58 protein-coding genes (2 of these 58 only partly in view) are annotated in these 55,047 nt (G+C 73.6%); 26 read left to right on the plus strand and 32 right to left on the minus strand.

The features are described 5' to 3' along the window. The 4 genes in view from HA073_RS02660 to HA073_RS02675 are tightly spaced (at most 39 nt apart) and all read left to right on the plus strand, a layout consistent with a single transcriptional unit that may run on beyond the window. A protein-coding gene (locus HA073_RS02660) for a LuxR C-terminal-related transcriptional regulator (protein WP_113971899.1) crosses the window boundary here: on the plus strand, nucleotides 1-148 show its end. It extends 2,525 nt beyond the left edge of the window; only the last 148 of its 2,673 coding nucleotides appear in the window; its start codon lies beyond the left edge, outside the window; it ends in the stop codon at nucleotides 146-148. A 16-nt stretch (nucleotides 149-164) separates the two neighbouring features. Then, nucleotides 165-1,451, plus strand: a complete 1,287-nt coding sequence (locus tag HA073_RS02665; protein WP_166455608.1) for a nicotinate phosphoribosyltransferase — start codon at nucleotides 165-167, stop codon at nucleotides 1,449-1,451. 11 nt (nucleotides 1,452-1,462) lie between these two features. Further along, nucleotides 1,463-2,044, plus strand: coding sequence for an isochorismatase family protein (locus HA073_RS02670; RefSeq protein ID WP_043326212.1), 582 nt, complete (start codon nucleotides 1,463-1,465; stop codon nucleotides 2,042-2,044). Between the two features lie 39 nt (nucleotides 2,045-2,083). Continuing rightward, on the plus strand, nucleotides 2,084-3,313 hold the full coding sequence (locus tag HA073_RS02675; RefSeq protein ID WP_069087529.1) for an MFS transporter: 1,230 nt from the start codon (nucleotides 2,084-2,086) through the stop codon (nucleotides 3,311-3,313). 217 nt (nucleotides 3,314-3,530) lie between these two features. Here the strand turns inward: HA073_RS02675 and ctaD are convergent, their stop codons facing one another. Then, on the minus strand, nucleotides 3,531-5,288 hold the full coding sequence (ctaD, locus tag HA073_RS02680; RefSeq protein WP_043326216.1) for a cytochrome c oxidase subunit I: 1,758 nt from the start codon (nucleotides 5,286-5,288) through the stop codon (nucleotides 3,531-3,533). Between the two features lie 127 nt (nucleotides 5,289-5,415). Continuing rightward, complete coding sequence (locus HA073_RS02685; protein WP_043326218.1) at nucleotides 5,416-6,522, minus strand: FAD-dependent monooxygenase; 1,107 nt, start codon at nucleotides 6,520-6,522, stop codon at nucleotides 5,416-5,418. A 329-nt stretch (nucleotides 6,523-6,851) separates the two neighbouring features. Between HA073_RS02685 and HA073_RS02690 the strand changes: the two genes are divergently transcribed. After that, on the plus strand, nucleotides 6,852-7,988 hold the full coding sequence (locus HA073_RS02690; RefSeq protein ID WP_166455609.1) for a cellulose binding domain-containing protein: 1,137 nt from the start codon (nucleotides 6,852-6,854) through the stop codon (nucleotides 7,986-7,988). A gap of 62 nt (nucleotides 7,989-8,050) precedes the next feature. Here HA073_RS02690 and HA073_RS02695 read toward each other — a convergent pair whose 3' ends face one another. Further along, nucleotides 8,051-8,833 (minus strand): aldo/keto reductase, encoded by a 783-nt coding sequence (locus tag HA073_RS02695; RefSeq protein WP_043326222.1) that lies wholly within the window; start codon nucleotides 8,831-8,833, stop codon nucleotides 8,051-8,053. A 78-nt stretch (nucleotides 8,834-8,911) separates the two neighbouring features. Here HA073_RS02695 and HA073_RS02700 point away from each other — a divergent pair, with 78 nt between their 5' ends. Together HA073_RS02700 and HA073_RS02705 are read left to right on the plus strand one after the other, a co-directional pair. Continuing rightward, nucleotides 8,912-9,946 carry a DNA polymerase ligase N-terminal domain-containing protein gene (locus HA073_RS02700; protein WP_166455610.1) on the plus strand — a complete coding sequence of 345 codons (1,035 nt, stop codon included), beginning with the start codon at nucleotides 8,912-8,914 and terminating at the stop codon, nucleotides 9,944-9,946. A gap of 8 nt (nucleotides 9,947-9,954) precedes the next feature. Then, complete coding sequence (locus HA073_RS02705) at nucleotides 9,955-11,136, plus strand: threonine synthase (RefSeq protein ID WP_166455611.1); 1,182 nt, start codon at nucleotides 9,955-9,957, stop codon at nucleotides 11,134-11,136. Nucleotides 11,137-11,184: 48 nt separating this feature from the next. Here the strand turns inward: HA073_RS02705 and HA073_RS02710 are convergent, their stop codons facing one another. Next, entirely contained in the window at nucleotides 11,185-11,577 is a 393-nt protein-coding gene (locus tag HA073_RS02710) for a cupin domain-containing protein (RefSeq protein ID WP_113971905.1), read from the minus strand. Between the two features lie 250 nt (nucleotides 11,578-11,827). After that, nucleotides 11,828-12,181, minus strand: coding sequence for a hypothetical protein (locus HA073_RS02715; RefSeq protein ID WP_233514570.1), 354 nt, complete (start codon nucleotides 12,179-12,181; stop codon nucleotides 11,828-11,830). Between the two features lie 260 nt (nucleotides 12,182-12,441). Here HA073_RS02715 and HA073_RS02720 point away from each other — a divergent pair, with 260 nt between their 5' ends. Then, nucleotides 12,442-13,533, plus strand: coding sequence for a hypothetical protein (locus tag HA073_RS02720; RefSeq protein WP_205795779.1), 1,092 nt, complete (start codon nucleotides 12,442-12,444; stop codon nucleotides 13,531-13,533). 1 nt (nucleotide 13,534) lies between these two features. On the opposite strand, the gene HA073_RS02725 is transcribed toward HA073_RS02720, so the two are convergent. Next, entirely contained in the window at nucleotides 13,535-13,816 is a 282-nt protein-coding gene (locus tag HA073_RS02725) for an iron-sulfur cluster biosynthesis family protein (protein WP_030501863.1), read from the minus strand. A 192-nt stretch (nucleotides 13,817-14,008) separates the two neighbouring features. On the opposite strand from HA073_RS02725, the gene dacB reads away from it, so the two are divergent. Beyond that, a complete protein-coding gene (dacB, locus tag HA073_RS02730; protein ID WP_043326229.1) occupies nucleotides 14,009-15,592 on the plus strand; it encodes a D-alanyl-D-alanine carboxypeptidase/D-alanyl-D-alanine-endopeptidase in 1,584 nt (527 codons plus the stop codon). A gap of 22 nt (nucleotides 15,593-15,614) precedes the next feature. Here dacB and HA073_RS02735 read toward each other — a convergent pair whose 3' ends face one another. The 5 genes from HA073_RS02735 to HA073_RS02755 form a co-directional block, all read right to left on the minus strand. Continuing rightward, a complete protein-coding gene (locus HA073_RS02735; protein WP_043326231.1) occupies nucleotides 15,615-15,926 on the minus strand; it encodes a hypothetical protein in 312 nt (103 codons plus the stop codon). An 88-nt stretch (nucleotides 15,927-16,014) separates the two neighbouring features. Next, on the minus strand, nucleotides 16,015-16,920 hold the full coding sequence (locus HA073_RS02740; protein ID WP_309227979.1) for a hypothetical protein: 906 nt from the start codon (nucleotides 16,918-16,920) through the stop codon (nucleotides 16,015-16,017). Between the two features lie 125 nt (nucleotides 16,921-17,045). Then, nucleotides 17,046-17,951, minus strand: coding sequence for a hypothetical protein (locus tag HA073_RS30430; RefSeq protein ID WP_223201221.1), 906 nt, complete (start codon nucleotides 17,949-17,951; stop codon nucleotides 17,046-17,048). Nucleotides 17,952-19,052: 1,101 nt separating this feature from the next. Beyond that, complete coding sequence (locus HA073_RS31000; protein WP_166455613.1) at nucleotides 19,053-19,505, minus strand: pyridoxamine 5'-phosphate oxidase family protein; 453 nt, start codon at nucleotides 19,503-19,505, stop codon at nucleotides 19,053-19,055. 43 nt (nucleotides 19,506-19,548) lie between these two features. Beyond that, nucleotides 19,549-20,142, minus strand: a complete 594-nt coding sequence (locus HA073_RS02755) for a pentapeptide repeat-containing protein (protein ID WP_166455614.1) — start codon at nucleotides 20,140-20,142, stop codon at nucleotides 19,549-19,551. A 56-nt stretch (nucleotides 20,143-20,198) separates the two neighbouring features. On the opposite strand from HA073_RS02755, the gene HA073_RS02760 reads away from it, so the two are divergent. Both HA073_RS02760 and HA073_RS02765 read left to right on the plus strand, forming a co-directional pair. Beyond that, entirely contained in the window at nucleotides 20,199-21,431 is a 1,233-nt protein-coding gene (locus HA073_RS02760) for a serine hydrolase (RefSeq protein ID WP_064446911.1), read from the plus strand. 54 nt (nucleotides 21,432-21,485) lie between these two features. Beyond that, entirely contained in the window at nucleotides 21,486-22,127 is a 642-nt protein-coding gene (locus HA073_RS02765) for an NAD(P)-dependent oxidoreductase (protein ID WP_043326240.1), read from the plus strand. Between the two features lies 1 nt (nucleotide 22,128). On the opposite strand, the gene HA073_RS02770 is transcribed toward HA073_RS02765, so the two are convergent. Both HA073_RS02770 and HA073_RS02775 read right to left on the minus strand, forming a co-directional pair. After that, nucleotides 22,129-22,593 carry a PPOX class F420-dependent oxidoreductase gene (locus tag HA073_RS02770; protein ID WP_030272926.1) on the minus strand — a complete coding sequence of 155 codons (465 nt, stop codon included), beginning with the start codon at nucleotides 22,591-22,593 and terminating at the stop codon, nucleotides 22,129-22,131. A gap of 31 nt (nucleotides 22,594-22,624) precedes the next feature. Next, nucleotides 22,625-23,266, minus strand: coding sequence for a DUF6642 family protein (locus HA073_RS02775; RefSeq protein ID WP_043326246.1), 642 nt, complete (start codon nucleotides 23,264-23,266; stop codon nucleotides 22,625-22,627). 256 nt (nucleotides 23,267-23,522) lie between these two features. Between HA073_RS02775 and HA073_RS02780 the strand changes: the two genes are divergently transcribed. Next, on the plus strand, nucleotides 23,523-24,302 hold the full coding sequence (locus tag HA073_RS02780; RefSeq protein ID WP_043326248.1) for a D-Ala-D-Ala carboxypeptidase family metallohydrolase: 780 nt from the start codon (nucleotides 23,523-23,525) through the stop codon (nucleotides 24,300-24,302). A gap of 124 nt (nucleotides 24,303-24,426) precedes the next feature. Here the strand turns inward: HA073_RS02780 and HA073_RS02785 are convergent, their stop codons facing one another. From HA073_RS02785 to HA073_RS02800, 4 genes are all read right to left on the minus strand, one after another. Further along, the gene (locus tag HA073_RS02785; RefSeq protein WP_064446910.1) at nucleotides 24,427-25,011 is read right to left on the minus strand and encodes a hypothetical protein; all 585 of its coding nucleotides are present in this window, start codon (nucleotides 25,009-25,011) and stop codon (nucleotides 24,427-24,429) included. Between the two features lie 87 nt (nucleotides 25,012-25,098). After that, the gene (locus tag HA073_RS02790; protein WP_176722750.1) at nucleotides 25,099-26,523 is read right to left on the minus strand and encodes a DUF234 domain-containing protein; all 1,425 of its coding nucleotides are present in this window, start codon (nucleotides 26,521-26,523) and stop codon (nucleotides 25,099-25,101) included. A 70-nt stretch (nucleotides 26,524-26,593) separates the two neighbouring features. Further along, entirely contained in the window at nucleotides 26,594-27,286 is a 693-nt protein-coding gene (locus HA073_RS02795) for a response regulator transcription factor (protein WP_205796023.1), read from the minus strand. Then, a complete protein-coding gene (locus HA073_RS02800) occupies nucleotides 27,262-28,497 on the minus strand; it encodes a histidine kinase (RefSeq protein ID WP_166455615.1) in 1,236 nt (411 codons plus the stop codon). Before HA073_RS02800 ends, HA073_RS02795 begins: the two co-directional genes overlap by 25 nt. Nucleotides 28,498-28,629: 132 nt before the next feature. Between HA073_RS02800 and HA073_RS02805 the strand changes: the two genes are divergently transcribed. The 10 genes from HA073_RS02805 to HA073_RS02850 all read left to right on the plus strand — a co-directional run bounded on the left by HA073_RS02805 (nucleotide 28,630) and on the right by HA073_RS02850 (nucleotide 38,359). Then, entirely contained in the window at nucleotides 28,630-29,529 is a 900-nt protein-coding gene (locus tag HA073_RS02805; protein WP_064446907.1) for an ABC transporter ATP-binding protein, read from the plus strand. After that, the gene (locus HA073_RS02810; protein ID WP_113971911.1) at nucleotides 29,526-30,311 is read left to right on the plus strand and encodes an ABC transporter permease; all 786 of its coding nucleotides are present in this window, start codon (nucleotides 29,526-29,528) and stop codon (nucleotides 30,309-30,311) included. The genes HA073_RS02805 and HA073_RS02810 overlap by 4 nt, the downstream gene beginning before the upstream one ends. A 2-nt stretch (nucleotides 30,312-30,313) precedes the next feature. Beyond that, entirely contained in the window at nucleotides 30,314-31,018 is a 705-nt protein-coding gene (locus HA073_RS02815) for a hypothetical protein (protein ID WP_166455662.1), read from the plus strand. 154 nt (nucleotides 31,019-31,172) lie between these two features. Continuing rightward, nucleotides 31,173-31,979, plus strand: coding sequence for a CDP-alcohol phosphatidyltransferase family protein (locus HA073_RS02820; protein ID WP_205795783.1), 807 nt, complete (start codon nucleotides 31,173-31,175; stop codon nucleotides 31,977-31,979). Beyond that, a complete protein-coding gene (locus HA073_RS02825) occupies nucleotides 31,976-33,745 on the plus strand; it encodes a sulfatase (RefSeq protein WP_166455616.1) in 1,770 nt (589 codons plus the stop codon). Before HA073_RS02820 ends, HA073_RS02825 begins: the two co-directional genes overlap by 4 nt. Before the next feature lie 13 nt (nucleotides 33,746-33,758). After that, nucleotides 33,759-34,502, plus strand: coding sequence for an FkbM family methyltransferase (locus tag HA073_RS02830; RefSeq protein ID WP_166455663.1), 744 nt, complete (start codon nucleotides 33,759-33,761; stop codon nucleotides 34,500-34,502). A 37-nt stretch (nucleotides 34,503-34,539) separates the two neighbouring features. After that, nucleotides 34,540-35,079 carry a DUF1697 domain-containing protein gene (locus HA073_RS02835; protein WP_166455617.1) on the plus strand — a complete coding sequence of 180 codons (540 nt, stop codon included), beginning with the start codon at nucleotides 34,540-34,542 and terminating at the stop codon, nucleotides 35,077-35,079. Between the two features lie 42 nt (nucleotides 35,080-35,121). Further along, nucleotides 35,122-36,297: an endonuclease gene (locus HA073_RS02840; protein WP_166455618.1), complete on the plus strand. Its 1,176-nt coding sequence runs from the start codon at nucleotides 35,122-35,124 to the stop codon at nucleotides 36,295-36,297. A 115-nt stretch (nucleotides 36,298-36,412) separates the two neighbouring features. Further along, entirely contained in the window at nucleotides 36,413-37,267 is an 855-nt protein-coding gene (locus tag HA073_RS02845; RefSeq protein WP_043330601.1) for an aldo/keto reductase, read from the plus strand. 108 nt (nucleotides 37,268-37,375) lie between these two features. Continuing rightward, a complete protein-coding gene (locus HA073_RS02850; protein WP_166455619.1) occupies nucleotides 37,376-38,359 on the plus strand; it encodes an aldo/keto reductase in 984 nt (327 codons plus the stop codon). Between the two features lie 63 nt (nucleotides 38,360-38,422). Here HA073_RS02850 and HA073_RS02855 read toward each other — a convergent pair whose 3' ends face one another. Further along, nucleotides 38,423-39,964: a collagen binding domain-containing protein gene (locus HA073_RS02855; RefSeq protein WP_166455620.1), complete on the minus strand. Its 1,542-nt coding sequence runs from the start codon at nucleotides 39,962-39,964 to the stop codon at nucleotides 38,423-38,425. A gap of 353 nt (nucleotides 39,965-40,317) precedes the next feature. Between HA073_RS02855 and HA073_RS02860 the strand changes: the two genes are divergently transcribed. Continuing rightward, nucleotides 40,318-41,331 (plus strand): ATP-binding cassette domain-containing protein, encoded by a 1,014-nt coding sequence (locus HA073_RS02860; protein ID WP_166455621.1) that lies wholly within the window; start codon nucleotides 40,318-40,320, stop codon nucleotides 41,329-41,331. Continuing rightward, a complete protein-coding gene (locus HA073_RS02865; RefSeq protein ID WP_166455622.1) occupies nucleotides 41,328-42,182 on the plus strand; it encodes an ABC transporter permease in 855 nt (284 codons plus the stop codon). Before HA073_RS02860 ends, HA073_RS02865 begins: the two co-directional genes overlap by 4 nt. A 51-nt stretch (nucleotides 42,183-42,233) precedes the next feature. On the opposite strand, the gene HA073_RS02870 is transcribed toward HA073_RS02865, so the two are convergent. The 5 genes from HA073_RS02870 to HA073_RS02890 form a co-directional block, all read right to left on the minus strand. Continuing rightward, the gene (locus HA073_RS02870; protein ID WP_166455623.1) at nucleotides 42,234-45,443 is read right to left on the minus strand and encodes an AAA family ATPase; all 3,210 of its coding nucleotides are present in this window, start codon (nucleotides 45,441-45,443) and stop codon (nucleotides 42,234-42,236) included. A gap of 43 nt (nucleotides 45,444-45,486) precedes the next feature. Then, nucleotides 45,487-45,894, minus strand: coding sequence for a hypothetical protein (locus HA073_RS02875; protein WP_030501892.1), 408 nt, complete (start codon nucleotides 45,892-45,894; stop codon nucleotides 45,487-45,489). Next, the gene (locus tag HA073_RS02880) at nucleotides 45,891-46,151 is read right to left on the minus strand and encodes a hypothetical protein (RefSeq protein WP_030501893.1); all 261 of its coding nucleotides are present in this window, start codon (nucleotides 46,149-46,151) and stop codon (nucleotides 45,891-45,893) included. The genes HA073_RS02875 and HA073_RS02880 overlap by 4 nt, the downstream gene beginning before the upstream one ends. A gap of 13 nt (nucleotides 46,152-46,164) precedes the next feature. Next, on the minus strand, nucleotides 46,165-46,878 hold the full coding sequence (locus HA073_RS02885) for a hypothetical protein (protein ID WP_064446897.1): 714 nt from the start codon (nucleotides 46,876-46,878) through the stop codon (nucleotides 46,165-46,167). A 139-nt stretch (nucleotides 46,879-47,017) separates the two neighbouring features. Then, the gene (locus tag HA073_RS02890; protein ID WP_231915511.1) at nucleotides 47,018-47,404 is read right to left on the minus strand and encodes a globin; all 387 of its coding nucleotides are present in this window, start codon (nucleotides 47,402-47,404) and stop codon (nucleotides 47,018-47,020) included. A gap of 116 nt (nucleotides 47,405-47,520) precedes the next feature. Here HA073_RS02890 and HA073_RS02895 point away from each other — a divergent pair, with 116 nt between their 5' ends. Further along, the gene (locus tag HA073_RS02895; RefSeq protein ID WP_064446896.1) at nucleotides 47,521-48,087 is read left to right on the plus strand and encodes a snapalysin family zinc-dependent metalloprotease; all 567 of its coding nucleotides are present in this window, start codon (nucleotides 47,521-47,523) and stop codon (nucleotides 48,085-48,087) included. A gap of 27 nt (nucleotides 48,088-48,114) precedes the next feature. Here HA073_RS02895 and HA073_RS02900 read toward each other — a convergent pair whose 3' ends face one another. The 9 genes from HA073_RS02900 to HA073_RS02940 form a co-directional block, all read right to left on the minus strand. Further along, nucleotides 48,115-49,203, minus strand: a complete 1,089-nt coding sequence (locus HA073_RS02900) for a hypothetical protein (RefSeq protein WP_166455624.1) — start codon at nucleotides 49,201-49,203, stop codon at nucleotides 48,115-48,117. Then, nucleotides 49,200-50,564, minus strand: a complete 1,365-nt coding sequence (locus HA073_RS02905) for a hypothetical protein (RefSeq protein ID WP_309227980.1) — start codon at nucleotides 50,562-50,564, stop codon at nucleotides 49,200-49,202. The genes HA073_RS02900 and HA073_RS02905 overlap by 4 nt, the downstream gene beginning before the upstream one ends. Then, complete coding sequence (locus HA073_RS02910) at nucleotides 50,561-50,866, minus strand: DUF6403 family protein (protein ID WP_043326275.1); 306 nt, start codon at nucleotides 50,864-50,866, stop codon at nucleotides 50,561-50,563. The genes HA073_RS02905 and HA073_RS02910 overlap by 4 nt, the downstream gene beginning before the upstream one ends. A gap of 47 nt (nucleotides 50,867-50,913) precedes the next feature. Then, on the minus strand, nucleotides 50,914-51,156 hold the full coding sequence (locus HA073_RS02915) for a hypothetical protein (protein WP_069087547.1): 243 nt from the start codon (nucleotides 51,154-51,156) through the stop codon (nucleotides 50,914-50,916). 76 nt (nucleotides 51,157-51,232) lie between these two features. Beyond that, entirely contained in the window at nucleotides 51,233-52,525 is a 1,293-nt protein-coding gene (locus HA073_RS02920; protein ID WP_166455625.1) for an AAA family ATPase, read from the minus strand. Nucleotides 52,526-52,585: 60 nt separating this feature from the next. Continuing rightward, a complete protein-coding gene (locus HA073_RS02925) occupies nucleotides 52,586-52,966 on the minus strand; it encodes a hypothetical protein (protein WP_166455626.1) in 381 nt (126 codons plus the stop codon). A gap of 19 nt (nucleotides 52,967-52,985) precedes the next feature. After that, entirely contained in the window at nucleotides 52,986-53,240 is a 255-nt protein-coding gene (locus tag HA073_RS02930) for a hypothetical protein (protein WP_166455627.1), read from the minus strand. Then, entirely contained in the window at nucleotides 53,233-53,475 is a 243-nt protein-coding gene (locus tag HA073_RS02935; protein WP_043326289.1) for a DivIVA domain-containing protein, read from the minus strand. Before HA073_RS02935 ends, HA073_RS02930 begins: the two co-directional genes overlap by 8 nt. Continuing rightward, a complete protein-coding gene (locus HA073_RS02940; RefSeq protein ID WP_043326291.1) occupies nucleotides 53,472-53,702 on the minus strand; it encodes a hypothetical protein in 231 nt (76 codons plus the stop codon). Before HA073_RS02940 ends, HA073_RS02935 begins: the two co-directional genes overlap by 4 nt. A gap of 347 nt (nucleotides 53,703-54,049) precedes the next feature. Here HA073_RS02940 and HA073_RS02945 point away from each other — a divergent pair, with 347 nt between their 5' ends. Next, nucleotides 54,050-55,047, plus strand: partial view of a helix-turn-helix domain-containing protein gene (locus tag HA073_RS02945; protein WP_240925454.1) — the 5' portion only. It continues 403 nt past the right edge of the window; only the first 998 of its 1,401 coding nucleotides appear in the window; it begins with the start codon at nucleotides 54,050-54,052; its stop codon lies off the right edge, out of view.

Below are 55,047 nucleotides of genomic sequence, written 5' to 3' on the forward strand. Positions count from 1 at the left end.
GGCCATCGCGGAGCGGCTGTTCCTGTCCACGCGAACGGTGGAGAACCACCTCCAGCGCGTCTACAGCAAGCTCGGCGTCGCCGGGCGCGGCGAGTTGCGGGCCGCGCTGCGGTCGATGCCGGGGCACGACGGCACGGAGCCGGACTGAACTCTAGGCTGGAGCGGTGAGCACCCTTCGCCCCGCGCTGCTGACCGACCACTACGAGCTGACCATGGTCAGCGCCGCGCTGCGTGACGGCACGGCCGACCGAAGCTGCGTCTTCGAGGTGTTCAGCCGGCGGCTGCCGGCCGGGCGCCGGTACGGGGTGGTCGCCGGCACCGGCCGGTTGATCGAGATGATCCGCGACTTCCGGTTCGACCCGGCCGAGATCGACTTCCTGCGCCGTACCGGTGTGGTGGACGACCGGGCCGCGCAGTGGCTGGCCGACTACCGCTTCACCGGCGACATCGACGGCTACGCCGAGGGCGAGCTGTTCTTCCCCGGCTCCCCGATCCTCACCGTGTCCGGCACGTTCGCCGAGTGCGTGGTGCTGGAGACGCTCGTGCTGTCGGTGCTCAACCACGACTGCGCGGTCGCCGCCGCCGCGGCCCGGATGGTCACCGCCGCACGGGGGCGGGCGCTGATCGAGATGGGCTCCCGCCGCGCGCACGAGGAGGCCGCCGTCGCCGCGGCGCGAGCCGCGTACCTGGCCGGGTTCCGGTTCACCTCCAACCTGGCCGCCGGGCAGCGCTACGGCATCCCCACCGCGGGCACCGCCGCGCACGCCTTCACACTGCTGCACGACGACGAGCGGGCCGCGTTCGCGTCCCAGGTCGCCACGCTGGGCAAGGACACCACGCTGCTGGTCGACACGTACGACATCGCCCAGGGCATCCGCAACGCGATCGCGGTGGCCGGGCCGGAGCTGCGGGCGGTCCGGATCGACTCCGGCGACCTCGCGGTGATCGCCCAGCAGTCCCGCGAGCTGCTCGACTCGCTCGGCGCCACCGAGACGAAGATCATCGTCTCCGGTGACCTCGACGAGTACGCGATCGCCGCGCTCGCCGCCGAACCGGTGGACATGTACGGCGCCGGCACCGCCGTGGTGACCGGCTCCGGCGCGCCCACCGCCGGACTGGTCTACAAGCTGGTCGAGGTGGAGGGGCGGCCGGTGGTCAAACGCTCCGAGCACAAGGCCACCATCGGCGGCCGGAAGGTCGCGGTCCGCCGGCACAAGCCGACCGGGACCGCCACCGAGGAGGTCATCGTCCCGCAGGGCGTGCCGGACCGGCAGCCCAACGACCGGTTGCTCCAGCGCTCGTACGTGGTGTCGGGCGAGCCGGAGACACTGCCCACGCTGGAGGAGTCGCGGGACCACCTGCGCCAGTGCCTGATCTCCATCCCGTGGGAGGGGCTCAAGCTCTCCGCCGGCGACCCGGCCGTCCCCGTCACCATCGTACCCGCGAGCTGAGGAGGAACCCGATGGCGAACGCCCTGATCATCGTGGACGTGCAGAACGACTTCTGCGAGGGCGGCTCCCTCGCGGTCGGCGGCGGGGCGGGAGTGGCCGCCGGGATCTCCCGGCTGCTCGCCGCCGAGCCGGACCGGTGGGACCACGTGGTCGCGACGAAGGACTACCACATCGACCCGGGCGCGCACTTCGGCGACCCGCCGGACTACGTCGACTCCTGGCCCCGGCACTGCGTGGTCGGCACCTCCGGCTCCGAGTTCCACCCCGAGCTGGCGACCGACCGGGTGGAGGCGATCTTCCACAAGGGCGAGCACGCGGCCGCGTACTCCGGTTTCGAAGGCCATGCGCCCGACGGCGAGTGCCTGGCCGACTGGCTGCGCCGGCACGACGTGGACCGGGTCGACGTGGTCGGCATCGCCACCGACCACTGCGTGCGCGCGACCGCGCTGGACGCCGCCCGGGAGGGTTTCCGGACCACTGTGCTGCTCGACCTGACCGCCGCCGTCGCGCCGGACACGCTCGACGTGGCGCTGCGGGCCCTCGACGGCGCCGGGGTGACAATGGTGGGCGAGCCTGTGATCGCCACCGCTTGACCCGGTAATCGCTTGCGGGTGTCGTACCCCGGCCCCAGGATGACGCCGGAGGTACGGACCGTCGTGAACCTGAAGCCTTACCGGGAGGCGCTCGCCCTACCCGGTGTCCGATCGTTGCTGCTGGTGTCGGTGCTGGCCCGCGTGCCGCTCACCGCCACCGGGGTGACGCTCACCTTCTACGTGGTGCTCGACCTGGGCCGCGGCTACGGCGCCGCCGGCCTGGTCGGCGCCGCGTCGACCATCGGCGCGGCGGTCGGCGCCCCGCTGCTCGGGCGGCTCATCGACCGCCGGGGACTGCGGCCGGTGCTGGTGCTCACCACCGTCGCCGAGGCGCTGTTCTGGTCCGCCGCGCCCACACTGCCGTACCCGGTGCTGCTGCCGGCCGCGTTCCTCGCCGGGCTGCTCGCGCTGCCGATCTTCTCGATGATCCGCCAGTCGATCGCCGCGCTCGTGCCGGCCGAGAAACGCCGCCCCGCGTACGCGCTGGACTCGATGGCGATGGAGTTGTCGTTCATGGTCGGCCCGGCGCTCGCCGTCGCCCTGGCCACCGCCGTCACGCCGCGCCTGACGCTGTGGGCGGTCGGCGCCGGGATCGTCGGCTCCGGCATCTGCTTCTGGCTGCTCAACCCGCCGGTGCGGGCCGCCGACGAGCAGACCGGGCCGCAGCGCCCGGTGCACCGCCGCGAGTGGCTCACCCCGCGCCTGCTCGCCGTGCTGGCGGTCAGCCTCGCCGCCACCCTCGTGCTCGGCGGCACCGACGTCGCAGTGGTCGCCGTGCTCCGCTCCGGCGGCGAGGTCGGCTGGACCGGCGTCGTGCTCGCCGCCTGGGCGGTCGCCTCGCTGGTGGGCGGCTTCGCGTACGGCGCGGTACGCCGCTCGTTCTCCCCGCTGGCGCTGGTGGCGGTGCTGAGCCTCGCCACCATCCCGGTCGGGCTGGGCGGATCGCACTGGTGGCTGCTCTGTCTCGCGCTGATCCCGGCCGGTGCGCTCTGCGCGCCCACCCTCGCGTCCACCTCCGACGCGGTCAGCCGGCTGGCCCCGCCCTCCGTACGCGGTGTGGCGATGGGGCTGCACGGCTCCGCCGTGACGGTGGGCATCGCGCTCGGCGCGCCGCTGGCCGGCGCGGTGATCGACGCCTCCGCGCCCGCGTGGGGCTTCGCGGTCACCGGCGCGATCGGGGCGCTGGTGGCGCTGGTGGTGCTCCCGATCGAGCTGCGCCACCGCCGCACCCCGATCCCGGACCCCGACCTGGCCCTAGCCTCCCGCTAATCCCCTCGGCCGGCGGGATCAGGAGTTCGTGTCCTCCCGCGAGGCGGAGGGCGAGGCCAGTACGGGGAAGTGGCTGGATCCACGCGCCCTGGACACCGCCACTTCCCCGAACTGGTGCCGCGGGGCAGGCGGGCGGGGACGGGAAAGGGCGGAAAAGGGCGGGCGCCGCACCCCCGTTGGGGAGTGCGGCGCCCGGCTCGACGTGACGGCGCGAAACTCAGCGCTGGTCGAGGTTGCCTGCGGTGTCCTCCTGGTAGCTGGCGCCACCGTTGACCTCGCTGGTCAGCGGCTTGGCACCACCCTCGGGCGGTCCGGCCAGGCTCTGCCCGGCGGCCAGCTCGGGGAACTTCGCGTCGAAGGCCGGCCGCTCGGAGCGGATGCGCGGCATGCGGTCGAAGTTGCGCAGCGGCGGCGGGGAGCTGGTGGCCCACTCGAGCGAGTTGCCGTAGCCCCACGGGTCGTCGACCTCGACGACCGGGCCGGTCTTGTACGACTTCCAGCAGTTCCAGATGAACGGCAGCGTCGAGATACCGGTGATGAACGCGCCGATCGTGGAGATCGTGTTCAGCGTGGTGAAGCCGTCGATGGCCTGGTAGTCGGCGTACCGGCGCGGCATGCCCTCGTTGCCCAGCCAGTGCTGCACCAGGAACGTGGTGTGGAAGCCGATCATGGTGAGCCAGAAGTGGATCTTACCGAGGCGCTCGTCCAGCATCCGGCCGAACATCTTCGGGAACCAGAAGTAGATGCCGGCGAAGACGGCAAACACGATGGTGCCGAAGAGCACGTAGTGGAAGTGCGCCACCACGAAGTACGAGTCGTGCAGGTGGAAGTCGAGCGGCGGGCTGGCCAGCAGCACACCGGTGAGACCACCGAAGAGGAAGGTCACCAGGAAGCCGATCGAGAACAGCATCGGCGTCTCGAAGGTGATCTGGCCCCGCCACATGGTGCCGATCCAGTTGAAGAACTTCATACCGGTGGGCACCGCGATCAGGTAGCTCAGGAAGCTGAAGAACGGCAGCAGCACCTGGCCGGTGGCGAACATGTGGTGCGCCCAGACGCTCATCGACAGCGCGGCGATGGCGATGGTGGCGGCCACCAGGCCCTTGTAGCCGAAGATCGGCTTCCGGGAGAACACCGGGATGATCTCGCTGATGATGCCGAAGAACGGCAGCGCGATGATGTACACCTCGGGGTGACCGAAGAACCAGAACAGGTGCTGCCACAGCATCGGCCCGCCGGTCGCCGGGTCGTACACGTGGGCGCCCATCAGGCGGTCCGCGGCGAGCGCGAACAGCGCGGCGGCCAGCAGCGGGAAGACCAGGATCGCCAGCAGGCTGGTGACCAGCATGTTCCAGGTGAAGATCGGCATCCGGAACATGGTCATGCCGGGCGCGCGCAGGGTCAGGATCGTGGTGATCAGGTTGACCGCGCCGAGGATCGTGCCCAGACCGGAGATGGCCAGGCCGACGACCCACATGTTCGCGCCGACGCCCGGGGCGTGGTCGGCGGTGCTCAGCGGCGTGTACGCGGTCCAGCCGAAGTCGGCCGCGCCGCCCGGGGCGATGAAGCCCGCCGTGGCGAGCGTGCCGCCGAACAGGTAGAGCCAGTACGCGAAGGCGTTGAGCCGCGGGAACGACACGTCCGGCGCGCCGATCTGCAGCGGCACCACGTAGTTCGCGAAGGCGAACACGATCGGCGTCGCGAAGAACAGCAGCATGATCGTGCCGTGCATCGTGAAGAGCTGGTTGTACTGCTCGGGCGACAGGAACTGCAGGCCCGGCCGCGCCAGTTCGGCACGCATGATCAGGGCCATCAGGCCACCGATCATGAAGAACACGAACGCGGTGACCATGTACATGATCCCGATCTGCTTCGCGTCCGTGGTGCGCAACAGCCGCGCGAGGGCCGACCCCTTGACCGGCTCCCGGACCGGCCAGGGCCGGGTCACGACCGGCTTGGGTGCGACGGTGGTCACGAGTGGCCTCCGGTTCTGGTTGTCCCGCTCGGCGCGCTGGTCATCGGCGCAGCCGTCATCCGCAAGGAGGATAGTCCCCGGTAGGTGGCCCCGCCGCGTGGGGTGGGCGGCTACGATCTCCGGCCGCCTAGAGCGGGCCGGTAAGGAGCCGGTAGTGCTCCCGGAAGATCCGTCCGCCGCGTCCGCGCAGCAACGGGTCGCGCAGCGCCGGCGGCACGTCGCGGGTGCGGTTGCGGTCCCGGGTCCGGTCCCGCACCCAGCGGGTACGCGGGCGGCGGCGACTCTCGTACGCCAGCAGCGCGGCGTCGACGCTGCCGGCGGCGCGCAGCGACTCGGCGAGCACGACGGCGTCCTCCAGCGCCATGGCCGCGCCCTGGGAGAGCGTCGGCGCGGTGGCGTGAGCGGCGTCACCGACGAGCAGCACCCGGCCGTGGAACCACCGCCCCAGCTCGACTTCCTCGGTGCGCTCGACGCACACCGTCTCCAGCGCGTCCAGCACCTCCGGGACGGGGCCGCCGTAGGAGCCGAACAGCTCGCGCAGCCGGGCGAGCGGGTCGGCGGGCAGGTCGGTGCCGGCCTCGTCGGCGTAGCAGTAGAGCCGCCCGGCGCCGAGCGGCACCACCAGGAACCCGGCCCGCTGGCCGAGCAGGGCGGTCCAGTCGGCGATCCGCGGGCCGCCGCGCACGAGGGCCCGGTAGACCACGTGACCGGCGGGGCGGGGCGGCCCGCCGAGCGCGGCGAGCGTGCGTACCGCCGAGCGTGGGCCGTCCGCGCCGACGACCAGGTCGTACTCCGCGCTGGTGCCGTCGGTGAAGCCGACCGCCACGCCGCCGGGCAGCGGGTCGACGGTGCTGACCTCGGCGCCGTGCCGGACCGCGCCGCCGGCGCCGGTGAGCAGCACCCGGTGCAGCTCGGCCCGGGGCAGCGCCCGGCATTCCCCCACTCCGGTCCAGAGCGCGTCGAGGTCGACCTCGCACAGCGGCGCACCGGCGGCGTCGAGGAAGCGCTGCCGGTGGATCACCTGGCCGAGCGGGCGCAGCGGGCCGTCGAGGTCGAGCCGGCGCATCGCCCGGGCCGCGTTGCCCGGCAGGTAGAGGCCGGTGTCTGTCGACTCCGCGGGTGGCAGCCGCTCGGTGACGTCGGGCCGGAATCCCGCCAGGCGAAGCGCCCGGGCGACGGCGAGTCCGGCGATGCCCGCGCCGACGACGAGGACGCGCAGGGGGGAACCACCCATGGTGGGTTACGCCTCCGGAGGGGAACGGCACGCGTTGGAGGCAAGACATTACTCGCCGCAACCATTCGGCGGAAGTGCCCGCTCGCCCTGGCACGGACCGCCGGTCGGCGGCACACCCCGTCCCACCGGCAGGAATCCCGCCTCCATCTGGGGGAAGGGGTCGGCCGCGGCACTAGGTCGCACCACCGGCCGTACGCGGAGCGTTAACGAGCCCGGCGCATTTGCGCAATGATTCGAGACATGTAAATGTATTCCCTGCATCGTGGGAGCGCTCCCGTCCGTAACACCGACCGAACCGGCGCCGTCCCCGCGCCGAGCCAAGGAGCATCATGAAGCGTCCACTCAGGGCTCTCGCCGCAGCCGGCCTGCTGGCCGCCGGCACCATCGTCGCCGTCGCGCTCGGCGGCACCGCCTCCGCCGACACGCAGATCTGCGAGCAGTACGGCTCGACCACCATCGGCGGCAAGTACGTGGTGCAGAACAACCGCTGGGGCACCAGCGCCCAGCAGTGCATCAGCGTCACCTCCACCGGCTTCTCGATCACCCGCGCGGACGGCTCCGCGCCGACAAACGGGGCGCCGGTCTCCTACCCCTCGATCTTCGTGGGCTGCCACTACACCAACTGCTCGCCCGGCACGAACCTGCCGGTGCAGGTGAAGAACATCAGCAGCGCGCCGGCCAGCATCAGCTACAACTACGTCAGCGGCGCGATCTACGACGCCGCGTACGACATCTGGCTCGACCCGTCACCCAAGCGGGACGGCGTCAACCAGATGGAGATCATGATCTGGCTCAACCGGCAGGGCTCGATCCAGCCCATCGGCTCGGTGGTCGGCAACGCCAGCATCGCGGGCCGGACCTGGGAGGTCTGGCGCGGCAGCAACGGCTCCAACAACGTCATCTCGTACGTGGCGCCGTCGGCCATCCCCAGCTTCAGCTTCGACGCGCTGGCGTTCATCAACGACACCCGTAACCGGGGCGCGATCACGAACGACTGGTACCTGACCAGCATCCAGGCCGGCTTCGAGCCGTGGCAGGGCGGCGTCGGGCTGGCGGTCAACTCGTTCTCGCAGAACGTCAACACCGGCGGCTCCAACCCGCCGCCGACCACGTCGGCGCCGACCACGCCCCCGCCCTCGGGCGGCGCGTCCTGCACCGTCACCTACAAGGCGGCGAACGTGTGGAACAACGGCTTCACCGCCGAGGTGACGGTCAAGAACACCGGCTCCGGCACGATCAACGGCTGGACGCTCAACTACAACCTGCCCTCCGGGCAGACCGTCACCAACGCGTGGAACGCCACCGTCAGCCAGAGCGGCTCCGCGGTGACCGCCCGCGACGCCGGCTACAACGGCACCCTGTCGCCCGGCGCGTCGACCACCTTCGGCTACCAGGCGACGCTCAACGGCAGCTACTCGGCACCGAGCAGCTTCACGCTCAACGGCTCCACCTGCGCCCGGGGCTGACCACCACACACGGGAGGGGGCGCGGTCCGTCGCGGACCGCGCCCCCTCCCCCCGGGTACGCCTCAGCCGGCGAGCGCGTCGATGTCGCGCATCTCCTCGGCGGTGAGCGAGAACCCGAACACGTCGACGTTGGCCCGGATCCGCTCCGGCGTGACCGACTTCGGGATGACCACGATCTCGTGGTCGATGTGCCAGCGCAGCACCACCTGGGCCGGCGACACGTCGTGCGCCTGGGCGATGCGGACCAGCACCGGGTCGGACAGGTCGCTGGTCTTGAACGGGCTGTACCCCTCCAGCGCCACGCCCCGGTCCCGGTGGGCGGCGTGCGTGTGCCGCTCGTACAGCGAGGGGCTCCAGCGGATCTGGTTGACCGCCGGGGTCTCCTCGGTGGCCTGGATCAGCTCGTCGATCTGCCCGATCGAGTAGTTGCTCACCCCGACCGTGCGCGCCATGTTCTCGTCCCGCGCGGCGAGCATCTCCCGCCACACCGGGATGCTGTCGCCGGGCGCGGACGGCGGCCAGTGCACCAGCCACAGGTCCACGTAATCGGTGTCCAGGGCGGCCAGGCTCGCCTCGATGGTCTCCCGCTCCCGGCCCACCCGGTCCGGCGGCAGCTTGGTGGTGATGAAGACGTCCTCGCGGCGCAGCCCACTCTCCTTGACCGCCCGCCCGACCTCCTTCTCGTTGCCGTACATGGTGGCCGTGTCGATGTGCCGGTAGCCGGCGTCCAGCGCGGCGAGCACGGCCTGGAACCCGGCCTCGCCGGTGGCCTGCCACGTGCCGAAGCCGAGCAGCGGGATCCGGACGTCACCGGCGAGCGGAAGGGTGGGCTGGTCGCTGTCCATGTCCCCCGTTCTACCCCGGTTCGCCGCACACACACCGGCATCCCGGCGCGCACGGCGCGTCTGGGGGAGGATGCGGGGATGGCGGACCGGCTGGACGAGTACCGGCGCAAACGGGACGCCGCGCGTACCCCGGAACCGGTGCCCGAGCGGGCGCCCGGCCGGAAGCGGTCCGCGCGGCGCGCGCCCCGCTTCGTCATCCAGCAGCACCACGCCCGGAGCCTGCACTGGGACCTGCGGCTGGAGCACGACGGCGTGCTCGCCTCCTGGGCGGTGCCGCGCGGCCTGCCCCGCGACCCGGGCCACAACCACCTCGCCGTGCACACCGAGGACCACCCGATGGAGTACCTGACGTTCCACGGGGAGATTCCCGCCGGGGAGTACGGCGGCGGCCGGATGACAGTGCACGACACCGGCACCTACCGGGCCGAGAAGTGGCGCGACGACGAGGTGATCGTGGTGCTCGACGGCGAGCGCACGAAGGGGCGGTACGTGCTGTTCGCCACCGGCGGGCGGGGCCGGGACTGGATGATCAGGCGCACCGACCCGGCGCCGGAGGGCTGGACGCCGATGCCCGACCTGGTCCGCCCGATGCGGCCCGCCGAGGGTGGGCGGCTGCCGCGCGACGCCGCCGCCTGGGGGTACGAGCTGCGCTGGGCGGGCGTGCGCGCGATGGCGTACGTCTCGGGCGGCCGGCTGCGGCTGCTCGACGGCGACGGCGACGAGGTCACCGGGTCGTACCCCTGGCTGCGGGCGATGGCCGAGGCGCTGGCCCCGGCCGAGGCGGTGCTGGACGGCGTGCTGGTCCGGATCGACCCGGCCGGGCGGGTCCGGCCGCCGACCCGGCGCGACGGGCAGTTCCTCGCCGTCGACCTGCTCTGGCTGGAGGGCGTGCCGAGCCTGGAGGTGCCGTACGCGCAACGCCGTGACCTGCTCGACGGTCTGGCGCTCGCCGGTCCGCACTGGCAGACTCCGCCGTGGTTCCCGGGAGTCGGTGCGGACGCCCTGCGGGCCGCCCGTGAGCAGGGGCTCCCGGGAGTGGTGGCGAAACGCCTCGACTCCCCGTACGAGCCGGGCCGGCGCAGCCGGCACTGGCTGAGCATCGACGCGAGCTGAGGACCACCGTGCACCTGACGCACCTGGAGTGCCCGCGCTGCGGTCGTGACCATCCGGCCGACGTGTTGCAGAACCTGTGCGGCTGCGGCTCGCCGCTGCTGGCCCGCTACGACCTCGCCGAGGTGGCCGCCACCGTGGCCCCGGAGCAGTTCGGGCTGCGCCCGGCCGACCTGTGGCGCTACCGGGAGCTGCTGCCGGTGGCCGATCCCCGGTGCGTCACCACGCTCGGCGAGGGCTGGACGCCGATGTGGCGCGCGCCCGCGTACGGCCACGAGATCGGCATCGCGGATCTGCTCGTCAAGGACGAGGGGCTGACCCCGACCGGGTCGTTCAAGGCGCGGGGCGCGTCGGTGGGTGTGAGCCGAGCCCGGGAGCTGGGCGTGGAGCACATCGCGATGCCGACGAACGGCAACGCCGGGGCGGCCTGGGCCACGTACGCGGCGCGGGCCGGGATGGGCGCGACGATCGCCATGCCGTTGGCCGCGCCGACCATCTGCCGGGAGGAGTGCCTCGCCGCCGGCGCGGATCTGCGGCTGATCGACGGCCTGATCAACGACGCCGGCCGGGACATCGCCGAGCTGATCGCCGGGTCGGACGGGCGGATCTTCGACGCGGGCACGCTGCGCGAGCCGTACCGCCTCGAAGGCAAGAAGACCATGGGGTACGAGATCGTCGAGCAGCTCGGCTGGCAGGTGCCCGACGTGATCGTCTACCCGACCGGCGGGGGCGTCGGGCTGATCGGCATCCACAAGGCGCTGCACGAGCTGCGCGAGCTGGGCTGGGTCGAGGACCGGCTGCCCCGGCTGGTAGCGGTGCAGTCCACCGGATGCGCGCCGATCGTGCGGGCGTTCGCGTCCGGCGAGGACCGCGTCACCCCGTGGGAGGACGCGCGCACCGTCGCGTTCGGCATCACCGTGCCCGCCCCGCTCGGCGACGAGCTGATCCTGTCCGCGCTGCGGGAGAGCGCCGGCACCGCGATCGCCGTGGACGACGCGGAGATCCTCACCGACCTGCGCGACTTCGCCGCCCGCGAGGGGCTGCTGCTCTGCCCGGAGGGCGCGGCCTGCCTGACCGCCGCCCGGCACCTGCGGGCCGGTGGCTGGATCCGTCCCGGCGAGCGCGTGGTGGTGCTGAACACCGGCGCCGGCCTGAAATACCCCGGCCTGGTGCAAGGAGGGGCCCCTTCTTAACGTCTCCGGTAGAGCAGGGGCCCCCGCTTAACACGTGCGCACCGGGCGTCAGGACGTCGGCGGCTCGTCCTCGCCGGCCTCCTCGGCGGCGTCCGCCTCCTCCTTCGTCTTGTGCACCGCGCCGTCGGCGTGCTCCGGCGGGCCGTAGACGGTGTAGAGCACCAGCGGGTTCGGCCCGGTGTTGACGAAGTTGTGCTTCGTGCCGGCCGGGACGACCACGAGGTCGCCGGAGACGACCTCCTTCTTCTCGCCGGCCACCCGGGCCTCGCCGGTGCCGCTGACGAACGTGAGGATCTGGTCGATGCCCTCGTGGACCTCCTCGCCGATCTCGCCGCCCGGCGGAATGGTCATGATGACCAGCTGGGTGCGCTCCCCGGTCCAGAGCACGCGGCGGAAGTCGGGACTCTTCTCGGCGACTGTCGCGATAGTGAAATGCTCCATGGCCCGCTCATACCCCGATCACGCGCCCGCCACGCCGGGAGTCGCAGATGGTGGAATTCCCCACGCCGATCCGGTTTGGATCCCCGGAGAAGGGGCATGTGCTGCCGACAAGACCGGTGCGGGACGGGCCGGTCGAGCCAAGTCCCCGCTGGCGTACCGCCTGTACGGCTGCGGCGGTGGGAGACGGCCGGAGCGCGGCGACGTTACGACCGGAGGTCGTGCGGCGCCGTGCGCTCGTCTGCGCGTCCGGTCAGGCCAGCACGGCCAGGTGGAACGGACGGTCCACGTGCCCGCTCGTGCCGTGCGTCTCGACGAACACGGCGTTCGCGATACCCGAGCGCGGCGCCACGGTGATGACACCCTGCGGGACCAGCCCGTTCGCCGTCGCGGGGCCCACCGATCCGACGTACGCCGCTCCGGCCACGTCCTGGTCGAACGCGACCTGGTACATCCCGGCGGCGAGCCGGGTGGCCGAGGTGGCGCCGAGGCCGCGGACGAGTTTTCCGTCGGCGTCGACCACGGCGAACAGCATCCGTGCGGTGGCCGGCAGCCCGACCGGCGAACACGAGTTGATCTCGGTGTCGGCGCGTGCGGCCTCCCGCATGCTCGGGATCGGCTGGCCGGTGGTTTCCCTCCTACCTCTGCGGCTGGGCATGGTGATCCTCTCTCCCGCCGGTACGCCGGCCGGAGGCGTTCGTGCGCGTTCGGGCGATCGTCGGCGGTCACCCTCGATGATTCCGACGCTATGTCGGCGCACCGCCCGGCAACCAGCCGGAGAAGTGTCCGATCATTGACAGGGAACGGCTCTGACCTGCGAAAACGTTCACTACGTGACGCAGAGCGATCGGCTGGCTACATTTAAGTATGGTGCAGTCGCCCCGAGGCCCGGTCTACCGCCCGGTGCTGGCCGCGCGGCGCGGTGAGCTGGAGGCGCTGTCCCATCTCGACGGAGCCTCCACCCCGCTGCTCGCACCGGTTCTCGACGTCGCGGCGGACGCACCGTCCATCAAGGACTCGCTGGCTCGGTTGCCGGACGGGCTGCTGCCCGCCGTCGACGTGTCGGCGCTTCCGGACACCCCGGAACACGATCCGGTCCGGTGGGGCGTACCGCTGGCGCCGGTCATCGGCCTGACGGACAGCGACCGGCGGCTGGCCGCGCACGGCGCGGCGGCACGGGCCTGGGCGCACCACGCGGTCGTCCGGTTGCGCACCGGCCCGGACCGAAGCGGGCCGGACGCCGCGACGGCCGCCGCGGAGCGGGTGTGGCGGCTGACCGGCCTGATGCCGGAGCAGTGCGACCTGCTGCTCGACGCGGAGGACGTGTGCTGCACCGCGGACGTCCGGCTGGCCGAGCCACGGGTGCGGCGCGCGGCGGAATGGGCCCGGCGGCACGCCTGGCGCTCGGTGACGGTGGCGGCCGGCGGGATGCCGCCGGCCCTGTCCCGGCTTCCGGTGGACGAGCCGGTCCGGCTGGACCGGTACGACTGGTCGCTCTGGCAGCGCCTGGCCGACCTGGACCTCGGGTACGGCGACTACGGCGTGAGCTGCGCGGTACGCGGCGCGGACGAGCCGGTCGACCGGGTTCCCACGCTGCGCTGGGCAACCGACGACGCGTGGTGGGTCTACCGCTGGTCGCGGCGCGGCGGGCGGGGCGACGAGCGCTTCGCCGACCTGTGCCGCACGATGACCGCCGCCGCGCACTGGCCGGCAGCCGGGGCCGGCTTCTCCTGGGGCGACCACGAGATCGTCCGGCGGGCCCGGCGCGGCGCGGGCGCAGGTTCCCCGGCCAACTGGATCGCGTGGAGCACCTCGCACCACCTGGCGCAGGTGCTGGCCGCACTGATCCGACCGGAACGGGACCAGCGCGGCCGGGCGTGGTGGGCCGACCCGGACGTCCCGGAACGGGGACGTACCGGCCGCTCGCCGCGCGGCGGGGAGTCCCGCCGCGCCGGCTGACTCACTCCTTCTCGGTGAACCCGAACTGCACCACGCCCTCGTCGTCGACGACCGCGTCCACCGAGGTGTCGTTCAGTAGTTCGGCGGCGTCGGAGTCGAGGAAGATGCGCGCCCCCTCGGTGTCCACCACCTGGTCGCCCCGCACCGGCTCCGGCACCAGTTCGATGGAGAGCGAACCGGCCTCGGTGTCGGCGGCGATGCGCAGCCCACCGGCGTCGGCCACGTCCTGCTGGGCGGCGAGGTCACGGATCACCAGGACGGCGTTGTCGGTCATGGTCAGCATCGCTGAACTCCTCATGGCTGGATGTCGGGATTCGCGCGGGCGACAAGGCCCACGTACAGGTCTTTTCCCTCCCTCGGCCCGGCGAATCCCTAGGCTGGGGGCAGAGACGGCGCGGTGCGCGCCACGTCTCCTGGCGATAACCTTTCACACCGGAGTCTTTCCCGCAGGAAATCTCCATGGCAGCATCGGCACATGCATCGTCGCCTATTCCCCCGGGCGCTCGCGGTGCTGGTGCTGGTCGCCACCGCGGCCACCGCCGGTGCCACCACCGCCACTGCCGAAGCGCCCACCCCCGCGCAGACCCGGCTGCACGCCACCATCGACGCCGTCCTCGCCGACAGCCGGCTCGACGGCGCGCAGGCGGGCGTGGTCGTCGTCGACACCACCACCGGCCGCACGCTGTACGACCGCAACGGGACGCGACGGCTCATCCCGGCCTCCAACACCAAGCTGTTCACCTCCGCGGCGGCGATGGAACTGCTCGGACCGGGCCACCGGTTCACCACCGACGTGAGCGCCGACGGGCCGCGCCACGCCGGCATGCTCTCCGGCGACCTCTACCTGCGCGGCGGAGGCGACCCCACCATCCTCGCCGCCGACTACGACCGGCTCGCCGCGCAGGTCGCCGCGACCGGCGTACGGGTCGTCGCGGGCAACCTGGTCGCCGACGACACCCGGTACGACCGCGACCGGCTCGGCCCGGACTGGACCTGGGACGACGAGCCCTACTACTACGCCGCCCAGGTGTCCGCGCTCACCGTGGCCCCGGACACCGACTACGACGCCGGCACGGTGATCGTCCACGCCGCGCCGGGAACGCGGGCGGGCGCCCGACCGAAGATCACCATGACTCCGGACAACGGCTGGCTGCGCATCGAGAACCGGGCCGAGACGGTGACCGAGGGCGAGACCACCATCTCGTTCGAACGCGAGCACGGCGGCAACACAGTGGTGGTCACCGGCCAGATCGCGCTCGGCCAGGCCACCGAGAGCGACTGGGTGACGGTCTGGGAACCGACCGGGTACGCGGCCGACGTGTTCCGGTCCGCGCTGCGCCGTCACGGCGTACGGGTGCTCGGGCGGACCGTGCTCGGCGCCGCCACCCCGGACACGGCCAAGCCGCTGGCCCGGCACGACTCGATGCCGCTGACCGACCTCATGGTGCCGTTCCTCAAGCTCTCCAACAACGGCCACGCCGAAGTGCTCACCAAGGAACTCGGCCGGCAGCTCTCCGGCTCCGGCACCTGGGCCGCCGGGCTCTCCGCGATCAGCGGGTACGTGGGCGACACCGGGGTGGACACCGGCACGCTGCGCCAACGTGACGGCTCCGGCCTGTCCCGGCGCAACCTCGTCCCGCCGGGACAGTTCGTCACGCTGCTCTCGGCGGTCCGCGCCGAACCGTGGTTCGACACCTGGTACGCCGCGCTGCCGGTGGCCGGCAACCCGAACCGGCTCGTCGGCGGGACGCTGCGCAGCCGGATGAGCGGCACCGCCGCCGCGAACAACGTGCACGCCAAGACCGGCAGCCTGACCGGCGCGTCAGCGCTCTCCGGCTACGTCACGAGTGCGGACGGCCGGCTGCTGGCGTTCTCGATCGTGCTGAACAACTACCTGACCTCGTCGGTGAAGGGGCTGGAGGATCAGATCGCGATCGCCCTGGCCGCGTACACCGAGAGGGAGACGGCCACCGCCCGGCGTACCGTGCCGGCCGCGCCGGAGTCACCGCGCGTACCGGAGGGACGGGAGTGCTCCTGGGTCAAGCCGGCGCTCTGCTGACCGGCGCCGTACCGCCCAGGTGCTAGGCGCCGGGGCGGCGCGGCTGCGGGCCGGCGGCGGGGTCACCCCGCTCGACGAGCGCGTCGATCTCGGCCGGTGGGAGCCCGCGCAGGGTGAGCACCCGGCGACCCCACCGGTGCAGCCGGCACGGGTGGGGGCTGGCGTCGTTGCGGCAGATGGTCCCGCCCGACCACGTCCGCGGCGCGTGCACCACCACCGCGCGCACCGCGAACTGGACGTCCTCGACCGTCACGTACGGCGGCATCGGGATCTCGCGCAGCACGTCACCGTCGGCGCGGGGGCGGGCGGGGACGACGGGAGCAGGGCCGGTCATCGGTCGTGCCTCCACAGGGGATGGTCGGACGGGAACAACGGAAACCTACGACGCCGTGCCGGGTACGCGACGGACAAACTGTCCCCGCTCAGCGCAGCGCCACCGCCTGGAGGCTGACGTTGCCGCAGTCGCCGAGCGACTCCTCCACCGTCCAGTTCAGCAGCAGCCGCGCGCCACGCTGGGCGCGGAACTTGATCGTGAACTCGGTGGTGAGCGCGGTGTGCGGGTCTTCCATCCGGAGCGTGGTCACCGGTCCGCCGGTGGAGACACGCACGTCGAGGCGGCCACGGGCCATCCAGAGCCCGGCGTACAGACGCACCGTGCGCTGCTGCCCGTCGGCGGCCACCGCCAGGTTGAACCCGCTGCCCCGGTGGCAGGCGTACACGCCGGACATGGTGCCGCTCGCCGACGCGACCGGGTTGCCGTCGCGCCAGGCGTACGCCTCGGGGTTGTTGCTGAAGCTCTGCCGCCGCCCCCGGCCGCCCTCGTCGCGGATCTCGCCGGAGCCGCCCCGCTTGCGGACCGTCCGGTCGGCGCCGGTGAGCCCCCAGTGGACCCAGTCGGTGGTGCCCACGGCGGTGAGGTCGACGGTGGCGGGCACCTCGGCGCGGGTCACGGTGACTGTCGGCGGGAGCGCGCCCGTCGGCGACGGCGACGGCGTGGACGGCGTCGGGCTCGGCGACGGTGGCCGCTGCCGGGGACGCAGTCCCGGATTGGCCACCGTGTCGTCGGCCTCGTTCGGCAGCCCGACCCGGCCGGGCGGCGCGGCCGGCAGCCGGGCGTGCTCCTCGCGTGGCGCGTCGTGCCGCTCGACGCCGAGGTAGAGCGCCAGTGCCGCCAGGCAGAGGAACGCGGCCAGCCCTTCCAGCATCAGCCGTCGTCGGCGGCGCAGCCGCCGCAGCGCGGAGCGGGTACGCGGAAGGCCGTGCCGATGCGAGCCGGGGCCGGTACGCGGACGGTCCTCCTGGCCCACCACACCCTCCACTTCGGTCACGACACCGCCGGATACGACTGGTGCGCGACGGGCTTCACGGTGTCACCGGACGGCTCTTTGCGCCATATGTCGAGTGACGGGCGTTTCCAGTTCGTTACCTGGCGGCCGCTCGCCGGACCGGCCGCTCAGCTTACCGTGACCGCCTGCAGCGCCACCCCGTCGTTCTGCGCGCCGGTGACCGTCAGGGCCTGCCATTTGATCAGCAGCCGCTCCCCCGGGGCCGCCCGGAAGCGGATGACGTACTGGTAGAAGCGGTCGCCCGCAGCGAGGGCGACCTCACGGACGACGGGATCGCCGCCGCTGGACAGCGTCAGGTCGAGCCGCGCGCCGGCCGAGAACGTGCCGACGAACAGCCGGACCGTGCGCAGGTCCCCGCTCCCGGCCACCCCGAGCGTGAAGCTCTTCCCGGCGCCGCGCTGGAAGACACCCGCCCGGGTGCCCTCCTGGCGCGCTGTCGGCGTACCGTCGGTCCACTGGAGATCACAGGCGCCCGCGTTGTGCTCCAGCCGCTCGCCACCCGGATCCTGGATCTCGCCGGTGCCGCCCGCCTTGCGATGGAAGCTGTCCGCGCCGGTACCGCCCCAGTGCCGCCAGTCCCGCGTACCGAGCGCGGTGAGCGACAACGCCCCCGGCAGCGGCGCCAGGTCCACGTCGAGCAGCGGCCCGCCGGGTGACACCGGGTCGGCCGGCGCCTGATCGGGCGCCTGGTCGCCGGGCGCCTGATCGCTCGGCGCCGCCACGGGCGACGTCTCCCGGTTCGACGGTGGCGCGGGTGACCGGCCCGCGTACGCCAGCGCCGCCACCAGCCCGGTCACGGTCACCGCCGCCAGCACGGCGCGCCGGCGCCGACGACGGGCCCGGGCCACAGCGACCCGGGTGGCCGGGGCATCGGCCGGGGGCCAGGTCGGGCCGAGTGGCAGCCTGGTTCGCGCCGCGTCGCGCAGCCGGACGCCGATCCCGCCCGCCAGATCGCCGATCCGGCCGGCCAGGTCGCCGATCCCGCTGGTCAGGTGGCCGATCCCGCTGGTCATATCGGCGAGGCGCGCCGGGATGCTCTCCCGGGCGGAGTGCCGGCCCGGTCTCGCTCCCGTTTCCGCCACCTGCGGCGGGCCGGGTTCGGCCGGATCGGAAGCGGGCCGGACCGGCGACGGAGCGGACAGGTGCAGTCCGTTCGGCGGCGGCCCGACCAGCGGAACCCGGCCGCCGGGCGGGTTCGGACGGGACTCGGGGCCGGCCGACGCAGCCGCCCCGGAGACGAGTGGCCTCGGGCCGAGCGAACCCGGAGCGGGCGTGCCGGAGCCGGGCGGACCCGGAGCAGGCGCACCCGGGCTGAGCGGACCCGAAGCGAGCGGACCCGGAGCGAGCGAGCCCGAAGCGAGCGCGCCCGAAGCAAGCGGACCCGAAGCAAGCGGGGCCGGGGCAAGCGGGCCCGGGGCAAGCGGGCCCGGGGCAAGCGGGCCCGGGGCAAGCGCGCCCGGGGCGGGCGTGTCGGCCGGGAGCGGGCCGGCGGCCGGAAGGTCGGGAGCCGGCGGTCCGCCGGCGCGCGGAGGCGGCCACACAGCGGTACCGGGCGGATCCAGGTCGACCGGCGGCACCGGATCGTCCGCGCCGGAAGGTGAGCGTTCGGCGTCCGGGGGCGTCACCGGCCGGGACACGCCGGGGTCGGTGTTCCCGGGCAGGCGGCGTGGACCGGTGGGCCGCGCCGGCGCGTCTGCCGATTCGTCCGGCGTGGGCAGCCAACCCCCGACCCGGATTCCGGTCCGCGCGATGTCGTCCTCAGCCACCGACCCTCCTCGGCCACCGGCGGCGAGCGGCCCGGCCCCGTGGCTCGCCGTAGGGAGGATGACACAGAACGCGATCTTGCAGAAGGCATCCGCCCTCGCAATTCCCACGCACCCCACGCCGCCAACCCGCCCACGGACCAGATCTTGGAAGATTCAGGTCCCCATAGGAGCAGTCCCCATAGGAGCCATTTCCTTCCAAGATCTCCCCCGGCCGGCGCGCCCACCCTCGTCAACCTGTTGATCATGAGGTTGGCGGGGACATTTCGGGCGCGGAATGCCGTCAACTTCATGATCGACGGGAGCGGGGCGGGGGTGGGGCGCCCTGGGGGGGCGGGATGGTGGGTGGCGTCAGTGGCGGGTGCGGCGGTGCAGGCCCCGGGTGGGGTGCCAGCTCTCGATCAGCAGGTGGTCGGGCGGGTCGCCGACCCGGGTGAGCACCACCTCGGTCAGCTCGATCCGGAAGCTGTGCGAGCCGTCCTCGGCGGGCTGCTCCTCGTGCGCCCGGCCGGCGATCTTCGCGTCCCCGTCCCAGGTGGACGGGTCGTCCGGCGGGGCGTCCTCGGTCGGGCTGTGCAGCGCCACCCGAGGATCGCGGCGCAGGTCGAGCGCCTTGACCGCGCCGGCCATGCTGCCCAGCCGCAGCTGCCCGTCGTCACCGAAGTCGAACTCGGTGCCGCTGATCCGCGGCGAACCGTCCCGCCGCAGCGTCGCCATCGTGCCGTGCTTGCGGACCGCGAAGCGGGCGCGCACCCGCGCCGCGAACTCGGGTTCGGCCGCCACCAGATCGGACCACCATGTCATGCGCCCGATTCTGGCCGGGAAACCTGACAACCCGCGGCAGCTTTCAGCCGACCTGGAAACCGAGCGCCTGGGCCAGCATCACCGCCTGCTCGGCGTCGATCCGCGCGCCGGAACGCTGCACCGCCGTCGGGTCGAGCGCGGACAGGTCGCTGCCGCGCAGGTCGGCCCGGATCAGCTTGGCGGCGTGCAACTGGGCGCCGGAGAGGTCCACGCCGGTCAGCGTCGCGCCGGTGAGGTCGGCGCCGCTCAGGTCGACCTCCCGCATCCGTACGTCGGTGATCCGCGCCCCGCGCAGGTCGGCGCCGGCGAGCGTGACGAAGGACCAGTCGCCCCGGTCGACCCGCAGCGGGCGCAGGTCGCAGCGGTCGAACGTGCTGCCGACCAGCTTGCAGCCGGTGAACTCGGCCTCGAAGAGGTTGCACTTGCTGAACGAGCACCTGGTGAACGCCGAGTCGGTGTGCCGGGAGGCGTTGAACGCCACGTTGCCGAACACGCAGTCGGTGAAGACCGCGCCCCGGCTGACCGCCTCGGTCAGGTCGACGTGGAAGAACTCGCACCGTACGAAGCGCCTGTCGCCCAGCTCCTCGGCGTACCAGTCCTGCTGGCGGTAGGTGACGTCCTCGACCGGCTCCGGCATGCCACCGACCCTAGTGACACTTCCCGGCCGCGATACCTGCGGGTAGGTTCGCGGTCGTGAGTGTCACCGTGAGCACCGACCCCGGACGTGTCGGCCTCGATCCCGCCCGGCTGGCGCGGATCGACGAGCACTTCGCCCGGTACGTCGACGACGGCCGGCTCGCCGGCTGGCAGATCGTCGTCACCCGCCGGGGCGAGATCGCCCACTCCTCGACGTACGGGCTGCGCGACCGGGAGGCCGGTACGCCGGTCGAGGCGGACACGCTCTGGCGCATCTACTCGATGACCAAGCCGATCACCTCGGTCGCCGCGATGATGCTCTGGGAGGAGGGCCGGCTCGAGCTGAACGACCCGGTCAGCCGCTGGCTGCCGGAGTTCGCCGACGTACGGGTCTACGACCGGGGTTCGGTGCTCAAGCCGTACACGGTGCCGGCGGTCGAGCCGATCCGGATCTGGCACCTGCTCACCCACACCGCCGGCCTGACGTACGGCTTCGCCCAGGTGTCGGTGGTCGACGGCCTGTACCGGGCGGCGGGCTTCGACCTGGGTGTGCCGCCGGGCGCGGACCTGGCGGCGGCCTCGGCCGGGCTGGCCCGGCTGCCGCTGCTGTTCCAGCCGGGCACGAGCTGGAACTACGGCGTCTCCACCGACGTCCTGGGCCGCCTGGTCGAGGTGATCTCCGGGCAGTCGCTCGACGCGTTCTTCGCCGAGCGGATCCTGGGCCCGCTGGGCATGACCGACACCCGCTGGTGGGTGGACGCGGCGGACGCGAAACGCCTGGCCGCGCTCTACGCCCCGCACCCGGCGACCGGTCAGGCGGTACGCGCCGACGGGGTGGGCCGGGCCGCGCTGGCGGAGCCGACGTGGCACTCCGGCGGCGGCGGGCTGCTCTCCACGGCGGCCGACTACCACCGGTTCACCCAGTTCCTGCTGCGTGGCGGCGAGCTGGACGGGGTGCGCCTGCTCGGGCCGCGCACGGTGCGCTTCATGACCCGCAACCACCTGCCCGGCAACCGGGACCTGGCCTCGTTCTCGCCGGAGGGCTTCGCCGAGACGATCCTCGACGGGGTCGGCTTCGGGCTGGGCTTCGCGGTCGTGCTGGACCCGGTGCCGTCGCGGGTGCCGAGCAGCGTCGGCGAGTTCTACTGGGGCGGCCTCGCCAGCACCGCGTTCTGGGTGGACCCGGTGGAGGAGGTCACCGCGCTGCTGTTCACCCAGTTGATGCCGTCCAGCACGTACCCGCTGCGCAGCCAGTTGCGCCAGCTCGTCTACTCGGCGATCGTCGACTGAGCCGGTTCGGCGGAACTCCCGCCGCCCGCCGGCAGGCTGCCTAGCCTGTGAGGCATGAGCGACATCGTCGTGTTCGGCGCCGGCGGGACGGCGGGCTCGCGGATCGCCGCGGAGGCGGTCGAGCGGGGGCACCGGGTGACAGCGGCGGTGCGGCGTCCGGAGGCGGTCGGCTACCTACCCCCAGGCGTACGCACGGTGACCGGCGACGCCACGTCGGCGCGGAGCGTACGCGAACTGGCCGAGGACGCGGACGTGCTGGTGGTGGCCATCGGCGGCGGCGAGCGGGCCCTGTGGCGCGACGCCGCGCGGACGCTGGTCGACACGCTGCGTGAGTTGCCGGACCCACCTCGGGTGATCCACGTCGGCGGTGGCTCGACGCTGCTCACGCCGAAGGGGACCCGGTATCTGGACGAGCCGGACTTCCCGGAGGAGTACCGGGACTCGGCGCACGGTCAGGCCGACGCGCTGGAGTTCTACAGGTCCAGCGCCGACGGGGTGACCTGGACGTACGTCTCCCCGCCGCCGCTGGAGTTCCACCCGGGCGAGCGGACCGGGCACTACCGCACCGGCACCGACCACCCGGTGACCGACGCGCAGGGCCGTTCGGTGCTCACCTACGAGGACCTGGCGGTGGCGATCGTCGACGAGATCGAGGATCCGCGCTTCGGCAACGCCCGGTTCACGGTCGCGTACTGATTCAGTCGGCCAGCCGGGCCGGGAAGCCGCCGGTGGCGATCGGGCCCCAGGACTCGATCGTGACCCGGATCAGCGACTTGCCCTGCGCGACCATGGCCGACCGGTACTCGTCCCAGTCCGGGTGCTCGCCGGAGATGCTGCGGAAGTACTCGACCAGCGGTTCCAGCGCCTCGGGCAGGTCGAGCACCTCGGCCACGCCGTCGACCTGCACCCACGGGCCGTTCCAGTCGTCGGAGAGCACGCACGCGGAGACGCGCGGGTCGCGGCGGATGTTGGCGACCTTGGCACGCTCGGGATAGGTGGAGATCACCAGCCGGCCCTCGGCATCCACCCCGCAGGCCACCGGGGAGGACTGCGGGCGCCCGTCGGAGCGGGTGGTCATGAGCACGACGTGGTGGCGGGGGCGGAGGAACTCGATCAGGGCGTCCCGGTCGACCCGGGTGTTCTTCGCGATGCTGCGTGCCATGCCTCGGTTCTACCAGGCATGTCCGTCGTTCTCAGCGCGGGCGGCCGGCGGACCGCTGCGCGGTGACCTGCTCCGGCACGCGCGGGCGGGCCGAGGGCCGCCAGGCGCGGCCGTTGGCGTAGATCACCCGGAAACCGAGGTACGCGGCCAGCGGCGCCCAGTGCGCCGAGCGCATCCGCAGCTCGGCGGCGTTGTGCCGCTGCCCGTTGGCGAGCACGTCGAGCAGCACCGTCTCGAAGGCGGCCGACTCGACCCAGTCCACCTCGCGGGTGAAGCCGCAGATCAGCGCCGCGCCGGTGACGTCGAGGAACTCGCGCAGCGTGGCGTCGGAGGCACGCAGCACCGAGCAGCTGCCGAAGTAGAGGCGGCGGCCCTCGCAGCGGCCGGCCATCCGCTCGGCCACGTCCGACAGCTCGACCGAGTCCCAGTCGGTGAGGCAGAGCCGGCTCGGCTCGCCGTGCATGGCGAAGAAGCCCACCCGGTGGTCGGCGTACTGCTTGAGCAGCCAGCGGTCGACGAAGTAGAACAGCTCGTCGCGGGTGGCCGCGTCCTTGTGGATGTAGCGGATGCGGCCGAGCCGCTCCAGCAGGTCGAGCGTGGGCAGGACGGACCCGCGTTCGTTGAGGTCGCGGTGCCACTGCCCCTCGACGCAGAACACGCCGCCACGCGCCAACGCCCACCTCCCCGCCCGTCGAGGTCGCCGCCCGGTCCGGGAGCAGACGTTACCGGTCACGTCCGACGGGCGACACCCGGCAGCGCGTACGCAAACAGGCAGTATTCACAGCCAATACCCAGCAACCGGGCGATGTGAGAACAATTTCCGCTAATCACCACGAAGAATCCTCGTACCTGTCACGGTGATAGGGACGGGACGTACCGGTCGATGTGCCCGTCGGATCCCAGTTCCGCTCTGACATCGGGAGGACTCTGTGCGCGTCAACACCCTGAAGCGGGCGGCGGTCGCGTTCGCGCTGGCCCTGCCCGGGGCCGCCGTGGCGACAGTCGTGGCCGCGCCACCGGCGCACGCCGACGGCTGCTACACCTGGAACCGGACGCTGTCCCAGGGAAGCTCCGGCGACGACGTCCGGCAGCTCCAGATCCGGGTGGCCGGCTGGGCCGCGTACGGCGGCATCGTCCGGGTCGACGGCGTGTACGGCCCGGAGACGGCCGCCGCGGTCAAGCGCTTCCAGACCGCGTACGGGCTGCGCGCCGACGGCGTGGCCGGGCCGCAGACGTTCGCCAGGATCTACGACCTGCAGAAGGACAGCGACTGCACGCCGAAGCACTTCAGCTACGCCGAGCTGGACAACGGCTGCGGCAAGGGCGGGTGGGCCGGTGGCCCGCTCTCCGCGTCGGCCACCCGGGAGAACGCGCTGCGCACCATGTGGAAGCTGGAGGCGCTGCGGCGCAGCCTCGGCGACAAGCCGCTCTACGTGACCAGCGGGTTCCGCAGCATCGCCTGCAACCGGCAGGTCGGCGGCGCCGCGGACAGCCAGCACCTCTACGGCAACGCGGCCGACCTGATCGCCAAGCACCGCAGCCTCTGCGACATCGCCCGCTCGGCCCGCAGCCGGGGCTTCAGCGGCATCTACGGCCCCGGCTACCCGGACCACGACGACCACACGCACGTCGACTCGCGGCGGGAGAACAACCGGGACAAGTCGTCGAACACGAAGGGCTGGTCCGCACCGGACTGCGGAGTCAAGTGATGCGGTGACGGCGGCCCGGACCGGGGGTGGGGGCTCCCCGTCCGGGCCGCCGTCGGCATGCTCCGGCGCGACCGACGCCACTCCGCGACGGGGCGTCGGCGCGACCGGAACCGGGCGCCGGGCGTCAGCTCGCCCGGGGCCAGCGGGGCCGGGCGGTGGGAGCCGACCGCCCGGCGACCGGCCGCAGACCGGGCCGCACCGGCGGCGCGGCGGCCCGCGGAACCGCACCGCGCGCCGCCTGCGCCGCGGCGGGGCGGGCGGCCTGACCCGGCACCGCCCGGGCCGGCTGTCCGGGCACAGGGCGGCCGGCCTGACCGGGTACGCCGGGCCGCGCCACCTGACCGGGTACGCCCGGTCGCGCCGTCTGACCGCGGGCGGCCTGCCCGGGGGCGGGACGGGCGCCGGACGGTCCGGTCAGCACGAACGGGAAGGGCACGTGCACGAACGGGTTGCCGTGCCGGATCAGCGCGTCGATCTGGCGGTCGTTGAGACCGTGTGTCTCCAGCACGCGCCGGCCCCAGCGATGCAACCGGCAGGGGAACGACGAACCGTCGTTGCGGCACTTCGGCCCCGCGGGCCACTCCTCGGCGGCGTGCACCACCACCGCCCGGACCGCGAGGCGGACGTCCTCAGGGGTCAACGGCGCCGGTACCGGCACCTCGCCCAGGATCTGGTCGATGGGATCCGTCGACTGCTCACCAACTCGCACGGCAGGCCTCCCGCAGTTCGGCAGCGGTGCGGCGGAACGGCCGCACCACATCCTCGACCACTGGTACGGCCAGATGACGGCAGCAGTTCAATCCCGCCACGCGGCGAGCAGTTCGGCCGGCCCGAGCGCGGTGACTCCGTCGACCGCACGGCCACTGCGCACCACCGCGACGACCGGTGTGTGGTCGTCGGCGCCCGGTAGCTGGGCGCGGTGGTGAAGCAGCCGGGCCAGGTCGTGACCGTCGAACGCGCCGTTCTCCAGCCACTTGACCGAGCCCACGAACGTGATCCGCTTGGCCACCGGGCTCCGATCGCCGCCGACCAGGTCGATCTCGGGATCGTTGGTACGCGTCCAGTAACCGCCCACCTCCGCCGTCCCGGACGGCAGGCTCCCCGGCGGCAGCCGCCGCAGGGACTCCCGGATCACCGGCTCGACCGCACGCCCTCGCCATGAGGTCCAGGACGAATGGATGCGGGCGAGCGTCAGATCCCCTCTGCCGCGCTCGATCTCGGCGAGGTAGGGGTCGAGGAAGGCGAGCCAGAAGCGGAGATACGGATCGGCGACCACGTAGCGGGTCTCGCGCGACGGACGGGTGGACAGCGGGAGGGCGGCCTCCACGACCCGCTTGTCGGTCAGCAGTCGGAGCGCGCGGTGCAGCGACGCCTGCGGGATTCCGCCGGCCGCCCGCGCGATGGAGGAGGAGGTGCGCTCCCCGGAGCCGATGGCGCGCAGCACCACGCCCGGCTGGGACTGCGGCGGAAACTCGGCAGCGAGGGCCCGTTCCCCGCTGACGAGCAGCGCGGAAGTGGGGTCCGGGACGGCCTGGGCGAGGTAGTCGCGCACGGTCTCGCCGGGGGCCCAGTCGTCGAGGACGAGCGGCAGGCCACCGGTGACGAGGTACGCGTCGATGGCATCCGCCGGCGGCAACTGGAGCATCTCGGCCACGTCGCCGGGGCTCAGGGGCGGCACGACCATCTCGGTCGCGCGCTGGTGGAACGGGCGGCCGTAGTCGTTGAGCGCCTCCATCATCGCCAGGTCCGAGCCGACGCAGATCAGCAGGACCGGCCGACGGGACAGCTCCCGGTCGAAGACCTTCTGGAGGGTGCCCTCGAAGCCGGGATCGGTGGCGATGAGGTAGGGCATCTCGTCGAGCACGACGACGCTGGGCTGATCCGTGGGCAGCGCGGCGGCGAGGAGGGTGAGAGCCGCGTCCCAGGTGGCCGGCGCCTGTCCGGCGAACAGACCCGCTCCAGGGAGCGTCGAGCCGGCCGCCGCTTCGACGAAGAGCCGCAGGTCGGCGGCGGGGGTGGGTTGCGCCGAGGCGGTGAAGAAGAGGTGGGGTACGCCCGCGCGCTCGACGAACTCCTCAACGAGGCGGGACTTACCCACCCGTCGGCGTCCACGCATGAGCAGCGCCCGTCCCGGGCGCCCCGCCCGGCCGCCGCGTTCGACGCGCGCCAACATGCCGTCGAGCCGGGCCAGCTCCCTCGTCCTGCCGACGAAACCGGCCACGTCATCACCTCATACTCTCAGGACGGATACTCTCATCTCTGATAGTATCCCGAATGAGAGTGTCTATGCCTCAGACCAGGCCGGCGTCCTGGACCAGCAGGGCCACCTGCACACGGTTGTTCAGGTCGAGCTTCGTCAGCAGCCGGGACACGTACGCCTTCACCGTCGCCACGCTCATGAACAACTCGGCGGAGATCTCCGCGTTGGTCCGGCCCCGGCCGAGCAGCACCGCGACCTCCCGTTCCCGTTCGGAGAGCCCGTCGAGCAGCCGTACCGCCCGCTCCCGCTTCGGGTCCGGGCCGGGCGCCGGCGCGGCGCCGGTGACGTGCGCGATGAGTTTGCGGGTCACCGCCGGGGACAGCGTCGCCTCCCCCGCCGCGACCCGGCGTACCGCCGCCACGATCTCGGCCGGCGGGGTGTCCTTGAGCAGGAAGCCGCTCGCCCCGGCCCGCAGCGCCCGCAGCACCTGCTCGTCCGCATCGAACGTGGTGAGCACCAGCACCTCGGGCGGTTCCGCTGTGGCACGCAGCGCCTCGGTGGCGGCCAGGCCGTCGACCCGGGGCATGCGGATGTCCATCAGCACCACGTCCGGGGCGTGGGCGGCGACGGCCTCGGGCACCTCGGCGCCGTCGGTGGCCTCGCCGACCACCGCGAGGTCGGGTACGCCGCCGAGGATCATCGACAGCGCGCCGCGGACCAGCGGGTCGTCGTCGACGATCAGCACCCGTACCGGGGCGCTCACTGCGCCGCCCAGGGCAGCCAGGCGGTCAGCCGGAACGTGCCGTCGGCGTCCCGCCCGTGTTCCAGGCGGCCACCGGCGAGCGTGACCCGCTCGGCGATGCCGACCAGGCCGGTGCCGGTGCCCGGGATCGCGGTGGCCGGGCTGCCCACCGGCCACGGGTTGCTGATCTCCACCACCAGCCCGTCACCCGGGCCACCGGCCAGCCGGACGGTCACCACCGCGCCGGGCGCGTGCTTGCGGGCGTTTGTCAGCCCCTCCTGCACGATCCGGTACGCGCTGCGCCCGATCGCCGCGGGCACCGCCTCCGGCTCAATCACCTCGTCGACGACGGCGACCCGTACCCCGGCGTCGCGGCTCTCGGCGACCAGCGCGGGCACGTCGGCCAGCGTGGGCTGCGGCCGTTCCGGCGTGGCCTCGGAGCCGACCTCGGCCCGCAGCACGCCGATCACCTCGCGCAGGTCCTGGAGCGCGGCGTGCGCGCTGGCCCGGATCACCCCGGCCGCCCGCGCCACCTCCTCCGGCGGCGCGTCCGGCCGGAACTCCAGCGCGCCCGCGTGCAGGCTGAGCAGGGAGATCCGGTGGGCGAGCACGTCGTGCATCTCCCGGGCGATCCGGCCGCGTTCGAGCTGCCGGGCCTGGTCGAGCCGGAGCTGCTGCTCGGCCTCGGCCCGCTCGGCGCGGTCGCGCAGGGACAGCACCAGCTGGCGGCGGGCCCGGACGAACAGCGCCCACGCCACCACCACGCCGATGAACAGCGCGGTCCAGATCACCGAACCCCAGAACGGCATCGTCGGGTCGGGCCGGACGGCGAGGTAGACCGGCAGGCTGAGCACGTTCCAGGCCGCCAGGGCCAGGCCCACCGGCAGTGGCCGGTGCACCAGCACGGTGAACGTGATGACGAGCAACGCGACGCCGGAGGTGACCGAGAAGAACACCAGCGGCGCGGTGGCCAGTGCCAGCCCGACCGGCCAGCGCCGGCGTAGCCAGAGCGCCCCGCTGATCCACAGGCCGATCAGCAGGTCGACCTCCTCCAGCCAGGCCGGACCGGCGTTGAGCCCGAACTCCGGGCTCGCGCTGGTGACGTCGCCGTGGGCGATGAGCACCCAGAGCAGCGAGGCCACGAACAGCGCGCCGTCGACGAACCAGTCCCGCGGGGTCCGCCGGGCGGTCCGGGCGGGCACCAGGGAGCCCGGCAGGAGCCAGGGATGATCGGGTACGACGGCGCTGCTCACCCACCCATGCTAGGAAGCCGTCCGGACCGGCTACCAGCTACCAAAGTCGACGACTGCGGTGAACCGAGGTCGACGGCGACGCCGACCGCCGGCCGCAGCGCGTGGCCGGGTGGCCCCGGCAGGCTCGACGGCATGATCGAAGTCGACCAGCTCACCAAGCGGTACGGCCCGCACACAGCCGTCGCGGACGTCACGTTCCGGTGCGAACCGGGCACGGTGACCGGTTTCCTCGGGCCGAACGGCGCCGGGAAGTCCACCACGATGCGGATGATCTGCGGGATGACGCCGCCCACAGCGGGCGGCGCCACGGTCGCCGGCCGCCCCTACCGCGACCTGCCCAATCCGGGGCGGGAGATCGGCGTGCTGCTCGACGCCTCGGCGCAGCACGCCGGACGCACCGGACGGGAGGCGCTCACGCTCGCCGCCCGCACCATGGGCGTGGACCGGGCGCGGGTGGCGGCGGCACTGGACCGGGTCGGGCTGAACGAGACCGCCGCCCGGCGCCGCGTCGGGGCGTACTCCCTGGGCATGCGGCAGCGGCTCGGCCTGGCGCTGGCGCTGCTGGGTGACCCCCGGGTGCTGATCCTGGACGAGCCGGCCAACGGCCTCGACCCGGAGGGGATCTTCTGGATGCGCGGCCTGCTGCGCGACTTCGCCGACCGGGGCGGCACGGTGCTGCTCTCCTCGCACCTGCTGCGCGAGGTGGAGGCGGTGGCCGACCGGCTGGTGGTGATCGGCGGGGGCCGGGTGGTCGCCCAGGGCGGCAAGGACGAGCTGCTGGCCGGCGCCGGCACGCTGGTGCGCGCCCGCGACGCGCACGCCCTGCGCCTGACGCTGGAGCGGGCCGCGCTGCCCGCCACGGCCGGCACCGACGGCGGCTACGTGGTCCGGGCCGAGCCGGGTCAGGTCGGCCAGGCCGCGGCGGACGCCGGACTGGTCCTCACCGAGCTGCGCCCGGCCGGCAGCGGCGGCCTCGAACAGCTCTTCCTCACCCTCACCGCCGGCGCGTCGACCAAGGAGGCCGTCCGATGACCACCGCCACCCGTAACCCCGCGCCGCCGCGTCCCGAGGCCGCCGTCGCCGGACCGACGCTGGCCCGGCTGACCGCCGTCGAACTGCGCAAGCTCGCCGACACCCGGGCCGGACGGTGGCTGCTGATCACGATCGGACTGATCGCGGCCGTGATCGTGGTGGTGCAGCTGTTCGTCGTCGAGGCGCCGGACCAGACGTTCACCGCCTTCTTCACCCCGTCGCTGCTGCCGGTCGGCCTGCTGCTGCCGGTGCTCGGCATCCTCTCCATCACCGGCGAGTGGTCGCAGCGCACCGCGCTCACCACGTTCGCGCTGGTGCCCCGCCGGGAACGGGTGATCGTCGCCAAGCTCGCCGCCGTGGTGCTGGCCGCGCTCGCCTCGGTGCTGGTCAGCCTCGCGGTCGCCGCGGTCGGCACGCTCGCCGCCGGCGCCACCGGCGGGGCGGGCGCCTGGACGTTCGACTGGCAACTGCTGCCGCACGCGGCCGTGTTCCAGGTGGTGAACGTGCTGATGGGCGCCGCCTTCGGGCTGCTGCTGCTGAACACGCCGCTGGCGATCGTCACCTATCTGCTGCTGCCCACGGTGTGGAGCCTGCTCGCCGCGATGATCTCCGCGCTGCGGGAGCCGGCCCGCTGGCTCGACACCTCGTACACGATGGAGCCGCTGCTCGGCGCCGAGATGACCGGCGGGCAGTGGGGCCGGCTCGGCGTCTCGCTCGCCGTCTGGGTGCTCCTGCCGCTGGTCGCCGGTCTGGTCCGCACGCTGCGCCGGGAGGTGTCGTGACCATGGTGGCCCGGCACACCGGCGAGGACGTCGTGGTCGACGGCGGGCGCGGCGAGCTGGTGCTGTTCTGGGCGGGGTTCCCGCTGCTCGGGGCGGCGCTGGGCGCCGGGCTGACCGCGCTGTCAGGCTGGATCGCCGGGCTGCCCTGGTTCCCGTTCCAGGGCCTGTTCGAGCTGCTCGACCGGTGGCCGGACGAGCGGGCGTACCCGATCGGAGCCGGGCTGGGCCTGCTCGGCGGCCTGGCCCTGGCGGTGGTGGCGGTGCGCGACCGGCTGACCGTCACGGTCGGGCACCGCACGCTACGGCTGCACCGCGACGGGCACGGCCGGGACGTGGCCCGCGCCGACGTCGCCGGGGTGTTCGTCGACGGTGAGGCGCTGGTGCTGCTGGACACCGCCGGTGGCGAGCTGGCCCGGGAGAAGTCCGACCTGGACACCGAGCGGCTGCGGGAGGCGTTCACCCGGCAGGGCTGGCCGTGGACCGGGCAGGACCCGCACCGGGACGCGTACCGCAGGTGGGTCGAAGGGCTGCCCGACCTGCCGCCGGGCGCGGACGCCCTGCTGCGCGCCCGGCAGCGGGCGCTCGACGGCGGCCACGACGCCGAGACCCGGGAGCTGCACGGGGAGCTGGCCCGGCTCGGCGTCGTGGTCCGCGACGAGGGCAAACGGCAGTACTGGCGGCTGGTCCCCGGACCGCCGCCGCGCTGACGGCCTCCGCTCCGGCGCCTGGTCCCGCGCGGCGCCCGCCGCGACGCCGGTGGACGTGACAAGTCACATCGCTGGCGCGTTTCCGGCATCAGAACGAACTGTTCGGGCATGTTCTCCGTACACAGGTGTGGTACGTGACGTCTACCTCGGAGGCATGGTGTCCGCAGTTCGAACTGATCCATTCGCGGGGGCGATACTCCAGGTCGGCGTACTGGCGGCCCTGGCCGGCACGGTCGGCCTGAGCGCGTACGGCTGGCTGGCCGGTCTGCTCTTCGGGGTGGTCATGGTCGCGGCGCTCGGATACGGGCTGCGCCGCTCGGGCGCGGACCGGCTCGGCCCGGCCGACTGGGTGACGCTCACCCGGGCCACGCTCGCCGGCGGGGTGGCCGCGTTGACAGTCGAGGCGTTCCGCGGCCCGATCGCGGTGCCGGTGCTGGTCGCGCTGGCCGCCGTGGCCCTCTCCCTGGACTGGGTCGACGGGCAGGTGGCCCGGCGCACCGGCACGACCAGCGCGCTCGGCGCCCGGTTCGACATGGAGGTCGACTCCTTCCTCGTCCTGGTCCTCTGCGGGTACGTCGCCGACCAGGTGGGCGCCTGGGTGCTGGTGATCGGCGCGATGCGGTACGTCTTCGTCGCCGCCGGATGGGTGCTGCCGTGGATGCGCGGCTCGCTGCCGCCGCGCTACTGGCGCAAGGTGGTCGCCGCCACGCAGGGCATCGCGCTGACGGTGGTGGCGGCCGGTGTGCTGCCCCGGCCGCTGGCCCTCGCGGTGGTGCTCGGCGCGCTCGCGCTGCTGGTCGAGTCGTTCGGACGCGACGTCGGCTGGCTGTGGCGGCACCGCGTACGGCCGGCGCTCCCGGCGGCGCCGGTCTCCCCCGCGCCGGCGGGCCACGGGTCCGAGTGGACGCCGGGCACGCGGATCGTGCGCCAGCCCGTCGAGGTCGGCGGGCGGCGCCGGTGACCGACCTGTCCCGGCCGGCCGACGGCGACGACGTCTCGACCGGCGCCACGTCCACGGAAGACAGCACGCCGGACAGCGCCGGCGCCTCGGCCGAGAGCGGCGACCGCACCCCGAACGACAGGGAGACGAGCGACCCGGGCAACGACGCGGTCGGCGCGTGGAGCGCCCGGCGGCTGCTCGGCGCGGCGGTCACCGCGCTGGCCGGAGCTCTCGTGTTGGTGGCCCTGGTCGCGCCGAGCGAGGTCAAACTGCTGTCCCTCGGGGCGTTGCTCCGCATCCCGGTGGAAGGGCTGCTCGCCGTCGCCCTGCTGCTGGTCCTGCCGGCCCGCCCGCGCCGCGTGGTGGCCACGCTGCTCGGCGCGCTGCTCGGCCTGATCCTGGTGCTCAAGGTCACCGATCTCGGGTTCTCGATGGTGCTCGACCGGCGCTTCGACCTGATCGCCGACTGGACGTTCCTCGGCGCGGGCGCGGAGTTCCTGTCCGAGTCGTACGGCGGGGCCGCCGAGGTGGGCGCGCTCGCCCTGGCCGTGGTCGCGGCGCTCGCCGTACCGGTGCTGGTGACGCTCTCGGCGCGGCGGCTGGCCCGCGCCGCGGCGGCCCACCGCCGGGTGACCACGCGCGCCGTCACCGCGCTCGCCGCCGCCTGGGTGGTCTGCGCCGTGCTCGGCGCGCAGATCGTGCCCGGCCTCCCGGTCGCCGCGGACACCGTCGCCGCCGACGTCTTCGACCGTGCCCGGCAGGTGCGGGCGGGCCTGAACGACAAGGAGACGCTGAACACGCAGCTCGCCGGCGACCCGTTCCGGGACGTGCCGGGTGAGCGGATGCTCACCGCGCTACGCGGCAAGGACGTCCTGTTCACGTTCGTGGAGAGCTACGGCCGGGTCGCGCTGGAGGACCCGGAACTGGCCCCGGAGGTGGACGCCGTCCTCGACGAGGGGACCCGGCAGTTGCGCGCGGCCGGTTACGGCAGCCGCAGCGCGTTCCTCACCTCGTCCACCACCGGCGGTGGAAGCTGGCTCGCGCACGCCACGCTGATGAGCGGCATCCGCACCGACAACCAGTTGCGCTACACCAACCTGGTACGCAGCGACCACCTGACCCTCAACGGCGCGTTCAAGCGCGCCGGCTGGCGGACCGCGCTCGTCATGCCGGCGCTGAACCGGGCGTGGCCGGAGGCGGCATTCTTCGAACCCGACACGCTGTACGGGGCAAAGGAACTCGGCTACAAGGGGCCGCTGTTCAGCTTTTCCTCGCCACCGGACCAGTACACGCTGGCGGAGTTCCAACGCCGCGAGCGCGGCCCCGGGCGCACCCCCGTGATGGCCGAGATCCCGCTGCTCTCCAGTCACCTGCCGTGGACGCCGCTCCCGCCCCTCGTCGGCTGGAACGACATCGGCGACGGCTCGGTCTACAAGGGAACGGCGCGCGCCGACCGCTCGGCGGAGGGCACCCGGGAGGCGTACCGGCAGGCCGTCGTGTACTCGCTGCGCACGCTCATCTCCTACGTGCAGCGGTACGGTGACGAGAACCTGGTGCTGGTGTTCCTCGGCGACCATCAGCCCGCCCGCACGATCACCGGCGACGACGCCGGCAAGGACGTGCCGATCACCGTCGTCGCGAAGGACCCGGCAGTGCTCGACCGCATCGCCGGATGGGGCTGGCAGGACGGGCTCAACCCGGACCCGCAGGCCCCGGTCTGGCCGATGGAGTCGTTCCGGGACCGCTTCCTGCGGGCGTTCGGACCGCAGTCCACCACTCACAGTTAGGGATGTCGTGACGATGCTCGCGCGGGCCTGGGGGATCACCCGTTCCCTGGCCGTCTACCACGGTCAGCCGGCCAAGCACCGGCGTGCCCGGCAGCTCTACGGGCAGTTCCTCTCCCCCGGCGACCTCGCCTTCGACATCGGCGCCCACGTCGGCGGCCGGGTGCGCACCTGGCGGCGGCTGGGCGCGCGGGTGGTCGCGGTGGAGCCGCAGCCCGACTGCCTGCGGGTGCTGCGCCTGGGCTTCGGGCGGGACGCCGACGTGGTGATCGAGCCGACGGCGGTCGGTGCGCGGTCCGGGAGCGCGCGGCTGGAGCTGTCGTCGGCGACGCCGACGGTGTCCACCATGTCGTCGTCCTGGATCGAGTCGGTCACCGCCGATCCGAGCTTCGCCGGGGTCCGCTGGGACCGGTCGGTCGAGGTGCCGGTGGTGACGCTCGACGACCTGGTGGCGCGGCACGGCGTACCGGCGTTCTGCAAGGTCGACGTCGAGGGCTTCGAGGTCGACGTGCTGTCCGGGCTCAGCCACCCGGTGCGCGGGCTGTCCTTCGAGTACCTGCCACCGGCGCACGACGCCGCGCTCGCGTCGCTGGACCTCGTGGAACAGCTGGGCGCGTACCGCTACAACTACTCGCCGGTGGAGACCATGCGGTTCGCGAGCGAGAACTGGCTGGACGCGGCCGGGCTGGTGCGGCTGCTGGAGATGTACCGTCCCGGCGGTCGCTCCGGCGACGTCTACGCCCGGCTGTCGGACTCCTGACGTAGGGTCGGCCCCGGGCACGAGTCGAGGAGGGCCGATGGCCAGGTACGCCGCTCTGCTGCGGGCCGTCAACGTCGGGGTCAACAAGCTGGCCATGGCCGACCTGCGCCGCGTGGTCACCGACCTCGGTCACACCGACGTCAAGACCTACCTGCAGAGCGGCAACGTGGTCTTCACCAGCCCGCCGGCCCGGCCGGAGACGCTGGCCGAGGGCATCGCGAACCGGCTCGGCGACGAACTGGGCCTGCGGGTGCCGGTGCTGGTCCGCGACGGGGACGAGCTGGCCGCGGTGGCCGCCGCGAGCCCGTACGCGGGCCGGCAGGACGACCACACGCGGGTGCTCGTGGTGTTCCTGTCGGCCGCGCCCGCCGCCGCGCGGCTGCGCGAGCTGGCCGTGCCGCCGGGCGAGACGATGGAGTACGAGGTGATCGGCCGGGAAGCGCACCTGCACTTCCCGGCCGGCGGCTACGGACGGACGAAGTTCACCGCCGCGTACCTGGAGAAGAAGCTGGGTGTGGTGGCGACCGCCCGCAACTGGCGGTCGGTGCTGGCCCTGCGCGACCTCACCGCCGCCTGAGCCTCTCCTCAAACCGGCCCGCGGCACCTAGCATTGCTGCTCATGAATATGAAGCGCGTCACCCGCTCGCGATCCGGGCGGATGTTCGCGGCGGTCGTGCTCGCCGTCGCGGTCGCGATCCCGCTCGGCGTGACCGGCGCCGCCTCGGCCGCGACCACACTGACCGTGGCACAGGCCCTCGCCGCGCAGGACGGCCGGACCGCCACCGTGACCGGCTACGTCATCGGCCAGCCCACCGCCACCAACACGGTGCTCACCTCCGGCTTCACCGCCGACACCGCGATCGCCATCGCCGACCAGGCCAGCGAGACCGGCACCTCCCGGATGCTGTACGTGCAGGTCACGGCCGCCTGGCGGAGCACCTTCGGGCTGCTCGGCAACCCGTCACTGCGCGGGCGGCAGGTGACCGCGACCGGCACGCTGACCGCGTACTTCAGTCACGGCGGGCTGAAGAACCCGAGCGCGATGAGCCTCGGCGGCGGCGCCACGCCGAGCCCTTCCCCGACCCCGACCCCGGCGCCGACCGGCACGCCCGACGCCTACTACGCGGCCGCGGCCGGCAAGACCGGGCCGGCGCTGCGCACCGCGCTGCACGGCATCATCCGGGTGCAGACGAAGCTCAGCTACGACCAGGTGTGGGACGCGCTCAAGGACACCGACCAGGACCCGGCCAACCCGGCGAACGTGATCCTGCTCTACAGCGGACGCTCGCAGAGCAAGACCAGCAACGGCGGCGGTGCGAACGACTGGAACCGGGAGCACGTCTGGGCCAAGTCGCACGGCGACTTCGGCACCGCCACCGGCCCCGGCACCGACGTGCACCACCTGCGGCCGGAGGACGTGTCGGTCAACTCGCTGCGCGGCAACAAGGACTTCGACGCCGGCGGCGGCGCGGTCGCCGAGGCGCCCGGCTGCTACACCGACGCCGACTCGTTCGAGCCGCGCGACGCGGTGAAGGGCGACGTGGCCCGGATGATCCTGTACATGGCGATCCGGTACGAGGGCGGCGACGGCTGGCCGGACCTGGAACCGAACGACTCGGTGTCGAACGGCTCCGCGCCCCGGCTCGGGCGGCTGTCGAAGCTGCTGACCTGGAACGACCAGGACCCGCCGGACGCCTTCGAGCAGCGACGCAACCAGCGGATCTACGAACGCTGGCAGGGCAACCGCAACCCGTTCGTCGACCACCCGGAGTGGGCCCGGTCGATCTGGAGTTGACGCTCGTCCCCGATGTGAGGAAGCGTGGCGAGCGGGTAGAGACATCCGGTTGGCACGGCCGGGGCGGGCGGCACGGACGCGCCCCGGCACCGCACGATCGGAGATGAGACTCTTCATGGCCCCCAACAGCGTTCCGGACATCGCGCTCAACGACGGAAACTCCATCCCACAGCTCGGCTTCGGCGTGTTCCAGATCGAACCGAAGGACACCGCCCGGGCGGTCGGCACCGCGCTGGAGATCGGCTACCGGCACATCGACACCGCCCAGATGTACGGCAACGAGGCCGAGGTGGGTCAGGCGCTGCGCGCCTCCGGGCTGGACCGCGGCGAGGTCTTCGTGACCAGCAAGCTGAACAACGGCTTCCACCGCCCGGACGACGCCCGCAAGGCGTTCGAGCAGACGCTGCGGGAACTCAAGTTCGACTACCTCGACCTGTTCCTCATCCACTGGCCGCTACCCACCCGCTACGACGGCGACTTCGTCTCCACCTGGAAGGTGCTGGAGGAACTGCGTGACGCGGGCACGGTCCGGTCGATCGGCGTGTCCAACTTCCAGGTCGCGCACCTGGAGCGGCTGGCCGCCGAGGCGGACGTGGTGCCGGCGGTCAACCAGATCGAGGCGCACCCCTACCTCGGCAACGAGGAGGTGCGGGCGTACGACAAGGCGCACGGCATCCTCACCGAGGCGTGGTCGCCGATCGCGCAGGGCGCGGTGCTCGACGACCCGACCGTCGTCGACGTGGCCGAACAGGTCGGCCGGACCCCGGCCCAGGTGGTGCTGCGCTGGCACGTGCAGCGCGGCGACATCGTCTTCCCGAAGTCGACCACCCCGAAGCGGATCGAGGAGAACTTCGCGATCTTCGACTTCACGCTCGACGACACCGCGATGGAGCGGCTCACCTCGCTGGACCGGGGCGAGGACGGCCGGACGGGCCCGAACCCGGACGAGTTCGACTACATCCCGAGCTGAACCGCCGCACACCGAAGGGCCCCGGGGAACCGGGGCCCTTCGACGTTTGACTTCGCGCGCACTCGAAGGGGCAGGGTGACCGGCAAAGCTCCGACGGGGAGGAAATCCATGCGCTACCGCACCATCGGCACCGACCCTGCGACGCGCCGCAAGGTCAGCGTGCTCAGCCTCGGCGCGATGCTCTTCGGCACCGCCACCGACGAGGCCACCTCGTTCGCCATCCTCGACCGCTACGTGGAGGCCGGCGGCACGTTCATCGACACCTCGGACAACTATGCCTTCTGGCAGAACGGGGGCCAGGGTGGCGAGAGCGAGGAACTGCTCGGCCGCTGGCGGCGCAGCCGCGGGGTCGGCGACGAGGTGGTCATCGCCACGAAGCTCGGTGCCCGGCCACTCGCCCCCGGCACCAGCTACGTGGACAACCCCGAAGGGCTGTCGGCGAAGGTGATCCGCGAGTCCGCCGAACGCAGCCGGGAGCGGCTCGGGCTCGACCGCATCGACCTGCTCTACGCCCACATCGAGGACCACACGGTTGCGCTGCGGGAGACCGTGGAGGGCTTCGCCGAGCTGGTCGCGGAGGGCACCGTCGGGCTGCTGGGCGCCAGCAACCACCGCGCCTGGCGGGTGGAGCGGGCGCGGGCGCTCGCCGCCGCGGCCGGGTTGCCCGGGTACGAGGTGCTGCAGTACCACCGCAGCTATCTGCCCCGGCGTCTCGACGTGCCGAGCGAGCTGGACCGGGACGGGGACGTCGGCTGGGTCGGCCCGGACCTGCTCAGCTACCTGCGGGCCGAGCCGCAGCTCACGCTGGTCGCGTACTCGCCGCTGCTCAAGGGCGCGTACGTCCGGCCGGAACGGCTCGGCGAGGAGTACGCGGTGCCCGCCACCCCGGCCCGGCTGGAGGCGTTGCGGGCGGTGGCCGCCGAGACCGGGGCCACCGTCAACCAGGTGGTGCTGGCCTGGCTGATGGGCGGCGACATCCCGTCGATCCCGCTCGTCGGCTTCTCCTCGGTGGCGCAGCTGGAGGAGAGCCTGGGCGCTGTCGACCTGGAGCTGACCGCCGAGCAGCGGACCCGGCTGGACTCGGCGCGCTGACCGGCGCCGGGCCGGGTGGCTCACACGCCACCCGGCCCGTGCCGATCGACCGGATCGTGTCGCTCAGCCGGCCGGGTACCGGTCGACAGCGACGTCGAGCCGCAGGGAGCCGGTGCCCGGCACTGTCACCTCGGTGGCGTCGGCCGGGCGGGCCGCGCCGTCGTACCAGCCGGCGTAGCTGACGAACGGCGGCGTCCACAGCCACGCCACGATGACCGGCTGGGGGCCGAGCACACGCAGCGCGTACTCGCCGTCGCGGTCAGCCGTCCGGCCGATGACCTCACGGGTACGCGCGTTGCGCACCGTCAGCTCGGCGACCACCGGGCGGCCCTCCGGATCGACGAGCCGGCCGGTGACCAGGACTCCCCGGCGCAGGGCAAGGTCGTAGACGGTGGTGGCGCCGGCCCGGACCGTGACCGGCACGGCCTTGCCCCGCAGGGCGAACCCGCCGGACCACTGGGTGGCGTTGTCGGCGGTGGTGAACAGCAGCGGCCAGGCGTACGGGCCGAGCCAGTCGATCCGGTAGCGGCCCTGCGCGTCCAGTTCCACTCCCCAATCCGGGAAGGAGCCCGGCTCGGGCGCGAGCGTCACGGTGCCGGAGGTCGCCGGCCTGCCGGTGGCCGCGCTGGTCACGGTGCCGGTGACCACGCCGGCGCGGTCGAGCCGGATCGGCGGCACGGTGACCGTCTGCCCGGCGCGGAGCGTGACCACCCGGGCCTGCTTCGCGTCACCGGTGCCGCCGGTCGCGCCGACCCACTGCGCGCCGTACGCCGATCCGCCGGCGGGGCGGGCGAACAGGTTCCAGGAGCCGGCCGTGATCAGGCCGACGCGGACGTTCCCGGAGGCGTCGGAGCAGTACCGTCCCGGGTTGGCGGGCAGCTCGCCGGTGCCGGCGGGCGCCGGCGTCACACAGGCCCCGGCGACTGGTGCGCCGGTCGCCGCGTCGACCACCCGGGAGACCACGTTCGCGGCCGGGGTCAGGACGACCACGGCGGTGCCGCTGCCGTCGGCCAGGACGTTCACCGTGGCGTAGCGGGGCAGGTGGGTGTCGTCCCGGGTGTAGACCCACACCTCCTGCGGGCCGGGGATCAGCGGCGGGACGGTCACCCGGGTGTCGCCGCACGGATTGCGCCGGGGGTCGAGGAACACGCACACCCCGTCGACCGCGGCGCCGGTGACCGCGTCGCGCGCCCGCAGGGTCGACCCGCTGGGCGTGACCAGGCGCTCGGAGACCTCCGTCGTGTCCCCCGCGGACACCCGGACCGTTCCGGCCTGCGCCCAGCTGGTCCGGCCCGGCACCCACTGCCGGAGCACCTCGTCGTCCTGGCCGTCGCTGTACACCGGGGTGATGGCGATCTTGTAGTCGCCGGCCGGCACCTCCACGCTGAGCTGCCCGGACTCGTCCAGCGGCAGCAGGTCCTTGTCGTAGCTGCTGTCGGCGGCCGTCACGGCGACGTTGCCGCCGGCCGGGCTGCCGTCGGTCCCGGTGACGGTCAGGTGGAGCATGCCTGCCGGATCCGCCGCCGCACCGGCGGCGGTGGGTGCGGCGGTGACGGCCAGGGCCGCCACGGCGAGTGCGCCGAGCACTCTTCGGACGATGGACACGGTGGACCCCTCTCGGTTTCAATGCGCTCAAGAGGCGTCCGCGTCACCACAACCAGGACACGCCCCCCGTGCGTCGGATGCCGGCGCAGCATATGGCAGAAGATCGATCGCGCACTGTCCGCGACCGGTCATCCGGCGGACTGCTGCGGGAACGGTCATAACCCCGCCTTTCTCCCGTACCGGGCCGCCGTCGGCCGGGAATCGCCACCGCCAGATCGGATCTGGCGGACCGTCTGGCGCCGAAGGGGTGAGGCCGGCACAACACCACAGCTCCCCGGCCTCGTTGAAACAGGCGATCGGTCCGGCGGCACGCCGTACGCCTGTCGAGACACCGACGAGAGAGGTAGCAATCCATGAGTAACCGGAAAACCGGCCTGGCCGTCGAGGCCGACGGCCTGGTCCGGTCCTTCGGTACGACGCGGGCGCTCGACGGGCTGGACCTGCGGGTCCCCGCCGGCACCGTGTACGGGGTGCTGGGCCCCAACGGCGCCGGCAAGACCACAGCCGTACGGGTGCTGGCGACGCTGCTGCGCCCCGACGGCGGCACCGCCCGGGTCTTCGGCCACGACGTGGTGCGCGACGCCGACGCGGTCCGCTCCCGGGTGAGCCTGACCGGCCAGTACGCCTCGCTGGACGAGGACCTGACCGGTGCGGAGAACCTGATTCTGCTGGCGCGGCTGCTCGGGCTGAGCCGGGCCGGCGCCCGGGACCGCGCCGACCAGCTGCTCGCCGCCTTCGGGCTGACCGAGGCCGCCGGGCGGCAGGTGAAGAAGTACTCCGGCGGGATGCGGCGGCGCATCGACATCGCCGCGAGCATCCTCAACACCCCGGATCTGCTGTTCCTGGACGAGCCGACCACCGGGCTGGATCCGCGCAGCCGCAACCAGGTGTGGGCGATCGTGCGGGCGGTGGTGGCCTACGGCACCACTGTGCTGCTGACCACGCAGTACCTGGACGAGGCGGACCAGCTCGCCGGGCGGATCGCGGTGGTCGACCACGGCCGGGTGATCGCGGAGGGCACCCCGGGCGAGTTGAAGTCGTCGGTCGGATCCGGCAGCGTCCACATCCGGCTGCGCGATCCGGGGCAGCGCCCCCAGGCCGAGAAGGTGCTGCGGGCGGCGCTGGGCGTACCGGTGCAGCTCGACACGGACCCGGTGGCGCTGACCGCCCGGGTCGGCGAGGACGGCACCGACCTGGAGGCGAGCGCGCAGGCCGCCCGCGCGCTCGGTGAGCTGGCCGGCGCCGGCATCGTGGTGGACGACTTCTCCCTCGGCCAGCCCAGCCTGGACGAGGTCTTCCTGGCCCTGACCGACCACCCGGCCGTCCCGGCGGACGAGCGGGACGACGAGCTGGAGGCGGCGCGATGAGCGACACCGCGATCACCACCGGGCGCGCGCCGTCCGTCTACGTCCCGTCCGCCGAGGCGCTCGCCACGGTGCTCGCCCCGGCGGAACGGCCGGCCCGGCCGAGTCCGCTCGCCGCGTCGCTGACGTTCGGCTGGCGGGCCCTGCTGAAGATCAAGCACGTGCCGGAGCAGCTGTTCGACGTGACCGCGTTCCCGATCATCATGGTGCTGATGTTCACGTACCTGTTCGGTGGCGCGCTCGCCGACAGCCCGCGTGCGTACCTGCAGTTCTTCCTGCCCGGCATCATGGTCACGAGCGTCGTGATGATCACCATGTACACCGGGGTCGGGCTGAACAACGACATCGAGAAGGGCGTCTTCGACCGGATCCGTACGCTGCCGGTCTGGCGGCCGGCCGCGTTGGTCGGGATGATCTTCGGGGACGTGCTGCGCTACGTGCTCGCCGCGGTGGTCATTCTCTCGGTCGGGCTGGTGCTCGGCTTCCGCCCCGACGGCGGGCTGCTCGGGGTGCTGGCCGGGATCGGGCTGCTCGTGGTCTTCTCGTTCGCGTTCTCCTGGGTGTGGACGTTCTTCGGCCTGGTGCTGCGCAGCGAGAAGTCGGTGATGGGGGTCAGCATGATGGTGCTGTTCCCGCTGACGTTCCTCAGCAACGTGTTCGTGGAGCCGTCCACCATGCCCGGTTGGCTGCAGGCGTTCGTCAAGGTCAACCCGATCACCCATCTGGTCGGCGCGGTCCGCGCGGCGATGGCCGGCTCGATGGACGGCACGAACACGATGTGGTTGCTGCTCTGGAGCGCCGGTTTCGTGGTCGTCTTCGGCACGCTGACCATGTACCGCTACAACCGCCACTGACCGCCCGCCGGGGTGGCGGGACCCGAACCCGCCACCCCGGCGTACGGCAGGTCAGAGCCGCCAGGACACCGGTTCGGGCGGCAGGTAGCGGCAGGCGCCGCCGGTGGTGACGGACTCACGCAGATGGGCGGCGAGCGCCGGATGCCGCTGGTCGATGCGGCGCAGCGTGTCCCGGATCCGCCCGGTCACCGCCTTGCGTGCCCGTTCGGCCTGGTCACCGAGGCGGCGGCTGCGCCCGGCCAGCCCGGCGGCGGTCCGCAGCTGGTCGAGCAGCGCGGCGCGCTCGGCGTCCAGCGCGGACAGCCGCCGCTCGTCGTGGCGTACGGCGGCCCGGTCGATCTCGTCGTCGAGCCGCCGCAGATGCCGGCGGTAGCGGGCCTTCGCCTCGTCGTCCAGCACCGGGTCGGCGCCGAGGCGGCGGGCCGCGACAAGTTCCGGGCCCGCGGCCGGGTCGAGCAGCTCGACGGCGGGCACGTCGGTACCGGGCCGGCTCAACAGCAGCCGTAGGTCGTGCAGCCCTTTGGCGTCGGGTAGGTGCACCACCACACCGCCGTACCCGAGGCGCCACACCGGCCCGTCCGGGCGGAACTCCGGCGGAGCGGACACCGCCGGGCGAACAGCGGTCAGCGGAGAGACCGCCACCGCCGGAGGGTCCGCCCGGGCGGCGGCCAGCCGGCCGGGCACCTGTCTCATGCCCAGCGCCCGCGCCTCGGCCGCCGTCGCGGCGCGCAGCCGCCGCGCCTCGGCCGCGTCGCCCGGCCCGTCGCGCCCGGTCAGCGCGGCCACCAGCCCGGCCCGGGCCAGCACCGACCACGGGCGGGCGCCCAGCCGGTCGGCGGCGTCCCGGGCCGCCGTGTAACCGGCGACCGCGTCGTCCCACCGGCCGTCGGCCGCGTCCACCGCGGCCAGCCACAGGTCGACCGGGCCGGCGATGTCGCAGCCGAACAGCGCGGCCATCCACCGTCCCCGGTGCGGCGCCAGCGCCGCCCGCGCCTCGGCGCACCGGCCCGGGTCGCCGTCCACTGCCGCCGCCTGGGCCCGCAGCCGCAGCCACAGCGGCGACACCGACCGGGGGTACGTGGCGCCGGCGGCCTCGATCCCGGCGGTGAGCCCGCGTACGGCGGCCGGGTCGCCGCGTTCGGCGGCGGTGATCGCCCGGAGCAGCTCGGCCTGCGGGTGGCCGGCGCCCACCTTGTCGAGCAGGGCCTCGGCCTCGGCGACGCGGCCGTAGAGAAGCAGCACCGACCAGCGGATGTGGTACGTCATGAAGGCGTGGTCGGAGTGTTCCGGCTCGGGGTGGCTCTCCACCTCGGCGAAGCACTCCTCGGCGGTGGCGAGGTCGCCCCGGAACGCGGCGATGATGCCGCTGTCCATGGTGGCCGCCATCCGCTGCCGGGGGACCTCGCCCTGCCGGGCGCCGGCCACGAACGAGGCCAGTTCCCGGCGGTATCCCGGGTCGCCCAGTTCCAGCAGCGCGACCCAGCGCAGCGCGGTGGCCCACAGCTCGGTCTCCCGGTCGCCGCCGCGGCGGGCCACCTCCCGGATCTCGGCGGTCACCTGGGCTCGCTCCTCGGCGGTCCCGAGGCCCCAGGTGGTGTCGTGGCGGGCCCACAGGCTGAACGTGAGCGCCTCGTCGTCGCTGCCGTGCCTCGCGAGCGTCTCGGTGGCGGTGATCAGGTCGGTGACCAGGCTGCGCACGGACCGCTGCGGATCCGGCTCGCCGATCAACCGCCGGTACGCCTCGCGGACCAGGTCGTCGGCGTCGAGCCGGCGGCGGGTGGCCGAGTGCCGCCGGTGCGCGGTGAGCGCCACCCGGGTCAGCACGCCGGGGTCGTCGGCCTGCCGGGCCAGCGCGGCGGCCTCGGTCAGCAGCCGCTCGACCTCCTCGGCCGGGCCGATGTGGTGCAGCAGCCCGGCCAGTTCCAGCAGCAGCCGGACCCGCGGGACGGGCTCACCCGGAAGATCGAGCGCCCGCCGGTAGTGCCGGACCGACTCGTCCACGGCGAGCCGGCCGGCCGCGTCCCGCGCGGCTGTGACCAGCAGCTCACCGGCGCGTACCGGGTCCAGCTCGGCGCCGGCCAGCCACGCGTGCCGGGCCAGGTGGGCGGGGCTGAGCGCGCCGGCGAGCGCGCCGGACCTGTCCACGGCGCGGACGACGCCCGCGTGCCGGGCCCGCCGCGCGTCCGCGGCGAGCCCGTCGTAGAGCGTCTCGCGGACCAGGTCGTGCACGAAGACGAACCGCCCGCCGCCCCGGGGCAGCACCAGCCGGGCCGCGGCGGCGCGGCCGAGCATGCGGTCGACCTGGGCGACCGGAGCGGGTACGCAGGCCGCCACCGTCCCCCTGTCGAACTCGTGGCCGAGCACCGCGGCGACGGTGAGCGCCTCGACGACCGGGGCGGTCAACTGGTCGAGCCGGCGGCGCACCACCTCCCGGACGCCGGGCGCGATGGTGTCGGTGAGGCCGTCGGTGTGCCAGAGCCGGGCGGTCTGCTCGACGAAGAACGGGTTCCCGCCGGTGCGCCGGTGCACCTCGGCGACCAGATCGGCGCCCGGCTCGCGGCCGGCGGTGCGGGTCATCAGGGCGGCCACGTCGTCCCGGCCGAGGCCGGTGAGCGTGACCGTGGTGGCCTTCGCGCTCAGCGGCACCAGCAACGGGCGCAGCGGATGCTCGCCGGACTCGACCTCGGCGTCCCGGTAGGTGCCGACGAACAGCAGCCGCTCGAACCAGGTGTGCCGGGTGACGAACTGGAGCAGCCGGACCGACGCCGGGTCGGCCCAGTGCAGGTCGTCGAGGACCACCACGACCGGCCGGTGCTGCGCGACGGCGACGAGCGCCGCGGTCACCGCGTCGTGCCTGTCGAACTCGGCCCGGCCGCCGTCCCCCGCCTCGTCGCCGTCGTCCCCCGCTTCGTCGCCCTCTCCGGCGGGGCGCTCGCCGAGCAGCGCGGCCAGCCCGGCGTCGACCGCTTCGCGGGCGCCGGAGGGGTCGTCGGCGAAGCGGGCCAGCCGGCGCAGCACCTGAACCCAGGGCCAGTAGTCGGGGGCGGTGTCGGAGTCCCAGCACGCGGCGCCGAGCACGAGCGCGCCGCTTCGGCGGGCCTCGTCGGCGGCGGCCGAGACCAGGGTGGTCTTGCCGATGCCCGGCTCGCCGGTGACCAGGGCGAGGCCGCCGTGGCCCGCGGTCAGCCGGGCCACCTCGGCGCGCAACAGCGCCGCGGGGTGTTCCCGCCCGATGATCTGCTCGCCGAACCGCGGCTCCATGACCTCCCGACGCTAGTCGAGGGGTCCGACAAGACGACAGCGATCAGGTCCGCGCGTCGGTCACCACGTGCGCGCACGCCGGGCACGCCGACGGCCCCTGCTCGGCGAACCACCTGCAGGTACGCCGGATGGCGCACTTCGGCAGCGCCTCCTCGGCGGGCGGGGCGGTCTCGGCGTACGAGGCGGCCATCCGCGCGCCCAGCCCGCAGTGCGAGCCGGTCCAGAAGCCGCAGGACGAGGTGACGCACGGACCGGCGAGCCGGACCCGTGCCTCGACCGGCTCGTCGGAGTCGCCGAGCCCGGCGAGCGCCACCTCGGCCGGTACGGCCGGGGTCACGTAGGCCACCCGGCCCGCCGGAGTGATCATGCCCAGGAACACCGTGGCGTTCGACGCCGGGGTGCTCGGGCACATCCGCTCCGGCGCGCCGGCCGGCCGGGCGGCGTCGGTCACCGCTGGATCCAGAACCCGATGTCGTTGATCTTCTGCCCGAGGTCCTGGGCGAACGGGCCGTCGATGACCCAGAGCCCGTACCACTCGGGGCGCAGCTTGATGTTGCCGTGGCCGACGGTCAGCGGGTTGGTCAGTTTCGCGTCGGCGGTACGCAGGGCGGCCAGGCCGGCCTTCTGGATCTCCGCGGCGATCAGCGTCTGCTGCTCGGCGCTCAGGTCGACACCGTCGACCACGAAGCGGAACTCGTTGCGGGCCATGTGCTTCCTCCGGTCACTCGTACGATTCGGTGCCCAGCCCGCGACGCAGGCTGGTTCGGGTGAAGGCCGCCCAGCCGGCGTGCGAGGCGGCGTCGGTGCGTTGCCCGGCGCGGGCGAGCACCCGGGCGGCGTGTTCCGCCCAGCGGCCGGGGGTGGCCGCGGCGTCGCCCCACAGTTCGCGGCAGGCCGCGACCGCGAAGGCGACCTGCTCCGGCGCGCCGGTGAACCCGGCCGGTCCGTCGGCGACCCGGATCGTGCCGTCCGGCCGGACCCGCACGTCCGGGAAGTGGTGGTGCAGGCTGGCCAGCGTGGCCAGGTGGGTGGCGTCGCGCCGGCCGGCGGCGAACCCGGCGTGCAGCTCGTCGTCGCGGCGGTGCCGGATCGCGTGCAGCACCAGCGCGTCGCCGGCCGGCTCGACCCGGGCGACCACGTGCACCGGCGTACTCCAGGCCGGCGGCGAGTTCGCCGACCAGAAGGCGAGCCAGGCGGCGAGCCGGGCGTGGAAGTCGGTCTGGACGCCGACCGCGGGCGCGGAGCCGTCGGGCGCGCGCAGCGCGGCGGTGGCGATGCGGTCCCGGGCGATCAGCGGTGTCGCGGGACGGGCGGGAGCCGCCGCGGCGGCGGCTCCGGTGGAGGCGACGGCCAGGCCGGTCACTGTGACCGCCGAGGCTGCCGCCGCGCCGGCGAGCAGTCGCCGGCGGTCGAGCGGGTGTCCGTTGTCGTTCATCGTCGGCCCTTCGTCGACGGCAGTGGGCCCGACGTTATCGACCGGAAGCGATCAGAAAAACACCCCGCGTGACGGGAGGTTGACAGGAAAACCGGGGATTCCCGGCGGCGTGAACGACCATTCCTGTGCTGGTGGGCGATCAGGCGTGCAGCAGTCCGGCGACGGCCCGCTGGGCGTCCACGAGCGCGGTCGGCGGCAGGTCGAGCGTCCAGAGCGCGGCGGCCAGGTAGTCCAGGACGCGCCAGCGCTGCTCCTCGCTCAACGGCGGTCGCCGCGCGCCGCCGAGGACCGGCCCGCCATCCGACCCGGTGCCGCCGGGGCTGCGCCACACACCGCCGAGCGCCGCGTCCAGCCGGTCGGTGAGCAGCGCCGCGAGCCGGCGGCGGTCGACCCCGATCAGGTACGGGGCCAGTTCCGCGTCCGCCGCGATCAGCCGCAGCCAGCGGTGCACCGCCTCGCGTACGGCGACCGGGCCGAGCCGGTCGCGCGGCTCGCGGGGACAGGTCACCAGCTCCGTGGTCCGCACGACAAGGGGTACGGATGATCGAGCCCGGTCAGTTCACCGCGACACTTGATATCGATGGATACCAATCTATAGGCTGGCGGCGTTCCGCTCACCCCCCATCCCAAGGAGTGTGAACCATGCGTAAGCCCAAGCTGTCCCGGATCCTCGCCACCCTCGCGGCCGCGACGCTGGCAGCGCTCGGCGCGGTAGCCGTCAACCCGGCTCCGGCCTCCGCCGCCGTCCGCAACGTCTGCTACAACATCAGCCAGGCCGGCCCGTTCGCCAACACGGCGGTGCAGGCGGCAGCGATCTGGAACAACTACACGAACAACATCAACATGGCCCAGTGCGGGTCCAACCTGCGGATCACCTACACCTACGGCGGCGGCTCGTACGCCCAGCGCACCAGCCTCGGCAACGGCCGCGTGGTGATCGACTACAACCAGGCCCAGCAGTACTCGGCACTGCGCATCATGACGCACGAGATCGGCCACATCCTCGGCCTGCCGGACAACTACAACGGCAACTGCGCCATCCTGATGTCCGGCGGCAGCGCCGGTACGAGCTGCACCAACCCGTACCCCAGCTCCGCCGAGGCCTCCCGGGTCGACTCGCTGTTCGGCTTCGCGGCCCGCAGCGCGACGCCCGCCCAGGTCTTCACCGGCAGCTGGCCGGCCGCCGCGACGGTGGGCGCCCAGCGCTGACGACGCAGTGACGACGGGGTCGGCGGGTCACCGCCGGCCCCGTCCGCGCGTCCGGCCCTTCCCCGGCGCGCCGGCCGCCGTCCGGCCCGGCCGCCCGCCCGCCGACCTGCCGGCGCTCCCGGCCGGCGGCTTGTCCTGCTTGCGGCCACCCGCGCGATCGGCGCCCCGCCCGGACGCGGCGTCGTCGGCCAGAGCCGCCGCGCGGCGGTTCAGCTCCTCGACCCGCTCCCGGAGCCGGCGCAACGCCCCGGCGTCGTCGTCCACCTCGGACACCTCGTCGAGCAGGCCGACGTAGTCGGCGGCCAGCCGCCGGTGCGCCGGCGCGGCCGGACCGGCGTACCCGTCCAGGTCGATGATCTGCTGGGCGAGCACAGCGGTGGCGGCGCCGAGCGCGGCCCGTTCGTCGGCGCGCGCGTCCCGCCCGGCCCGGCGCGCGTCGGCCAGGCGACCGGCCCGGCGACCGCCGAACCAGAGCACCGCCGCGCCGGCCACCACGCCGGTCACCGCGCCACCGGCCAGCAGGTACCGGGGCAGCGACGGGCTGATGGTACGAGCGCCGTCCGGCACCAGACCGGCCCGGACCAGCCGGTCGTAGTTGAGCACGATCACCTTCAGCGCCTCGACCGGCCGGTCCACGAACGCGTCGGCGCCCCGGCCGATGGTGGTCTCGGCGACCACGGCCCGGCCGAGGTCCTTGGCGCCGTCGCCACCGAGCCGGGAGCAGCCGTAGGTGTCCCAGTCCTCGCCGTCGCGGCTCATCGCCAGCACCAGCGTGCCCTGGGCGGCGCGCTTCGTGTCGGCGCACGCCTCGCGCAGGTCGGCGCCCGGCTCCATGATCAGCACCACCAGCCGCCGGTTGCCGATGACCCGCTCGGCGGCGGCCCGGTCCAGGTCCACCCCGGGAGCGGAGTAGACCGACGAGACGCGCACCTGCCGCGCGACCGGCCCGTCCAGGATGCCGCCGGACCACAGCGCCCAGCCGGCCAGCGCCAGGCAGGCGAGCGTCGCCCGGCCGAACGCGGTGCCGACCAGGCGGCCGAGCAGCCGGCGCGGACCGGTCGCCGCCGCGCCGCGCCGGGCGGGCACCCGCGCGGGCCGGGTCGCGACGCCGCTCACGACAGCCTCGCCCGCAGGTAGACGTCCGGCCGGTAGCCGGGCATCCGCACGTCCCGGGCCACGTCGTCCAGCTCGGCCGCCGCGTCGGCCAGCAATTCGCGTACGTGCCGGTCGGGCAACCCTTCGCCCAGCGCGTCCCGGGCCGCCCGCAACCGGCCCACGCCCCGCACCAGCGCCGGGTCGGTGCGGGCGTCGGTGAGCAGCGACAGCTCCACCGCCAGCGCGGAGAGCCCGGCCAACCGGGCCGGCGTACCGCCCGGACCGACGTCGGTCGGACGGCGACCGCTGCCCCGCACGGTACGGATCGACAGCGCCACGAAACCGGCCACGCAGGCGGCGAAGATCCAGGGCAACGCCGGCAGCGCCACCCGCAGCGGATCGAACGGCCGGTACGGCAGCGGACGGTCGAACAGCCCCGCGTACCGCACGTCGGTCACCTGGCCCAGGTACGTGGCGAGCACGTTCTGCTGCGGATAGGCGTACCGGCCGAGCCGGCTGCCGAACTGGGCGTAGAAGCTCGCGCCGGCCACCTCGGCGAACTCCGCCGCACTCGGACCGTGGTACTCGATCCAGTCGCCGTACATCACCAGGAGCGGCTGATCCGGGGCGAGCCGGTGCAGCGCCGGCCCGTACGCGGGCAGCGGCTCCCCGTACGGCTGCGCGGGCAGCACCACGAACCAGGCCCCGTCCGGGAACGCGCTGCTCGCCGCCTTCTCCGGCAGCTTGGTCAGCGTGGCGCCGGGGCCCACGTACCGGCCGGTGGCACGCAACGCGGCCACCATCGGGGCCAGCTCCGGACCGGTCGGTTCCCGCCAGCGCAGGTCGTCGCGGTCCGGCGGCGTCGGCTGGTCGTGCAGCGTCGCCAGCAGCGTGAGCAGCGAGCCGGTCACGTCACGGGTGGCGAACCGGGCCCGCCAGCCCGGCAGGTCGTCCGGCGAAGCCACGTAGAGCCCTCCGCTGACCTCGGTGCCGACGATCCGGATCTCGGCGTTCTCCACGTCCTTGACCCGGCGGCGTTCCGCCTCGTCCAGACCGGGCGGGGCGACCAGGATCCGGGTGCCCCGGTCACCGATGGCCGCCCGTACCCGCTGCTCGTCCCAGCGCGCGACCGCCCCGGGCAGCCGCACCACGGGTTCGGCCGCGACCAGCGCCGTCATCTCCTCGACCGACGGCACGCTCGCGTCGCTCAGCTCCCCGGCCGACCCCTCCTGCGGCAGCGCGCCCGCCGACGGGGACCGCCCGTAGCTGACCTCCACGCTCTGCCGTTGCGCCCCCAGGAACACCACCAGCACTGCCGCCGCGGCGGCCAGCAGCGACCAGCGCACCAGATCCCGGCGTACCGGCAGCTTCGGCGCGGTCACCGGCCGGCCCGCCACAGCTCGTCGGCCCGGCGGGCGTGCTCGGCCGCGGCCCGGGCCGCGTCGGCGCCGCCCCGGGCGGCGGCGAGCATCTCGGCCCGGGCCAGCAGCCGCTCCGCCTCCGGCACCGCGGTCGGGGACGCGTCCCGGCTCACGGTGGCGTCGTGGATCGCCGCCCGCGCCGAGGACCAGGCGACGCGCCGGCCCTGCGCGCGGGCGCGTCGCCGGGGCAGCAACGCGGCGAGGAACCCGGCCGCCAGGGCCACCACGCCCCCACCCAGCCAGGGCAGCACACTCGCGGTCATGATCCCTTCCTAACGCACCGCCGCCAGCGGCGCGCGGCGAGGTACGCCTACGACGACGAATAGCCCTCGTTGAACCCCTCGATGAACCCGCCCGCGAACCCGGACGCGACACAGCCGGCACAGCAGAGGATCACCAGCAGCGCCGGCACCGCCACCCACAGGACGATCGCCCACCTGTTCGTCGGCTGCTCCGGCTGCGGCGCGTACGCCTGCGGCGGGTACTGCGGGTACTGCGGCGGCGGGTACTGCTGCTGGTACGGATCCTGCTGATACGGGTCGTGAGGGTACATCCGGCCATCGTGCCCACCGCCCTCCACCGCCCGGAAGATCCGTTCGGTTCGCCGGACATGCCACGACGGCCCGTCGTCACGCCCGGTGCGCGTCCAGATGGGTGAGCACCGTCTGGTTGGCCTCCCAGCCGTCCGGGAACTTCACCGGCACGTCCAGGTGCACCCGCTCGGTCGACGGGTACGCGTCGAGCAGATCACCGATCCCGGCCCGGGCCACCACCACGCAGGCGTGCCGGTGCCGCGACGCCAGCACGCACAGCCGCCCCGACTCCAGGTGGAACGCGGTCGCGTCCCGCCGGCCGGAGAGCGGGTGCAGCACTATCGTCACGTCGTACTCCCGGCCCTGGAGCCGGTTGGCGGTGTCCACGGTGATGCCCGCCCCGGCCGTGCCCAGCCGGGACCGGATGGCAGCGACCTGGTCGCGGTGCGCGGCCCCGACGGCGATCCGGTCCGCGGTGACCGGCGCGCCGCCCGGCGCTGCTTCGCTCACCGCGACCGCGCCGCGCGCCAGCACCCGCAACGCCAGCTCCGCGCAGGCCGCGGCGGCTTCGGCATCGGTACGCACGGTGTGCCGGGCCGGCAGCTCGTGCAACGCCCAGCCGGTCGCGGCGGCCACCTCCACCGAGGCGTCGTAGGCGTCCCCCGGACCCGGCTCGGTGAACGTCAGCACCCGGTCGGCCGGCCCGGTACCGGCCCGGAACCCGGTGAACGGGTAGAACGCGGCGGACACCACGGGCGCGGCCGAGTCGGGCAGCCGCCACGACACGGGCAGCCGGTGCACCGGCAACTCCGGGTTGTGCCGCAGCAGCGTGGCCACCGCCGACTGCATCGGATCCCAGGTCAGCCCGGTCCAGCGGAACGTCTCCACAGTGGAGAACGGATCGAGCTGCCCGGGATCGCCGACGAACAGCGCCCGCTCGAACCGCCCCGCCACGCGCAGCAGCGCGTCCGCGCGCATCTGGTACGCCTCGTCCACGATCGCCCACGGCCAGCTTCCCTCGGTGACGGTGGCCCACTTGGCCGCCGTACCGATGGTGACCGCCGGGCCGCCCAGGTCGGCGACCTTCGCCGCGACCCGGACCGCCGGATGCCCGGTGACCCGCTCGGTGGGCCGGTAGTCGGTCGCGGAGAGCCGCCCGACGCGCAGGTCCGGGGCCTTACGGCCGAGCCGGTCGATGAGGTCGTCCACCTGCTCGTTGGTCTGCGCCACGATCATCAGCGGGTCGCCGGTGGCGGCGATCTCGACCGCGGCGCGGACCACGAGTGTCGACTTCCCGGCGCCCGGCGGCGAGTCCACCACGACGCCGCGGTGCGCCCCCTCCCGGAGGTCCCGCAGCACCCGTTGGATCACCTGCTCCGCTTCGTGCAAGGAAGGGCCCCCTTTTAACGTCTCCGGTAGAGGCGGGGCCCCTTCTTAACACGCGCCGCCTCAGCGAGGCTTCGGCACCTGGCGGTTGAAGCGGGGACGCAACGCCAGGACCAGCGCGTCCTTCGTACCCTCGGGGTGGTCGGTCTCCAGCCACCGGACCTCGCGCCGCCCCAGCCACCCGGCGATGTCGTCGCGGGTCGCGGCGCGGCCCGGCGCGTCGAGGAGCTGGCCGACCTGGTCGTGCAGCACCGACGAGTCGCGGTTGCCGGTGAGGTGCTGCCGCAGCCGGGAGCGCAGGTTGCCGGTGTAGCCGACGTAGACCACGACGCCACCGTCGAGCACCAGGTGCACGCCGGGCGCGGCCGGCGCGTCGGCGACGACCGCCATCGTGTACGGGCGGGGCGACGTGAACTCGGCGAGTAGTTCTTCGGTGTCCAGCACGCCGGGGACGGTACCGGCGTCAGCGCGGCTCCGTCGCCCCGCACGACCCACCGTGACCGTCCCGCAGCCCACAGCGTCCACCCTCTGGTAACCGTTGATCACACCAGACCCGGTGCCGCAGGTGCTGTGCGTCCTCCTCGCTGAGCGTGGTCTCGCCGAAATCAACGACGTTGACGTGCCCGAGCGACCCGGCGAGCGCGGCGGCCAGGTCGGCGGCGGCGTCCCGGCTGGTGAGCGTGGTCGGCAGGTGGATGATCCAGCGAGGCTCAGTCATCGTGGCCGCGTCGCCGGCACCCGTTGTGGCGGGACTGCCACTGCCGCAGGGCCTGACGGACGCGCTCCGACTCGGTCCGGGCGGTGGCCAGTTCGCGGTGCAGGCGGTCCATCTCGTCGGCGACCCGGCACAGGTAGTCGTGCACCTGCGCCGGGTCCAGCCCGCGCCAGCGGGTGTCGAAGACGGCGCTGCGCACCTGGTACGCCTGCACCCGCTCCCCGGTCACGTAGATCACAACGCCACCATCCCGGCCGCCACGGCCTCGTCGGGCAGCCCGGCCGCGGCGAGCGTCGCCCTCCCCCACCGGGCCAGCCGGCAGGGGTACGGGACGCGCTCGCTGCGACACAGCGGTCCCTGCGGCCAGTGCTCGGGAACGTGTACGCGCACGGCCAGCGCGGCGACGAGCAGATCCTCGTCGGTGACCGGGGTGAGGACGGGAAAGTCGGCGAGTACGGCGGACATCGGCTGGCGCCTCCGGGTCGGTTCTCGTGGAGTGGCACCGGAGCGGGCGGGGACGGCGGGAGCCACGATCGGGGGACGCGGTGCCACCGGAGCCCGGCACCCGCCCCGGGCCATGCGCCGACTCTCGGTCCCTCCCGGCAGGAGCCGCATGCCGTGGTGATCGTGGCTGTCATGCACACAACGCATACGCTCGGTCACCGCCGCGAGACATCCGGCGATATGCGCGGTGCGTATACCAGGCCGCTCCGGAACGGGTTGAATGGCTAGGCTCGACTTCGGACACAGGTTCTCCGCGAACGGCGAGGTTGCCGGTGACACCTGCGAACTGCCCCCGCTGCGGCGGGCGCTTGGCGCGCGACAACGACACGGGGCGCTGCGCGCCCTGTCAGGCCGCCGAGCGCGACCGCCTCAGCACGCCGCCCGCCGTGCCCGACTCGTTCTGGGACCATGAGCCGCTCCGGGCGGCGCTGGCCGGACGGCACCTCGGGCAGGTGATCCGGGCGTACCGACACCACCCGTACCACGGGCGGAGCCCGCTGCCGCAGAGCGTCGTCGCGGGGTGGCTGGGGATCACGCAGGCGCAGTTGAGCCGGATCGAGAACGGCCCCGCCCTGGTGCATCTCGACCGGCTGGCGCACTGGGCGACCGTGCTCCGCGTCCCGCCGGGATCTCTCTGGTTCGCCGTCGGTCCCGCCTCCCCGGGCAGCCCTCGGGCCGACGGGAGCCGCGCCGCACCAGACATGGGCCGGCGGACCCTCCTGGCTGGCATCGCGGCGGTTTCGGCGGGAGCCGGGCTGGTCGGAGCCCCTGAGGATCCCCGTCCTCGCCGAATCGGCAGCGCGGACGTGACTCGACTAAACGCGGTACTGGAGCTCTACCGGTCGGTCGACTACGAATGCGGTGGCGGTCTGCTCTATCGGGAGGTCGCCCGGTTCGCGGAGTCGGTGTACCGCATGCTCGACTGGTCGCACTCGCCCGGGGTGACACCCCGCCTGGTCGCGGCCATCGCGGCAGCTCGCCAGTTGGCTGGCTGGACGGCGCTCGACGCCGGCCGGCACGCGGATGCTCAACGGCATTTCGCCGCCGGCGAGCGGGCCGCGATGTCCGCTGACGACGCTCCGCTGGCGGCTCTGATCCGCTACTCGCAGGCCAAGCAACTGCAACACCTTCGGCATAACCACGATGCTCTGGCCACGCTGCGGCTGGCCCACTCAGAGCTGGGATCCCGGGCGACCCCTGCCGTGAAGGCGCTGCTCTGGGGCGCGGAGGCAGCCTCGTCAGCCGCACTCGGCGACCACCAGAACGCGCTGGCCCTCCTCGGTCAGGCGAGTGATCAGTTCGAGCG

It is taken from the genome of Micromonospora sp. CMU55-4, assembly GCF_011602315.1.
Lineage (GTDB): Bacteria > Actinomycetota > Actinomycetes > Mycobacteriales > Micromonosporaceae > Micromonospora > Micromonospora chalcea.

What these genes read in the sequence shown, in the direction of transcription:
- HA073_RS02670 (WP_043326212.1), top strand. Translation starts at nt 1,463, where the DNA reads ATGGCGAACGCCCTGATCATCGTGGACGTGCAGAACGACTTCTGCGAG.
- HA073_RS02675 (WP_069087529.1), top strand. Translation starts at nt 2,084, where the DNA reads ATGACGCCGGAGGTACGGACCGTCGTGAACCTGAAGCCTTACCGGGAG.
- HA073_RS02685 (WP_043326218.1), bottom strand. Translation starts at nt 6,522, where the DNA reads ATGGGTGGTTCCCCCCTGCGCGTCCTCGTCGTCGGCGCGGGCATCGCC.
- HA073_RS02690 (WP_166455609.1), top strand. Translation starts at nt 6,852, where the DNA reads ATGAAGCGTCCACTCAGGGCTCTCGCCGCAGCCGGCCTGCTGGCCGCC.
- HA073_RS02695 (WP_043326222.1), bottom strand. Translation starts at nt 8,833, where the DNA reads ATGGACAGCGACCAGCCCACCCTTCCGCTCGCCGGTGACGTCCGGATC.
- HA073_RS02700 (WP_166455610.1), top strand. Translation starts at nt 8,912, where the DNA reads ATGGCGGACCGGCTGGACGAGTACCGGCGCAAACGGGACGCCGCGCGT.
- HA073_RS02710 (WP_113971905.1), bottom strand. Translation starts at nt 11,577, where the DNA reads ATGGAGCATTTCACTATCGCGACAGTCGCCGAGAAGAGTCCCGACTTC.
- HA073_RS02715 (WP_233514570.1), bottom strand. Translation starts at nt 12,181, where the DNA reads ATGCGGGAGGCCGCACGCGCCGACACCGAGATCAACTCGTGTTCGCCG.
- HA073_RS02720 (WP_205795779.1), top strand. Translation starts at nt 12,442, where the DNA reads ATGGTGCAGTCGCCCCGAGGCCCGGTCTACCGCCCGGTGCTGGCCGCG.
- HA073_RS02725 (WP_030501863.1), bottom strand. Translation starts at nt 13,816, where the DNA reads ATGCTGACCATGACCGACAACGCCGTCCTGGTGATCCGTGACCTCGCC.
- dacB (WP_043326229.1), top strand. Translation starts at nt 14,009, where the DNA reads ATGCATCGTCGCCTATTCCCCCGGGCGCTCGCGGTGCTGGTGCTGGTC.
- HA073_RS02735 (WP_043326231.1), bottom strand. Translation starts at nt 15,926, where the DNA reads ATGACCGGCCCTGCTCCCGTCGTCCCCGCCCGCCCCCGCGCCGACGGT.
- HA073_RS30430 (WP_223201221.1), bottom strand. Translation starts at nt 17,951, where the DNA reads ATGACCAGCGGGATCGGCCACCTGACCAGCGGGATCGGCGACCTGGCC.
- HA073_RS31000 (WP_166455613.1), bottom strand. Translation starts at nt 19,505, where the DNA reads ATGACATGGTGGTCCGATCTGGTGGCGGCCGAACCCGAGTTCGCGGCG.
- HA073_RS02755 (WP_166455614.1), bottom strand. Translation starts at nt 20,142, where the DNA reads ATGCCGGAGCCGGTCGAGGACGTCACCTACCGCCAGCAGGACTGGTAC.
- HA073_RS02765 (WP_043326240.1), top strand. Translation starts at nt 21,486, where the DNA reads ATGAGCGACATCGTCGTGTTCGGCGCCGGCGGGACGGCGGGCTCGCGG.
- HA073_RS02770 (WP_030272926.1), bottom strand. Translation starts at nt 22,593, where the DNA reads ATGGCACGCAGCATCGCGAAGAACACCCGGGTCGACCGGGACGCCCTG.
- HA073_RS02805 (WP_064446907.1), top strand. Translation starts at nt 28,630, where the DNA reads ATGATCGAAGTCGACCAGCTCACCAAGCGGTACGGCCCGCACACAGCC.
- HA073_RS02810 (WP_113971911.1), top strand. Translation starts at nt 29,526, where the DNA reads ATGACCACCGCCACCCGTAACCCCGCGCCGCCGCGTCCCGAGGCCGCC.
- HA073_RS02815 (WP_166455662.1), top strand. Translation starts at nt 30,314, where the DNA reads ATGGTGGCCCGGCACACCGGCGAGGACGTCGTGGTCGACGGCGGGCGC.
- HA073_RS02820 (WP_205795783.1), top strand. Translation starts at nt 31,173, where the DNA reads ATGGTGTCCGCAGTTCGAACTGATCCATTCGCGGGGGCGATACTCCAG.
- HA073_RS02830 (WP_166455663.1), top strand. Translation starts at nt 33,759, where the DNA reads ATGCTCGCGCGGGCCTGGGGGATCACCCGTTCCCTGGCCGTCTACCAC.
- HA073_RS02835 (WP_166455617.1), top strand. Translation starts at nt 34,540, where the DNA reads ATGGCCAGGTACGCCGCTCTGCTGCGGGCCGTCAACGTCGGGGTCAAC.
- HA073_RS02840 (WP_166455618.1), top strand. Translation starts at nt 35,122, where the DNA reads ATGAATATGAAGCGCGTCACCCGCTCGCGATCCGGGCGGATGTTCGCG.
- HA073_RS02845 (WP_043330601.1), top strand. Translation starts at nt 36,413, where the DNA reads ATGGCCCCCAACAGCGTTCCGGACATCGCGCTCAACGACGGAAACTCC.
- HA073_RS02850 (WP_166455619.1), top strand. Translation starts at nt 37,376, where the DNA reads ATGCGCTACCGCACCATCGGCACCGACCCTGCGACGCGCCGCAAGGTC.
- HA073_RS02860 (WP_166455621.1), top strand. Translation starts at nt 40,318, where the DNA reads ATGAGTAACCGGAAAACCGGCCTGGCCGTCGAGGCCGACGGCCTGGTC.
- HA073_RS02865 (WP_166455622.1), top strand. Translation starts at nt 41,328, where the DNA reads ATGAGCGACACCGCGATCACCACCGGGCGCGCGCCGTCCGTCTACGTC.
- HA073_RS02870 (WP_166455623.1), bottom strand. Translation starts at nt 45,443, where the DNA reads ATGGAGCCGCGGTTCGGCGAGCAGATCATCGGGCGGGAACACCCCGCG.
- HA073_RS02880 (WP_030501893.1), bottom strand. Translation starts at nt 46,151, where the DNA reads ATGGCCCGCAACGAGTTCCGCTTCGTGGTCGACGGTGTCGACCTGAGC.
- HA073_RS02885 (WP_064446897.1), bottom strand. Translation starts at nt 46,878, where the DNA reads ATGAACGACAACGGACACCCGCTCGACCGCCGGCGACTGCTCGCCGGC.
- HA073_RS02895 (WP_064446896.1), top strand. Translation starts at nt 47,521, where the DNA reads ATGCGTAAGCCCAAGCTGTCCCGGATCCTCGCCACCCTCGCGGCCGCG.
- HA073_RS02910 (WP_043326275.1), bottom strand. Translation starts at nt 50,866, where the DNA reads ATGACCGCGAGTGTGCTGCCCTGGCTGGGTGGGGGCGTGGTGGCCCTG.
- HA073_RS02915 (WP_069087547.1), bottom strand. Translation starts at nt 51,156, where the DNA reads ATGTACCCTCACGACCCGTATCAGCAGGATCCGTACCAGCAGCAGTAC.
- HA073_RS02930 (WP_166455627.1), bottom strand. Translation starts at nt 53,240, where the DNA reads ATGACTGAGCCTCGCTGGATCATCCACCTGCCGACCACGCTCACCAGC.
- HA073_RS02940 (WP_043326291.1), bottom strand. Translation starts at nt 53,702, where the DNA reads ATGTCCGCCGTACTCGCCGACTTTCCCGTCCTCACCCCGGTCACCGAC.